Below are 57,314 nucleotides of genomic sequence, written 5' to 3'. Positions count from 1 at the left end.
GATGAAGATAATGTTCATTGCTTCGCTACATTTTTTCTAGTAAACTTACTATTAATTAAGGTTTGCTGTGCGGTTCTTTATAGAGAGAGGGGATGGCGGTACGATGGGGTTTATTCCTGTATTTGTTCTGGCCGTTTTGTTCTTCGTGATGATGTTTGGCATTGGCTTTATTCTTAACATGTTAATGAAGACCACATGGTTCCCGGCCTATCTGTTTGTAATTGTGATCCTGCCTGTGGTCGTCTATTCGATCTGGGACCGGAGCGCGATGACTCTGTGGGAACATCTGTCCACCTTCCATGTCGTGGATTACCTCACTGGCATTGCGGGTCTCGCCGGAGCAGTGCTCAGCGGCTGGACGATTCAGAAGCTCAGGCTCGGCGGCTACAAAATGTTCTAAAATGTTCTAATGAAGGGTTTTGCGCGCATACAGAGCGGCTACTGTCCTTACCCAAGGATGGAAAGGCCGTTTTTTCTTGGATATAAGTGGGGAACAGAAGAGAATTTCCGTATTTTCCGCTAGCAGAAGCAATGGATAATAAGCTGTCGATATCAGGGGGATAAGCACTGAATTTGGACTTTTTTTTACATTTCCGGGCGGAAGTTTTGTGATAGAATAGAAATCTAAATGGATTCGTGTAGAAAAAGAGGGAGGTAATCCGCAGATGCGCATGAGTAACCTGCATCATTTCACCGAACATCATCGGTACTGCGTTTCCCGCGAATTCGGTCTAAGCAGTCTAGATGCACGTATGCTGGGCTCGGTCTACCAGCCGATGGTTGGCGCTTTTGCCATCAGTCTGTACCGTCTGCTGTTTGAACATATTCCGGCTGAAGCAATCGGCTATTCTCCGGTAGAGCAGCAGCGTCGTCTATTCATGACGCTGGGTGTGGAACCGAATGAGAAAGGCCGCAAATATTTAGTAGATCAGGCTTCCCGGCTGGAAGCGGTGGGACTTCTGCAAACCTGCCGGATCTTTGTCGCGGAAACTGATGATTATATGTACGAATACGAACTGATGCCGCCGCTGTCGCCGGCTGATTTTTTTGCGACCCAGCATTTAACACTGCTGCTCCGTGACAAGATCGGTAAATTTGCCGTGCTGTCACTGCGCGAGCAGTTCTGGAACCGTGAACCGGAGGAATGGAGCCGCCGGTCGATCGGCAAAGAAAATATTTCCCTGCCCTTTTATGATATCTTTCAACTTAATACCCATGTGATCGATTATGAGCTGGAGCAGGCTTTGGCTGAGGTAGCATCGGTCAAGCAGCCCGGCATGCGTGAAACCGGAGAACCGGCTATCGGTTATAGTGATATCATTCTGCGGTTTCCACGCGAGTCGGTTAACCGGGTTCATGTCGAGAAGCTGCGTTTTGACCATACCCAGATGGGAATGATCAACTATGTGGCTCATAAGTATGAGCTTAGCCCGCAGGACTTATCCCGTCTGCTGGATGAAGACGGAGTATTCACGCCGGATGGTGAAGTAATTCTGGATGCACTGCAGTATAAGGCGAGCCAGCATTTCCGCCAGGATATGAAGAGGCAGGAGAAGCGGGAGATTGCCGCAGCGAAGGTAGTAGCTCTGCGCTCTACGGCTGCCGTGGAAGGCGATGATTCTACCGCACCGCTGGAGCAGTCGGTCGAAATGGAATATTATGTGGAGGTACCTCCGCAATTCTTGTCCAAATGCGACATTCACCAATATAATATGATGCTTCGCAATGAGCCTTATACACGTCTGCTACAGACTTTTTTCCCTGGCGCGGTGCCTACACAGCTAATGGATACTTTTGAGAAGATTGATCTGAATTATAAGCTGAGCGGTGAAGTGATTAATGTACTCATCCATTATCTGATGACCATGGTCGCCTCCGGAGGCGATCAGCGGATGAACCGCAACTTCGTGGAGGCAATTGCTTCGAATATGCTGGTCAAACAGGTGAACACCTATGAGAAGGCTGTCCGGTATATCCGTGACCAGACCAAGGTCAAGGGAAAAGGTGCCGCTACAGGGTCCACGGCATCAGGCGGAACGCGCCAGCGCAGCTACAACAAAGCCGGAGGGCGTTCCGGCAAAGCGGAGATTCCGATTGTGCTGGATGATGGCAGCGCGGGGACTGTATCCGAAGAAGAGTTCGCGGCGATGATGAAGAAGGCGGCTGAGATCAAAGCCAGCAAGAAAAAAGGCGTATCCAAGACGCCATAATGAAAGCGAGGTGCGGCAATGGAGTCTATGGGCGAAGTGCTGCGTTCGATGAACAATTCCGCGCTCCGTCAGCGCTCCCGTGATCTTGAGCAGAACCTGCTGAACCATCCTTTGGTGAAGCAGCTTCAGGCCGAGCATCCCGAGCTGGACGAGTCGCGGCTGCGGCTTCACTTGAGCCGCTTGTACCAATATGTAGAAGAAAGCCGCAACTGTGCGAACTGTCCGGGTCTGGAGAAGTGCCCGAATGATTTTCAGGGTCATTACAGCAAACTTACCGTAGAGACGGTTAACGGTACGACAGATCTGTATGAACGGAAGACCGCCTGTAACCTGAAGATTGCACAGGATAATCAGGACAGCATCCGCAAGCGCATCCGCAGCTTTTATGTGGACGAACGCGTGCTGAGCGGCGGATACGATGAGATTGACATTATGGGCAAGGACCCCCGCCGGGTCTCTGCCGTTAGTAAGATATTTGATTATATTGCCAGTGCCAAAGAGAATGGCCTGACCTCTCGGGGGATTTATCTGCAGGGCTCCTTTGGAACAGGCAAAACATTTCTGATGTGTTATATGCTGCATGAGCTGGCCATTGCCGGGTACAGCGGCGTGATCGTATATATGCCGGATTTCATCGAGGAGCTCAAACTGATTATGATGGACAATCAGAAGCTCAAAGAAATGGTGGATACAATGAAAAATTGTGATCTGCTGATCTTTGACGATATCGGGGCAGAGAACCTTAATCCCTGGGCTCGTGATCATGTGCTGGGTGCGATTCTGAACCACCGGATGAACCGCAAGCCAACCTTTTACACTTCAAACTATCCTCTAGACGGGCTGGAGAAGCATCTGAGCATTACAAGTAAAGATGGTGAAGAAACCTACAAAGGCCAGCGCCTGATGGACCGGATTGCTCCGTTTGTGGACGTAATTCCGCTTCACGGGGAGAATCAGCGGGGAACGAGCAGATAATGATGAATGGGTGCTAGCGGCAGCCATAGAAGTACAGCGGTGCTCCCGAATCTGTAGTCCGGGAGCACCGCTGTTTATTTTATCAAGAAGATGTATGTGCAAACAAAAATCCGGCCCCCTCCCTAACTGGAAGGACATGCCGGATTGAGTGTCCGCTTACTCGGACAAGAACTTGATAATTACCATTCCAAAGAATACGACCGTCATAAATCCCGTCATTCCGAAGAAACCAGTCATCAAATCGCCCAGATCATTCCGTGGTTCCTCGTTCACATGCTCCCGCGGATCACGTGCTTGTGCGTTGACATCCATCTTTTTTCCTCCTTGCAGTTGCATGACTGCAATTAGTGGGTTACAGTTAGACGTGTGAGAGAAGTCATTGACAATTAATGCGCTTTCCTCAAGTATACGAAGTCCCTGGAATGTTGTAAAGCAAAGACTGCAGTGGAATATTTGGTTTTATACAATTTAATTTTATGAAACATTACACAAAATCACTATAAATATGTTATACTGTGGATGTGTCGGTAAATGGTAATCTGGTTATCATATTACATGAAACATTTTATACGTTATAATTTCGGACTGAATTCGCCACACTAGGCTTATGAGTTATAGAAGCGGATGCAGCTTCGTACAACTTAAAGGAGGAACAATATCATGGCTATCGTGAACGTGTCTGACCAATCCTTTGTGAATGAAGTTGAAGGTCAAGGTACTGTAGTAGTAGATTTCTGGGCACCTTGGTGCGGCCCTTGCAAAATGCTTGCCCCAATTCTGGAGGAATTGTCCACCGAGCTGGGTGACGATGTGAAAATTGCCAAGCTGAACGTGGATGAAAATCCGGAAACGGCTTCCCGTTTTGGAGTCATGAGCATTCCTACTCTGATCTTCTTCAAAGACGGCCAACCAGTGGATAAAGTTGTGGGTCTGAACTCCAAGGATTCTCTTAAGAATATTGTAGCTAAACATCAGTAAGAATAATGATGTTGTAATCCCCGGGGCATCTGCCCTGCCGCCTAAGCGCCTTCGGTTTATCCGAAGGCGCTTTGTGCGTCGGATCGAAACATCTGCGCTTTTGAAATATACGGATGCTGTTGGGATCAGAAGTAAGCTGTATTCTTAGTTTGGGGTTGAACCCATAGTCGCTTATAATTTAAAATTAAGCCATCACGGTGTTGTACAGCTGGGGGAGAAATCATGGATTATATGGATAATATCCGTAACAAACTGGCATTATTGCCCGACCTGCCCGGGTGCTATCTAATGAAGAATGAAGAGGGCACTATTATTTATGTAGGCAAGGCCAAGGTGCTGAAGAACCGGGTCCGCTCTTATTTTACAGGCAGCCATAACGGCAAAACCCAGAGGCTCGTCGCCAATATTGTCGACTTTGAATATATCGTTACGTCCAGCAACATGGAGGCACTCATTCTGGAGTGCAATCTGATCAAGGAACATATGCCGCGCTATAATGTGCTTCTGAAGGACGACAAGACGTTCCCGTATTTGAAAATTACGAATGAAGCCCATCCGCGCCTGGAGGTTACGCGCCGGGTGATTAAGGATAAAGCTAAATATTTCGGCCCGTATCCGAATGCCTATGCAGCCCATCAGACCAAGAAGCTGCTCGACCGGATGTATCCGCTGCGCAAATGCGGTGTAATGCCCAAGGAAGTCTGCCTGTACTACCACATGGGCCAGTGTCTGGCACCCTGTGAGAAGGAAGTGCCAAAATCTGCTTACGAGGAGATTACGCAGAGTATTGCCGGTTTCTTGGGAGGCGGTCATGACGAGGTCAAGAAGGATCTTCAGAAAAAGATGCAGGAAGCCGCTGAGGAGCTGTATTTCGAACGGGCCAAGGAGCTTCGCGACCAGATCATCCACATTGATGCCCTGATGGAGAAGCAGAAGATCAATACGGCGGACACCAAAGACCGCGATGTATTCGGATATGCCGTGGACAAGGGCTGGATGTGCGTGCAGATCCTGTATATGCGGCAGGGGAAAATGATCCAGCGCCACTCCTCAGTATTCCCGTTCTATGGGGAAGCGTACAGCGATTTCATCTCCTATGTGACGCAGTATTATAGTGAAAACCCGGCACTGCCGCAGGAAATCCTGCTGCCGGATACTGTGCTTGAAGGCGCAGATAGATCAGGCAAGCTGCAACTGGCTGTTAGTGGTGAGGCTGAAGAGGCTGACGCTGAAGATGCGCCGGATACTATGGCGGAGCTGGCTGCCGAAGATGCCATGGAAGCCAGAGAGGCCGGAGAACATGCTGGAAGCACGGTAGTCGGCGAAGCGCTGGAGGCCGGTAAAGGTGAAGCTGTAGTGAAAGCGGCGCTGGACGCTGCAGAACATGAGTCTGAAGCGGCTGCGGAGGGAACTGTCGATGCGGCTGGCGGCGCAGCTGCGCTGCAGGAATGGCTCGGCGTCAAGGTGCTGGTGCCGCAGCGCGGCCTGAAGAAGCAAATGGTCGGAATGGCATGCCAGAACGGCCGGGTGGCACTGGATGAGAAGTTCCGCCTGATCGAGCGGGATGAGGAACGTACTTCCGGCGCAGCCAGCAGTCTAGGCCAGAGCCTGGGGCTGGATTCGCTTAGCCGGATTGAGGCTTTTGATAACTCGAATATTCAGGGAACCAACCCGGTGTCCGCAATGGTTGTGTTTATAGACGGCAAACCGGCGCGTAAGGAATACCGTAAATACAAGGTCCGCTCAGTACAGGGACCGGATGATTACGAAACGATGCGTGAGGTGATCCGCCGCCGCTACGAACGCGTGCTGAAGGAGAACCTGCCGCAGCCGGATCTGATTGTGGTCGATGGTGGGAAAGGGCAGATCTCATCCGCCATTGATATTCTGCAGAATGAGTTGGGGCTGTACATCCCGGTCTGCGGTCTCGTGAAGGACGACAAACACAGAACAGCTCAGCTGCTGGTCGGAGATTCCGGCGAACCGGTGAGTCTCGCGCGGGACAGCCAGGAATTCTATCTGCTGCAGCGTATTCAGGATGAGGTTCACCGGTTTGCGATTACGTTCCACCGCGAACAGCGCGGCAAATCGATGGTGACCTCGAAGCTGGACTCCATTCCGGGCATCGGGGAAAAGCGGCGCAAGCTGCTGTTGAAGCATTTTGGCTCCCTCAAAAAAATCAAGGAGGCCACTATCGAGGACTTCCGCCCGCTGTCGATCGGCGACAAGCTGGCTGCACAGATCCTGGATGCGCTCAAGGATGAAGAACCGTCATTATAATGAACTATAATAATAGTATGAAGCAGAAACGGCTGAACTTTCCTTAACAAAGGAGGCTCAGCCGTTTTTTGTGCTTTTTGAGTTAGACTACTGGATTAACAGGCTCTGCATATTCCGCTTTGCGGGGCGGATTGAACCGGTACACGATATAACCCACGATGAAGGGCAGCACAATGGTGACAATACCAGCACTGATATTTACGGGTTCCTTCATGAAGATCAGGGTGGCGCCCATCAGGATGCTGTCAAACACTACATGGCTGAACATGGCCGCAATAAAGCCATAGCGCAGGAAAATGTAACTGAACAGCAGGCCGATTACAGTCAGCTCAATCGGCCGTGAGCTGATGGGATAGATCGGATACAGGGTATGTCCGAACGCCCAGACCAGTGTGGTGATCAGAGAGGCGAGAAAGGTGCTGCGGACGATTTTTTTAACCATGCGTATACCAAACAGACGGTAGATGGCTTCTTCGGACAACCCGGCAAGCCAGGCTACAATGGGCAGCAGCCAGGCATATCTCATATTGTAAGGAGACTGGCTGGCATCTGTAGTTGACCAGTTATGCAGTGTATACGACAGAATAATGAACATGATCGTCTGTACACCAAGCAGGATAAAAGCCCAGACATAACCGGCACGCATACTGTCCAGCACATACCGGCCATACCCCGGTTCTTTGGCTCGCGGCCAGGGGTTCAGACTTTCTTCTTTTCGCCAGAGGCCATTTCCTCCGACCAGCGAGAAGTAGAGCATCAGAGACATAAGCAGACTATAGAAAATATAGAAGATGAGCGTAATAATCGCCGTTAAACGGCTCTGCAAGCTGTCTCCACTAGCCTCCGGAAGCATATTATAGGTGCTGACCAGCATGATTACAAAATGGGCGGAGCTGAGGAAAATCCCCCGCTTGAACGAAGTGTGCCCTCTGCGCAGAATGCTGTAGATCAAAGCCAGAATGCCTAGTGCCAGTGTGGGTACACCGTAGCCGAGCCCGGTGAGCCAAGTGGCCAGGGATGTTTGATCTTTGACATAGTTGACATGCCAGGCGGGAGCTGAAAATCCAGCCCGGAAATACGAGATTTGCTCCTGCTGGAATTTGAAGCGGTATTTCAGCTGCGACTCTCCAATCTTAACGGAGCTGTCGGTATAGATCAGGTCATAATTGTCACTGCCGGCCTGGATTTGCAGCTTGGAGGGATTAGCTCCCCAAGACTGAAGCCACGGGCTTGCGAGGTTCTCCTTCTGCTCGAGCGAAAGCTCCTGCTCGCTGGCTGTACTTACATTGCCGGAAAGAGCGGCAGCAACTGTCTTTTCCGTGTCCGTGCTGAAGCCGGAATCTTCTCCGCGTCCGAAGCCTACGACTTTGCCGGTATACATATTAAGATCCACCGACAAAATGGGAATGGCTTCGCCGGGGGCATACAGTACGGCATGAAAGACATCAAACGGATAACGCTGATCCAGCTTCTCTTTGGAGTATTGCTCCAAAAGCTTTTCCCGTGACATATAGCCGTAGAAGGAAGAGTCGGTCCGGTAGCTTACTGCCCACTCTTCCCCTGTGGATTCCTGGTGGCCAAGCTGCTTGGCTGCGAATACGGCGGCTTGCTCGCGGGCCTCATTCTTGCTGATGGGGGTGGTGTCAGACTCACCGTTCCCGAGGAGCTGGGGGACGATCTGGAACATAATGAACACGATGAGACCGATAATACCTGCAAGAATGAGTCTGGTAGTAAGGGGCCGCTGCTGTAGGGGCTGGCCGACGGAATTCATGAAACGCCTCCTTGTGGATATAAATAATGCTGTTATTTTTCATTATAGTATTACTGGCAGGCCTTTTACAAAAAAATACTGTATTATCTTTTTACGTGAAGAGAGCCTAGCTTATGCTTGTTATGTCTGTAAGGCTTCCTTTTGGGAGCTTTAGAACTCCTGATATAAAATGAACCTTTGTGAAGTTGGGGAATAACGATTATAATTTGTATGTTTAAAACGTAAGTTGCGAAAGGATGAGAAGTTTGGCTTCACCAATTCCAAAAATTACAAATTTCAGATTTCTGAAGCTATCTCCGCCTCAGATTCTGGTGTTCGGCTTTGCAGCCGTCATTCTGATCGGAACCTTGCTTCTGATGCTTCCTGTGTCGAGTACTTCTGGAGTATCGCTCAAATTTATTGATGCCTTGTTTACTGCAACTTCGGCAACCTGCGTAACCGGACTTGTGGTAGTGGATACAGGAACGTATTTCACTGTGTTTGGACAAATAGTCATTATATTGCTTATACAGGTTGGCGGCTTGGGCTTCATGACGATGGCGACCCTGTTCGCACTGGTGCTGAAACGCAGAATCTCTCTTCGTGACCGGCTGATTCTTCAGGAAGCCATGAATCAGAGCTCAATGGAAGGCATTGTGCGGCTGATCCGCAAGGTGCTCATCTATTCACTCGTCATTGAAGCCGCGGCTGCCGCGATTCTCTCCCTGCGCTGGGCATTTGATATGCCGCTTGGTCGGGCTATCTATTTTGGTATTTTCCATGCGGTATCGATGTTCAATAATGCCGGGTTTGATATCTTTGGAGACTATCGCAGCTTGACTGGGTATGTACACGACCCTATCGTCAATATCGTGGTCATGTTCTTGATCATTTCCGGGGGGATCGGTTTCATCGTTATGTCCGATTTGGTGGAATTCCGGCGCACGCGCAGGCTGTCTCTCCACAGCAAGGTGGTTCTGTCGATGACAGCGGCGCTGATTGTACTCGGAGCAGTTGTTATTTTTGTTTTTGAATTTACGAATTCCCGGACTATGGGACCGCTGAGCTTTGGCGGTAAAGTCTGGGCGGCCTTCTTTCAATCCGTGACCCCGCGCACCGCCGGTGCGAATACAGTGGACATTGCCGGTCTTCGGCAGGCTTCACAATTTTTTATCGTCATTCTGATGTTCATCGGTGCTTCACCAGGCTCCACAGGCGGGGGGATCAAGACGACAACCTTCACCTTGATGATTGGTGCAGTAATCTCGATGCTGCGCGGACGCGAGGATATTGTCTTGTTCCGCTACCGTCTTGCACAAGAACGTGTATTCAAGGCGCTGACGATTACGCTGCTGGCGCTTCTGCTGGTTGTGTCCGTATCCATGATACTGTCTACCACAGAGGACCGGGCATTTCTCATGATACTATTCGAGACTACCTCGGCCTTCGCTACCGTTGGCCTCAGCATGGGGCTGACTCCGGAGCTGAGCCTATTCGGTAAAATCCTGATTTGTCTGACCATGTTCGCCGGACGGCTGGGGCTTCTCACACTGGCGTATGCAATTGGTCCAAAACAGGGTAAGCAATTATATAAATACCCGGAAGGCAAAATGATAATTGGATAAGGAGTTACGGATATTATGAAAGCACAGCAGTTTGTCATCATCGGCCTTGGCCGTTTCGGCTCAAGCCTTGCCCTGGAACTCATGGCCATGGGCTACGAGGTACTCGGAATTGACCATTATGAGGAACGCGTAGAGGAAATGACCGGCCAGCTGACGCATGCGGTCGTAGCGGATGCCACGGATGAGGGGATCATGCGCTCACTGGGTGTACGCAACTTCGACTGCGGCATTGTAGCCATCGGAGACAACATGGAGCGCAGCATTCTGGCGGCGATTCTCCTGAAGGAGCTGGGTGTGAAGCAAGTGGTGGCCAAGGCGATTTCTATCCTTCACGGGCGGGCGCTGTCCAAACTTGGCGTAGACCGGGTGATTTTTCCGGAACGGGATATGGGTATACGTGTCGCTCATCAGCTGACCACACCCAACCTGCTGGATTATATTGAACTCTCCAAGGATTACAAGGTGGTCGAGCTGACTGTTCCCGCCTGCATGGATGGCAAAAGCTTGTCAGAGCTCAACACGCGGGCTAAATATGGCTGCAGTATTATTGCCCTAAATAAGGAAGATGGCGTTATTGTCGCTCCTACAGCCCACGACCATGTGCATCAGGGCGATATTATGGTGGTCATCGGTTCCAACGCGAGCATCGTGGAATTTGAGGATGAAGCGGTGAATGTGGAGCATTGAGTCACTGCTAGTTACTTAATATAATTGAAACACAAACAAACGCCCTATTTGCTTCCGGGCGTTTTGTTTGTGTTTAGACCAAGATTGGAGTGTGACCTTGCTCAGTCCCTCCTTTATTCCCGCCCCGGCAGGAACACGGCCTCGGTTACCTGTACCAGGCAGCGTGCAGCCGTGCTGAGGCTCCCGTTGCTTGGGTAGATCAGGCAAGTCGTCCGCTGGGTCTGCTCCAGCTCCTTGATGTGCAGGGAGACCAGTCCGCCGCCGTTCAGCAGTTCAGAGCGCAGATATGACTTCGGCAACAGCGCTGCGGCCTTGATCGTTGGCAGCAGCCGGACGATCGCCTCGAAGGAGTCGATCTCCATGCGCACATCGGGATCGGTACCGCTGCGCTGAAACAGCTCATCGGTCATGCGGCGGTACCAGGTGCCCTTGGAGAAGAGGATCATCGGCAGCCGGGAGAGATCGCTCATGGTGAGCTTCCCGGACAGTGCCAGCGGGTGATGCTCGGAGACGACCAGACGGAGCTGATCCTCGAACAGAGGGATGCAGCGCAGACCCGGCTCTTGAGTAGCGGACGCGATAATTCCAAGATCTGACCTGCCCTCGCTGACCGAGGAGACAATTTCATGCGTCTTGCCGGTGATCAGCTTGAGCTCGGCCGCCGGGTATTTCTCCATGTAGGCATTCACCAGCGGCGGCAGTGTGGTCTGGAGTGTCGTGAGGCTGGCACCTAGCGTTACAAGCTGGGGTTCCCCTTCCTTGAACTTCGATAACGCTTCCAGAAATTTGGCGCGCTGCTGCCTTTGCTCCAGCGCATAGGTATAAGTAAGGCGCCCTACCTCAGTCAGCTCCAGCCGCTTGCCGAACCGGTTAAAGAGTGCAACGCCGAGCCGCTCCTCCAGCTTGGAGATTTTGCGGGAGAGGGCGGGCTGGGACAAATTCAGCTGGCGCGAGGCGCGATTCAGGCTGGAATGCTCCACGACGGCAGCAAAAATGTCCAAATCATCAAACATAAGCAATCCTCCTAGAAATCTATATGGAAAGTGATAAATGACATATCCGTTATAAGGAAGTAACCAGTGCCAGCAACGGATATCAAGGATTTTCCGGAAATTATTACACTCTAAATGAGAATTATTATCACATTAAATCTATTCTTATGCGTTTATTGTATAACGTTTAATAATTAGATTGCAATTCCCTTATAAGAGAAAAAGGAGTAACATGAAAGTTGACACAAGATATTCACATATTGTGAAAGATGCAGCAATGTCCGGGAAAACAATGAATAGCGGTGAAAATAGACATTTTGCGGGCTCCCGAAGCCCCTGGCCCCCTGTTTCAACTGTACTCCCGGCGGTGTATGCTCATTAATGAAAACGCTGTTTTATATCGGAAAGGGGACACTTTGCATGAGAGGATTTTATTCCAGAAAGATTCATTCCTTGCTTGGCGTTATCCCGCTCGGGTTCTTTTTCCTGGAGCACATGCTGACGAATTTCTCAGCAGTTGAGGGAGGCGCTTCCGGTTTCACAGACAGCGTGTTGTGGCTGAACAGCCTGCCGCTCGTCTTCTTCCTGGAATTGTTCGGCATATGGCTGCCGCTGCTGTACCACGGGGTCTACGGACTGTATATTGCTTATCAGTCCAAGCCAAACCTGAACCGCTTCAACCTTGAACGGAACTGGCGGTATACCCTGCAGCGGATCACCGGAGTGATTACCTTCATCTTCATTGTCTGGCATCTGTACGAAACACGGTTTCAGGTGGCAGTCGGCAAAGTGGAGCACGAAGAGCTTGGCGGTGTCATGCATAATATCGTTACCCAGCCGCTGCTGCTTGCCGTATATATCATCGGTATCCTGGCAGCCTGCTTCCACTTCTCGAACGGTCTTTGGTCGTTCCTGATCAGCTGGGGGGTTACCGTGGGTCCGCGTTCCCAAAGAGTATCCTCTGTTATCTGTCTTGGTCTTTTCGTGATTGTCAGCTTCATGTTCCTGTACTCCCTGGTCACTTTCCGGGATGATGAATTCCAGGCTACGGCTTCGGCGGTACAGTCGCTGCGCAGTCTGATCTAAGAAATGTAGAAACCGCGTCCAGCTACGGACGAACTTTAGGATTCAATATACAAGTGGAAATTCTGCATAACAATTAGGAGGGAACAATCATGGCATCAGCCGATATCATTATCGTGGGCGGAGGGCTTGCCGGCCTGATGGCTACCATCAAGGCGGCGGAATCCGGCGCGCATGTGCATTTATTCTCCCTTGTTCCTGTCAAAAGATCGCATTCGGTCTGTGCGCAAGGCGGCATTAACGGTGCGGTGAATACCAAAGGCGAGGGTGACTCGCCTTGGGAGCATTTCGATGACACCGTATACGGCGGCGATTTTCTCGCCAACCAGCCTCCTGTCAAGGCTATGTGCGAAGCGGCGCCGGGTATCATCCATCTGATGGACCGGATGGGTGTGATGTTCAACCGCACGCCGGAGGGTCTGCTTGACTTCCGCCGGTTCGGCGGTACGAAGCGGCACCGGACAGCTTTTGCAGGTGCGACGACCGGCCAGCAACTGCTGTATGCACTGGATGAGCAGGTTCGCCGCTGGGAAGCCGAAGGCATGGTTACCAAAAGTGAGAACTGGGAATTCCTCTCGGTGATCCTGGACGATGAGCGCGTATGCCGCGGCATCAGTGCCCAGAATCTCAAGACCATGGAGATTCATACCTTCCCGGCAGACGCGGTCATTCTGGCGAGCGGCGGTCCGGGGATTATTTTCGGCAAAACGACGAACTCCGTGATCAATACAGGAACAGCAGCCAGTGCTGTATACCAGCAGGGTGTGCATTACGCCAACGGCGAATTCATTCAGATCCATCCGACCGCCATTCCCGGGGACGACAAGCTGCGGCTGATGTCAGAATCGGCGCGCGGAGAGGGCGGACGCATCTGGACCTACAAGGACGGCAAGCCGTGGTACTTCCTGGAGGAGAAATATCCTTCTTACGGGAACCTGGTGCCGCGCGATATTGCTACCCGGGAGATTTTTAATGTATGTGTGGACCAGGGGCTGGGAATTAACGGCGAGAACATGGTGTATCTGGATCTCTCCCACAAAGACCCGAAGGAACTGGATGTGAAGCTGGGCGGTATTATCGAAATCTATGAGAAATTCATGGGTGATGACCCCCGCAAAATCCCAATGAAAATCTTCCCGGCTGTGCATTACTCCATGGGCGGCATGTGGGTCGACTATAACCAAATGACCAATATTCCCGGTCTGTTTGCGGCAGGGGAATGCGAATACCAATACCACGGTGCGAACCGGCTCGGCGCGAACTCGCTTGTATCTGCGATTTATGGCGGCATGGTCTCGGGACCGAAGGCTGTGGAATATATTAAAGGGCTCAAGAAATCGGTGCAGGATATTTCCTCTACTGTATTTGACAGCTTCCATAAGACGCAGACGAATAAATATGAGTCTCTGCTTGCGATGTCCGGCACAGAGAATGCCTATGTCATCCACAAAGAGCTGGGTGAGTGGATGACCGCCAATATGACGGTCGTGCGCGAGAACACCAAACTTACAGCCACCATCGGCAAAATCAAAGAGCTGAAGGAACGTTACCGTAACATCAACATGAACGATACGTCCCGCTGGAACAACCAGGGTGTTGCCTTCACCCGCCAGCTCTGGAACATGCTGGAGCTGTCGGAGGCCATGACCCTCGGAGCGCTGCTCCGCAATGAGAGCCGCGGTGCGCACTATAAGCCGGAATTCCCGGACCGCAACGATGAGGAGTTCCTGAAGACTACCAAAGCCAGCTGGACTGCGGAAGGTCCGCAAATCTCTTACGAAGCAGTGGATGTGTCACTGATTCCTCCGCGGGTACGCGATTACTCGAAGGACTGATTAGGGTCAGCAGGATACAGATTTATTGAACGCTCTGATGCTACCCAGGCCGTAGCATTTTCTAAAATTTCAGGGAAGTAATGCACCACAATACTTTTAGGAGGTAACAGATATGGCGGAAACTGCTGCAGCTCCCAAAAACGTAAAGTTTATCATTACCCGCCAGGACGAACCGGAAACGGCACCGTATACGGAAGAGTTCGAGCTGGCATACCGTCCGGGGATGAATGTGATCAGCGCGCTGATGGAAATTCAGCGCAACCCGGTCAATGCCAAAGGCGACAACACAGTTCCGGTCTGCTGGGAATCCAACTGCCTGGAAGAAGTATGCGGCGCCTGCTCGATGGTGATCAACGGCAAGCCGCGCCAGGCTTGCGCAGCGCTTATAGATAATCTGGAACAGCCCGTGCGCATCGAGCCGATGAAGACGTTCCCTGTAGTACGCGATCTGGTGATCGACCGCAGCCGGATGTTTAACGCGCTTAAACGGGTCAAGGCATGGATTCCTATCGATGGAACCTATGACCTGGGTCCGGGACCGCGCATGCCGGAGAAGAAACGCCAGTGGGCTTATGAGCTGTCCAAGTGCATGACCTGCGGCGTCTGTCTGGAAGCTTGTCCGAATGTTAATGAGAAGACCAATTTCATCGGTCCGGCTGCCATTTCTCAGGTCCGTCTGTTCAACGCCCACCCTACAGGCGAGATGAATGCCGATGAACGTCTGGATGCCCTGATGGAAGACGGCGGCATCGACGGTTGCGGGAACTCGCAGAACTGCGTGCGGGCCTGTCCGAAAGGCATTCCGCTTACCACCTCGATTGCCGAGATCAACAAGCAGACCACCAAGCATATGTTCAAACGCTGGTTGGGTGTGTAAGATCTGGGAGCCCTTCATGCTTCATACTAAGCTCTAAAAAGCTAAAGACACAGCACTTCTCCGGTGATTGGAGATGTGCTGTGTTTTGTTTTTGGAAGGATTTAATTGTTTCTTTCCGGCCGCAAAACGGGTACATCTTTACACAGTCCTACAGGAATGAATCGATGGATACAGAATGGCATCAGGCTTCGGATTCCAATAAATATAGGTGGATATGTTATAATCTCCATAGTCGATACAACATTCAGACAGTGGATAAACCAGGGAGGTATGACAGTGATTTGTCGTGAACAGGACGGGGATTTGGTAATGCTGAAGCAGCAGGAGCACGGTCTGCTGGCCGGTAAATTTGCAGAATGGTTCAAGGAACAGCATGTTCCGGCGGAAGGGCGCCGTGCGGAGGTGTTATGGGCAGTCAGCAATCATGACCGGGGCTGGATCGATCTTGATCACACCCCTTTTTGGAATGATACGGAGGGTGCGCCGTATACCTTTATCGATTTTCCGCTAGTGCCGAAGCTAACCTTCTACAGACGGGGACTGGATGAGATTGAGGCGCATACTCCCTATGGTGCTTTGCTGTGCAGCTCGCACTATGAGCGGCTGATCGAGGTGTCGGGTGAGGACAGTCCTGAGCTTACCGCCTACCTGAAGCACGAGGAGGAACGCCGGGCACGTATCCACCGTCTCATGGAGAGCAGTAAACCACTCGCAGAAGGCGAATTGTATTATGATACGAGATTGCTGCAGTTCTGCGATGACCTCTCTCTTTATCTGGGTCTTAGTGAGCCGGGGAGCCCGAAATCGGAAGAGCATCCCTGGTTCCGTGACGGATTCTCGGGAAGTGAGGATTTCAGCTTTACGTCCGGAAGGCTGATTACGGCGAAGTGGCAGGACAAGACTACACTGTTGCTTGATCCTTTTCCATTCACAGAGAACGTCCATGTGAGTTTCAAGCTGCGCCGGGTCTCCAAAAAGGATGTGAAGGACAAAGGTATCGCCCTTGCCTTCAGCAGCACGCCCGAAGAAGACTGCCAGATTACCGTAGCCAGCCGGCCGGAATAGCCGCGTTTGTGGCAGGGACGGAGAATAGGAGTGGTATGCCCATGGCTTGGTGGATGTGGACTCTCAATATAGCTGTAATGGTGATGATCTCATGGTGGGTATACCGGATGATGCTGAATAGGATGGGAAAAGGAGTGCTCTTGATCCCTATTCTGATCTATACGCTAATCTCGGTTCAGGATCTTCTGAACTGGATAGATCTTCGCTCCATTTTGCCTGGGGACCGAGGAATGCGTGCGCTTATTCTCATTTTCGCCCTGGCTTCTATGATCTTCTATGTGCTGTTTATTTTTCATGAAATTAAGGAATCAAACAGCAGAGAGGTCAGACTGCAGCAGACGCTCGTACGAATTAGCATTGCAGCCTTCACCTGCATTATTTTTTTCACTATCGTATATACATCCATATATAAGCTGTTCGGACAGTCCTCCTTTGATGGCAATGGGCTGGGCAAAGATTTGCTCAGCCAACTGATTACCTTCCTCTATTTCAGTGTAGCCACCTTCACTACGGTCGGATACGGAGATGTGGCTCCGGTGGACAATACCTCACGTCTTGTGGTTGTCATGCAGATCAGCTTCAGCTTCATCACCGTAGCTTACGCGCTATCCATGCTGGGGTTGTTCCGCAAAATTCTGGGCCCCGGCTCGGAAGAGGAAATAGAGGCTGCGATTGATGTGAATATCGAAACAGAGGTTGAAGAAAAAGTAGACGAAGCAAAAGAGGAGATTCAAGAAGATGAGGCAGAGAACTCCTCTCCTTCATCCAACCCTGCCCCTTAGCGTTCATTCTTCGACAACCCTGCAAGAAAGGAGAACCTCCCTATGAATAATAGATCGTCTGGGGCTTCTCCGGGCCTCACGGCAGCTGGTGTAGAAGGCGGCCCCCCGCATAGTACTCCGCCCCCGCATACAGGCGGTGGCCGTACCCTTACCCGCCGCCAGTTCCTGGCCCGGGGAGCGGCTACTGTATTCGGTGCAGGTCTGCTGACCAGCGGCTATGCCTGGCAGGGGGAGCCTAACTGGCTTGACATTACACGGCTGGAATTGTCTTTCAGGAATCTTCCATCCGCTTTTGCCGGAACGCGGCTGGTTCATTTCAGTGATGTGCATTTAGGATTCAACAAGGATGCGCATGATCTTAAGCGCCTGGCCGGACATATCCAGGAGGCCCAGCCAGACATCATCTGCTTCACCGGAGATATCGTGGACAGCTATGCGGAAGATCTGGAGAAGTCTGTACCGATTCTCACAGAGCTGAGTGCACCGCTCGGTAAATATGCAATCCTGGGCAACCATGATTATAAGAACACAGAACTGCTTACCCATCTCCTGAATAACGCCGGGTTCCGGGTGCTGCGGAATCAGTCTTATCTGGTGAAGCGGGGCGGCGCAACCATTGCGATTACCGGACTTGATGACATGCTGCACGGCAAACCTGATCCTCAGGCGGCGCTGAAGGGTGTCCCTGAGGAGATGTTCACACTGCTCATGATGCATGAGCCGGACTATGCAGATACGGCTGAAGCTTATCCCTTCCATCTCCAATTGTCCGGTCACAGTCATGGCGGGCAGATCCGCCTGCCCTTATTGGGTGCGGCTTACACACCTTATGGATCAAATAAGTACATAAGCGGCCTTTATTATACGGAGCAGAAGCAAATGCCAGTGTATGTAAACAGGGGGTTCGGCGAAACCTACATGCCATTCCGATTCATGTGCAGGCCTGAGCTGACTATTTTCACCCTGCGGCGGACGTAGTACAAAGATCACGCTGTTGGCTGGGAACGGGGCAGAGGGAAAGGCTGGGATTCCATCACACGTACCTATGAAAAGGAGGAGCCTAATGAGCACTTTCGATACGGTATTATCCATGGGACGGCAAGGCGAAAAGGTTGAAATAAGAACAATGCCATCCACGGATGCCGGGGTGCTCAGTGCGCTGCTCAAACATCCGGAGGTGAATCCGCATATTCTGCTGCGTCAGGCTGACAATTCATCGCACACCTATTTGGAGAAGCTCGTGACCCGGATGCTGTATGCCTTCGATCCTTGCGCGCTTCATGCCGGGATTTATGTCAGAGGACGCCAGGAGCTGATTGGAACAGTATCCCTGCAGAACTGGAACCGCCATGAGAACAAGGCTCTACTAGGATATATGCTGAATCCGTTATGGTGGGGGCAGGGAATGGCCACAGAAGCCGTCGGACTGCTGCTGGATTACGCTGTTCAGGAGCTGGGGGTTTTGAAGATCGAAGGACGCTGCCGTGGTGACAACTACAGATCGGAGCGGGTCATGATCAAAAACGGGTTGACCCTGGAACGAATCCTCCCTATGCCAGGCAGTTCCGGGGATGTAATGAAAGTATTCACATTGTTACACAAATGAAATAATGCCGTTATGAAACTCTAACAGTGTCCGGTTAAACTAAGTACATGACCCCCTTTTGAAAATATAACTGCTGCTCGGACCCGATGATTCGGGTCCATTTTTTTTTGTGCGGCGATCCTCCTTTGAAGCATTTTGAAGAATAGAGGGCAGCTTGGCCAAGACTGGCGGCTTCCAGGTCAATTAGGATATGATGGTCTTAATAATCCATTAATAGACCAGGAGGTTAGTATCCATTGAACGAAGTGATCCGAACATTAATGAATCACCGCTCCTTCCGGCAGTATCATCAGCAGCCTGTGGAGCCGGAGAAGCTAAAGACCATTATCGAAGCCGCTCAGGCAGCTCCGTCTTGGGTTCACGGTCAACAGGTATCTATCATTGCTGTGCGGAGTGAAGAGCGCCGCAAGCAGCTTGCAGTGCTCAGCGGGAATCAGAAGCATGTGGCGGAAGCTCCGGTATTTTTAGTGTTTTGTATGGATTTCTACCGGGCCAAGGTGGCAAGTGAACTGGAAGGACAACCTTTTGAGGCCGCCAAGGATGTGGATGCGCTGCTTGTCGGCGCTACGGATGTGGGGATTGCCTTATCCAATGCTATTGCTGCAGCGGAGTCGCTCGGTCTGGGCATCATCCCGATAGGCGGAGTCCGCCGTCATACAGCGGAGGTGATCGAGCTTCTGCAATTACCGGAATATGTATTCCCGGTTGTCGGGCTGTGTGTCGGCTACCCTGCCGAGGAGCTGCCGCAGAAGCCAAGACTTCCCATGGAAGCCGTACTGCACGAGGAACAGTACAATCCGGATGCAAAGGGTTGGATTGAAGAATATAATCTGGCCCACCGAATGTTCCTGAAGGCACAGGGGTTGACGGAGAGGGATTGGAGCAGCACGATTGCCCACTTTTATACCCTTAATCCCCAGTATGGGGATGCGCAGTATACGCTGAAGCAGCAGGGCTTTACCTGCGAGAATCTGACAACATAACAAAATGCACCACAGCCGCTCACGGAAGGACAGCAATCGTCCATCACCGTTCAGGCTTGGTGCATTTTTTGTACTAGAGTGGCACTGAGATTTTTGTCATCTGCTTGTAGTATACCCAATGATCGAACCCGATCTCCTTAAGCCTGGCCACCACAGCTTCATGTTGATCGGCGACACGGGAAGGCTTATGCGCATCGGAGCCAAAGGTTACATCCACTCCGTAATGCAGCGCCCGAGCCAGAATGTCATCGGAAGGATACCATCCGCCGCATAGCTTGGTGCCTCCTGAGGTATTGATTTCGATAGCGATGCCGCATTCCCCGATCACGCGCAGACAATCATCAATCTCTGCTGTAGCGGGGATATCTGAGAATTGCGGGAAATTGCCCTTCATGGCATCAATGTGACCGAGAATCTGGAACATGCCACTGCGTGCAGATGCGGTAATCAGCCGGTAGTACTCAGCCTTGCTGGCAATCTTCCCTTTCTGGCTGAGCCCTTTCCAGCGGCCTTTATTGAAAATGCTCACACCGCCCACACTATGTACCGAGCCGATGATGTAATCAAACGGATAAGCCGACAAGGTACGACGGTACAGCTCCGCATGTTCGGGGAAATAGTCCGATTCGATGCCGAGCAGAACGTCAATGGTGCCTGCGTATTCTTGCTGCAGAGCCAATACTTCTTCTACATACTGGGCGAGCTCGGATTTGGCCATGGCAATATGGGGAAAAGCCTGCTCCGACGGACTGCCGAAGTAAGGGGTATGATCGGAAATGCCGATGACTTCAAGCCCCGCAGCAATTCCGGCTTCAATATAATCCCTGATCGTTCCGTCCGCGTGGCCGCAGCGGAAATGATGGGTATGCAGGTCGAACTTCATAGATAGAACATCTCCTTAGGCCAAAATGAACAGAAGTTAAGCTTTAGAATGGTTGTCTATTGTAGTCTTCACTTCGTGGGGGGATATTATCGGGTGTTCATTGCCCCCGCATAGTGTTCGGGACACCATTCACTTGGCGGGGCTCACTCTGAGCCGATGAATTGAGCTTCCGGCATCCCTTTGAGATCGCTCAGAAACTGCCTCATGGCAGAGTTGACGTATTTGCCTGATTTGGTAATGACCCCAACAGGATGTGTGACCTCAAGCTCAATAATCGGAACGATCTTAAGGGTGCCGCTGCGCACCTCGGCGGATACCGACTGTTTCGATATCACGGCCGCGCCAAGATCCAGCTCCACCATCCGTTTGACTTCCTCACTGCTGGTCAGCTCCATAATAACTTGAGGCTGGATGCCATGCCTGGCGAATACATCATCAGCAAATCTCCGGCCGACCGTGTCCGGCGAGAGTAGAATGAGCGGGGTGTTGCGCAGCGCTTCGATTCCGGCCGTTTTGACCTGTGCAAGAGGGTGGCGTGGAGAAACCACTAATTCAAAGGTGTCATAGTAGAGTACAGAGGTAGTCATTCCCGGACTCCGGCCGATCAAGTATCCAATACCGACATCGACCAGGCCGTTCTCCACATGCTGATAAATTTGGGATGAGGACATGGACGAAATGGAAGTCTTGATATGCGGGAACTGGTCTTGAAAATAGGAAAGGATGCGTGGCAGAATCTGAATGGCGATCGAGGTAGTCGTACCGAGTATAATATGCCCCTGGGGATTCTCGTCCAAATCCGCAAGACGCTGCTTAAGCTCTTCGACGATGCTTACGATCTGTTCCGCATGCGACAGAAATACCTGTCCCCTGTCTGTTAAAGTTACCGGCTGGTTCCGGTCTACGAGCTGGGTTTTGAACTCTTCCTCAAGGCTTTTGATCTGCGCTGATACCGCCGGCTGGGTCAGGTTGAGCAGTTCACCCGCCTTGCGGAAGCTCATGGTTTTGGAGATGGTAATCAGCGTCTCTAGCTGGCTGATATTCATGGACGTACCCCCTTTTGGCCTGATGACGGATGCCGCCTTTTAATTGTAGGATGTTAAAATAATGCCTTCACAGGACTTGGGAGTCCTTTTGTTAAGTAGGGTTATGAATATGCTCACGTGTCCGTAAAGTGTTCAGGATAAGCCGTGAAATAACGCTCCACGATGTGGGCACGGATGGTTATAGGGGGTCCTGCTTAAGACTGGAGTAGTTACCGCCACAAGCCCTTTTTGTGCTATGGACGATGCTGCCTTATTAGTATCTATCTTACGCTGGATGTCGGCATTTGATTAAATTATAGGAGATAACCTCCGGCAGGGCAATGTTGCCCACAAAACTATCATATTAATTCCTTCGACAAGACCATTAATTTTTGGTGAATAATACCGATATATGAAGTATAATAATCAATATTACTTAGGACTTTTGGTACATGACTAAAGCCTGGTAGAGGGGAGACAGCACTTTCATGAGAGCAGAAGTAATTAATCCGTTTTTAGAATCTGCAAGAATTGTAATTGAACAGGTGATACAGGTCTCGCCATCCACCGGTAATCTGGGGATAAAAGACATTGAGCTGATTGATAATCATATATGGATACAGGTCGGAATGACAGGCCAATTGAGCGGGAATATTATTTTCGGAATCGCTGAAAAGGTAGCGCTCAAGATCGTATCAGCTATGATGGGCGGTTATGTGATTACTGAGATGGACGAGATGGGACAGAGTGCAATTTCGGAGCTGGGCAACATGATCAGCGGTAATGCCAGCACCATTTTATCGAATCAGGGGGTAAGCGTCGATATTACTCCTCCGAAGCTGATGAAGACAGCGGGGATGTCGGTAATGCCGCGCAAAGCGCTGAGCATCCCGCTTTTGATGGAAGGCATTGGTGAGCTTGATATTCAGGTAATGATCTCTTAGTCGGACAATTGGAGCTGAGACTTTATTCATGGAACTACAAGATAAAGTGGTTGTGATAACAGGAGCTTCGAGCGGGATTGGAGCGCTTACGGCCCAGATGCTCAGCAAGCGTGGGGCTGTGCCTATCCTGCTGGCCCGATCCGAAGACAAGCTGAAAGAAACAGCGGCCGGTATACCGGGCGTTTTTGGCCTGTATATTTGTGATGTTACCGATGAGGCCGAGGTCCATAAGACCTTTGCGGACATCCTTAGCGCCCATGGAAGAATTGATGTTCTGTTGAATAATGCCGGATATGGCAAATTCGCTGGGTTTACGGAGATGGAGTCCCATGAATTCGATGACATGATGGATGTGAATTACATGGGCATCGTACGGTGTACCAAGGCTGTAGTCCCGCATATGCTGGAACGGGGAAGCGGTCAGATTGTCAATGTAGCATCCATGGCCGGCAAAATCGGCACAGCACGTTCCGTTGCTTATAGCGCAACCAAACACGCCGTGCTGGGCTTCACTAACGCACTACGCCAGGAGCTGCGCACTCAGGGGATTACCGTCTCGGCGGTTAATCCGGGGCCGATTGCCACGGAATTCTTCCGAACTGCTGATCCTTCCGGCAGCTACGAGAAAAGTGTAGCCCGGATCATGATGACACCCGAGCATGTGGCCAAGAAGATCGTGAAGCTGATCGAGAAGGGGAAGGAAGAGATTGATCTTCCCGGCTTTGCGGCATGGGGTATCCGCTTGTATGGTCTATTTCCCCGTCTTGCGGACAAACTTACCTATAATATGATGAACCGGAAATAATAATGGCTTAGAATGGATCAAAAGGCCTTCCATTTGGTGGAGAGGCTTTTTTGGCATATAATGAACATATTATCTCACACGAAAAGGATGAATTACTAATATGAATAAAGCTTCTTTTGCGGCCATCGGGATTCAGGAAGACCTCATTGCCCGATTGTCGGAATTCGGCATTCAAGATCCATCCCCTGTTCAGGAGCAGACGATTCCGCTGCTGCTGGCGGGAAGAGACGTGCTTGCCGCATCCCAGACCGGGACCGGTAAGACGCTGGCTTACCTGCTGCCGCTGCTCCAGGGGATTCATCCTGAGCAAAAATCACTACAGAAGCTGGTGCTGGCGCCTACCCAGGAGCTGGCGATGCAGATCCTCCGCGAGGCGGAGCGGTATGGAGCCCACCGCGGCATTAGGGTGATGGGGCTGATCGGAGGCGCAGCGATTAAGCGCCAGATCGATAAGTTGCGCGAGCATCCCCACCTGGTTGTGGGTACGCCCGGCCGTATCCGGGAGCTGATCGGGCTCCGTAAGCTGAAGATGCATGAGGTGACTACGATTGTCATCGATGAAGCGGATCAGATGTTCCAGCTCAGCGGTGCAGGTGAGGTGGCGAAGATCGTCAGCAGTGCGCTGCGCACGCGTCAAATGGTTATGCTGTCGGCGACGATCGGTCCGGAGACGAAGGCGCTTGCAGCACGGGAGATGAAGAATCCCGCGGAAGTCGGTATTGAGCCGGGTGTCATGACTGCCCAGAGTCTGGAGCATCACTATGTGGTGAGCGAGGAGCGCAATAAGATAGATATGCTGCGCCGTGTGATCCGTCATTACAATCCGGATCGGGCGATTGTCTTCGTCAATGCCACCGACGATATCGCTGAGGTGACTGCGAAGCTTAACCATCTGGGGCTGACGGCAGCCGCACTCTACGGCGACGCGGATAAGGTGACGCGCAGCAATGTGCTTGCCCGCTTCCGTGACGGCAAATTCCGTGTGCTGGTGGCCAGCGACGTAGCTGCCCGGGGTCTGGATATCGAGAATCTGACGCTGGTCGTCAGCTTCGATCCGGCTTTCGACTCGGAGCACTATGTGCACCGGGCCGGGCGCACGGGCCGCATGGGACGCCGCGGCCTGTCTGTAACGATCGTCACGGAGCAGCAGACGTTCATCATGCGCAAGTTCGCCAAGGAGCTGGACATCCAGCTGGAGGAGAAGGAAATGGTAGGCGGCAAGGTACGCGCCGCCGATGAGGCCCGCAGCGAGTACCGCGGCGGGATGGATTCCGGACGCCGCGATGGCGGCAGCCCGCGCGCGGACGGATCTGCGGCGCGCAGCAGCAAGCCGCAGGTGCGGACTTCGGCAGCGGGAGGCCCAGCCTCCGCGGCCGGGGGCGCTGTTCCGCAGCCGGGTACAGCAGCTGCGGGTCTTAGTGCGCGGCGCGATCAGCAGCGCCGCAGCCCGGGCTCCGGCGCAGGAGCCGGAGGCAGCGCTCCTGCGAGCAAGGCGCGCAGCAGTGCGGAGCGCGAGAAGAACCGCAAGAACAAGGGAGCGCCCAAATGGCTGAAAGACAAAACCCCGAGAGGTGACGGTCAATGAATACTGCCCCCGTACTGCAAATTACGGGCTTAAGCGGAGGTTACAGCCTGAACAAGCCGGTGCTGCACGATATCGGCCTTCAGGTGCAGCCTGGAGAAATGGTCGGGCTGATTGGATTGAACGGTGCAGGCAAAAGTACAACAATGAAGCACATTCTGGGCTTGATGTCACCGCATAAAGGTGAGATTACCGTCCAGGGAAAGACCCGGATCAGCGACCCTGAGGCCTATCATGGTGCGCTGTCTTTTGTACCGGAGTCGCCCCTGCTCTATGAGGAAATGACAGTCCGTGAGCATGTGGAATTTACCGCCAGGGCATATGGTGTGGAGCGCAGTGATTATGAATTCCGCAGCAGCCAACTGGCCGCACTTTTTAATATGGAGGACAAGATGGATACACTGTCCTCGCATTTATCCAAGGGCATGAAGCAAAAGGTTATGATCATGTGTGCTTTTGTGGCGCGTCCGGCGCTGTATGTAATCGATGAGCCGTTTCTGGGGCTGGACCCGCTGGGCATCCGTTCCCTGCTCGATTTCATGCTGGATCTGAAGAAATCCGGGGCTTCGATTCTGCTAAGCTCCCATATCCTCTCCACCATCGAGAATTACTGCGACCGCTTCATTGTCCTGCACCGCGGCAAGGTGATCGCGGAAGGTACGCTGGCAGAAATGACCGCGGCTGCCGGGCTGCAGGGATTGAATCTGGAGCAGCTGTTCTACGAACTGGTTCAAGGGGGGAAATGATATGGATTTGAAGGAGCTGCGCCGGCAGCGGCGCGGCAGGTTCACCGGAAGCCTGATCCCCTATATGGGTTATATCATTCAGAGCGGCGTAGCCATGATGTTCCTGCTGGTCTTAATCATCTTCTCAGCCTGGTACACTTCACTGCTCCGCGATGTTCCGGCGGGTATTCCGATCCGCTGGATTATGCTGGTTCTCCTCCTGCCTGCTGCTGCACACAGCAGCTTCAGGACATATCTGCAGAGTCCTGATACCATCTTTCTATTGCCGCAGGGACACCGGATGAAGGAATATTTTGCTCCGGCCTGGGTTGCCGGGAATGTCTGGAAGATTCTGCGGCTGGCTTTTGTGCTGATTACCCTGTGGCCCCTCTACATACGCACGGATGAATCTCATCAAATGCTGCTGGCCACACTTGTTGTACTGATCCTGGTGAAGCTGCTGGCAAGCTTTGGCTTGTGGCGGGAGCTTACTATGCTGTCCCGTCCGGCTGCTCTGGGTTACAACCTGCTACGCTGGGCAGTCTCGGGATTGATGATTGCCGCATGGCTGTGGCAGCCCTCTCTGCGCGCAATAATCTTCATTGTGATTCTGGCAGCAGCCTATCTGGCTGCGCTTGCGGTTCCCGGACGGCACGCTGTTCCCTGGGAACGTCTCATTGCCACCGAACGCAATCAGGGAGCGATAGCGCTAATGATTCTAGGCTGGTTCGTGGATGTACCCGGACGGGAGCAGCGGGTCTATGCCCGCCGTTACCTGTCCCAATGGGGCCGGGGCATTCCGTGGCGGCGCCCTACCGCCTACCGTTATCTCCTCACCAAAAGCTTTGCCCGGGGTGACATCTTCGGCATTGTGCTGCGGATCGCTGTTCTGTCGCTGCTGCTGGTCTGGTGGAACCGGAACAGCTATGTGGGCAGCGGTATTTATCTGTTTTTCCTGTTCATTATGGGCGTGCAGTTGTCGGCACTGCGCAAGCTGCACAGCGAGTCGTTCTGGCTGACTGTCTATCCTCTGCCGGAGGGCAGCAAGGCAAGCAGTACGATTCAGTTCATCTTCCGCGCACATTTACTGTTGGCGGTATTGACCGGTCTACCTTTCCTGATCGCGGTAGCCGGGCGCCCACTGCCTGTAATCGGCACCTTTCTTGCCGGCGGGCTGCTGGCGTATCTCTTCAGGACCCGTGCTTCCCGCAAAGCTGCGCAGGAGGACGACGATATCTAGAGGGAGTTAACTTGGGGATTTGATAAGAAATCCATTATTCTAAGTGGATAAAGGCCCATTTAGTTCTACACTCACATCAGTTCCTAAGGAACTTCAGGGTCTTCTCTATGCTTTCAAATCCTCAGCTCTTAGGGATCTCACAGTCTTATCAGTATCTGAAAAAAACGCCTTGGCTGGAGCATTGGCTCCCGTCAAGGCGTTTTTTGAGTTCATGATAGGTAAGGTTATCCAGGGAACATCTGGAATGGGGAATCCCATCTTTACTTCCGCAAGTGGCAGGGAATGGCGTACAACGCGGGTAGGACGGGAGAGAGCCGGGGCCCCCTCCCGGGATGGTTATTCCCGGTTAGACAAAGAGTGAACGGCTGATGATGACCAGCAGGATAAAGAGAACCAGAATTGCACCAGTGCTTGTAAATCCAGGGTATCCATATCCGCCTCTAACTTCTTCGCTCATGTTCATTCCCCTTTCGCGTGTGAGTTGTTGTACTTGAGTACACCGTATTGTATGTGCGGAGAGAACAACGTGTATAGGCCAATGCCATAACGGCCTGCAAAAAAAATACAGCCCCGGCATGGCCGAAGCTGAATTCTATGAACAAGGCTTGCGAGATCAGGCTTTTTCCAGGTCCTGTATTCCAGCATAGACCATATCGAACAGATCTTCGAGCTGATCTTCCTCAATACAGGAGAAGGCTACGCGCAGATCAGTCTCCCCTAGGGCAATCGTGCCCAGACCGTAGTTATGGATCAGGTGCTGGCGCAGATCGTCGGCGTGAACAGTGTGCAGCTTCAGGCACATGAAGTATCCGGAGTTGAAAGGATAATAGCTCCAGACCTCATTGCCGTATTTGCCGCCGTCCATCAGTGCCTTCACTTTGTTGGCACGGCCCTTCATGATCTGGAATTTCTCTTCCTTCTGCTCGGCGAACTCTGGCGACTTGAGTGCATCTAGGACAAAGGTCTGCGAAGGATGCGGTCCGCTGGAAATGGTGGCACGGATAATTCCCATCGTCTTCTGTTCCAGGGCAGAGAGTACTTCCTTGCTGTCTGAAGCATAGGTGATAAAGCCGACGCGGAAGCCCCAGACAAACTCTTCTTTGGTCGCACCGTCAATCTTCACGGCTAGTACACGCGGATGCAGATTGGCCAGACGGCCAAAGAGGGATTCCTTCAGTGAATCTTCAAAAAAGAGCCCAAAATAGGCGTCGTCGCTGACCACTACGACATTGATGCCCTCTTCTGCCGCACGCAGAATGGAAGCCACAATCGCTTCACCTTCCTTGATGCCCGGAGTATAGCCTGTAGGGTTATTCGGAAAGTTAAGCAGCACAATAGCTTTGCCGCGGTCCTTCTGGGCTAGCAGTGCATCCAGTAGTCCCTCGCTGTTGAAGTTCATATCTTCAGTGAAAAGCGGATAGTTGACGGAATCTGTGAGACGGCGCACACCGAAGGTCAGCTCGTAGTTCTCCCAGTTTTTGTCCGGATAGATGACAGCATCACCTTGATCTGCGAACAGGTCGGCAACGATGCTGAGCCCGTGAGTCAGGGCATTGGTAACGATAGGGTTGCCGAAGGATTTGCCTTCAAGCGACGGCGTCTCGCGAAGCATTTTCTCACGCCACACGGTGCGCAGCTCAGGTTTGCCTGCTGGCGGAGCATAACCATACAAGTCCTTGGGGCTGTAAGCGGAGAGCTTATCCTGAATAACGCCAAGGTGCATAGGTACACCCTTTTCAGTGGCAATACCGATAGTTGCATTGTATTTCTTCGCATGAGCGGCCGCTTCAGCGGATTGGCTCAGAATTCCCTCTTTGGGATAATACAGCGCTTTGCCAAGATTGGAGAGCATATCGTATACATATTCATTGCCTGCCTTGATGCTGTCATTCAATTGTCCAGCCAGTGGATTCATCGGTTTCATCCTTCCGGGTATTCTTCTGGGATATACGTTAACATTGCCTAACATTATATCACCGTGATTCCCCGCCGTCACTGCTGAAAGAGGCAATTTCCATTACTTTTAAAATATTTGTGGTGGATCCTCCCAGACCTGAACCTCGATATAGCGCTCCGGCCCGCAGGTCCCCCTTGCATTCCATTCCTGAGGCCAGCCGAATTGCGAAATGATCTCCCGGATCTCTGCAAGCAGATACACCTGACCCCGGTAAGGCTTGCCGTCCTGAACTCTCATTGTGGGGAACAAGTCACCATACGTGAAGCTGATGCAGCTTGGAGAAAAGAGATCCATAGGAATCCGGAGCTCAGCTCCCCTGGGATACCATTCCAGCAGCCATGGACAGCTTCCTAGCGTCATATAGTGGGGCTGCTGGCGGACGGGACGGCCTCCTTTGGCAAGTAGAAACGGCTACGTCTTCGTATAAAGGACGATATCCGTTTCAGCGAGAAATATAAGGATGATTGATACCGTGAAACCTATTAATCCTTATATTTCGATAAAAGCTTCCCGGGCCTTGTGCTCCAGGCTGCGCCGGATATCGAGATAATCCGCTGAACGCTTACTGGCAAAACCTTTGCCCTCCTGACGTATGCCCGCAAGAACATGCTCCGCTTCCTCCGGCGCCAGATCGGATAAATTCCGGAACGGCCCTGTAGATTGATCATAGTAGTGGTACAGATCCTCCAAATTCTATCCCGCCAATCTAACTTGATATTAATGTGGTATCTATAGAGATATAGTTATATTTTACCACTCAGGAATGGTAGGGGCAGTATTTTTCCATCATGGCAATCGTCTCCGCATCACGTTCCCCGTTTCTCTCCTGAAGTCCCTGAGTAACGGCATTCCGTGCATCCGCCTTCAGATTCTGGCCGAATTTGAACTTGGCGGTTATTTCATCGGGAACGATCCGCACAACGGCGACACCCTTCAGTGCTGAGTGGTATCTGGGATCTTCGGCATCTATCGGGGCATAGCCTCCTTCCGGCTGGAGCTTGTGCATAAAAAGAGCAAGTACGGCTGCTTTTTCGGTGAGGTCTTCAACAAGCTCCGCTGGTCCATAAGCGGTTACGCTTTTGAAATAGGCGGTGGCAGGGCAGGCAAGCTCGGGATCGCTGAAATAGGAAGGAATGATGGCGTATTCGTCGGCAACCGTGAAGCATACCTGCTGATTGTGGCGGATGCTCTTCATTTTGCCTCCCGCGTGGCTGCCGTGAAAATAGAAATTTCCTTCCATATATACAAAGTTGAGCGGTGTTACACGCGGCAGCCCTTTCTCATCACTGGTCCCGAGAAAACCAAAGCTCATTCCGTGTAGAAACCCGGCCAGCTCCTCTTCCTGCTCTACTTGAAATTCTTTTCTGCGCATAACGGCACATCCTTCTCTCATTAGTGGTGGAACCTTATGTTCCGGGTCAATAGGGTCTTCTAAGAATAAAAGAAGAATTGACAATAAAAAAGGACCGGTTTACATTAATTTTATTAGTCCACTTTGACGTGGAGAGGGTGGGAATATGAATTTTACGCTACCTTACGACCAGTACCTGACGGTGCACCGCTACAAATATCTGGCTCTATACCACGCGCTCCGGGCGGCTATTCTTGGCGGGACTCTGCCGGGTGGAACCCGTCTGCCGTCTACCCGGAAGCTGGCAGAGCTGTACCTGATCTCACGCGGCTCGGCATCTCAGGTATACGACATGCTGCTGGCAGACGGCTACATCCGGACAGAGACTGGCCGGGGCACTTATGTGGCGGATGACAGCTTTTATCCCTTGGAGGGGGAACGCAAGAAGGCGGATCAGGAGATTGATGGTGATGTCGTGGCGGGAGATGCCAGGGCAGAGTACTCAGGGGATGCGGATGTGGGTGCGGGTGTGGGTACGCGAATGGATGAGAGTGTGAGTGCAGGTTCGGGTTCGGAAACGGATGCGCGTGCGGATGCAGGTGCCAGTGCAGGTATAGATATAGGTCCAGAAACAGATGTCGGAGTACCTTGTGGTGGAAGCGGGATCCCGCTCTCCCGCTGGGGACAACGTCTTATGGAGCGGAATGTTCTCATATATGAGAAGGAGGAAGCAGATTTCGTCAGCTTTCGCAGCCGCGGGATGCTGATGGAGCATTTCCCTTATGAAGAGTGGCGAAGTGCACTGAAATATGCCGGCGGCAAAAGCGGTGGGCGGCTGGAAGGCTATTGCCCTCCCCAGGGTGAAGAAAGCCTGCGGCGGTCGATTGCCGCCCATCTCCGGGTGACACGGGGCATCCGGGCAGAAGCGGAGCAAATTGTGTTGTTCAACGGCTCGATGCAGGGCATCGTCCTACTGACACAGCTCTTGCTGGAGCCGGGTAGCCCTGCCGTTGCCGAGGACCCTGGATTTCACGGCATCCGCAGGGCGGTGGAGATCACCGGCGGGAAGCTGCTGCTGGGCGAGGTGGACGGAAGCGGGCTGGTGCCGCAGGATTGGGCGGCCCGGCTACTGTTCGTTACCCCAAGCCGCCAGTTCCCCACCGGCGCTGTTCTGCCGCTTGACCGGCGGCGCCGGCTGCTGGAATGGGCGCGGCGGCAGGATGCCCTGATTGTGGAGGACGATTACGACAGTGAATTCCGCTGGGGCGGGCGGCCCATCGAACCGCTGAAAGCACTCGACCGCGAAGAGCGTGTCGTCTACATGGGTTCGTTCTCGAACAGCATGTTCTCTGGCCTGCGGCTGGGTTATGCCGTGCTCCCGCCCTTGCTGATCCAGCCGGTGACCGCCGCCAAGTCGCTGTATGAGCCGCTTCCGGGAGGCCTATTGGAGCAGCGGGCCTTGGCGCGCTTCATGCAGACCGGCGGCTACAGCCGTCATCTGCGGCGGATGACGCGCCTCTATGGTGAGCGTGCCCGGCTTCTCCGCTCGCTGCTGTCTGAGCGGCTCGGTCTGCTGTTTGAGCCGCTGCCCGGCGATGCGGGGCTGCATATCTACGCGCGCTGGCGGCGCAGCAGTGCGGAATTCGCCGCCTTCCGGGCGGCGGCGCTAAGGCACGGGACGGACTTCAGGGACGCGGCGTTGTACCAGGCCGCAGCGGGTGCACCGGCGGCTTGTTTTTCTTTTGCCCATTTGAATGGCGAACAATTGTTAGACGGAGTCAACCGCCTGCTGTTGGCGTGGGCGGATGTGCAAAATCGGATCTGACAAGGTATGATGAGATTATGGAACGGTGTGTAGAATTCCGCAAAACTTTAGATTATGCTTCCTAAGCGAGTTTTGCTGCATAGCAATTTCAAGGAAGTAGAATTCCGCAAAACTTTTAGGAGGGAATATTATGCTGCATGCATCGCCGTCCTCTTTTGTAATCCTGCCGGCTCTGGCGAAGATTGTCTGTGAACCGGGCTGGAAATGGCAAAAAAGAGAGAAGCCGCTGCAAAATTATGATTTGTTCTATGTCTGGAGCGGGGAAGGCACGGTTGTGCGCAGAGGAATTCCCTATCAGGTGGGTAAGGGAAGCTGCTTCCTGTTCCGTCCGGGAGATCATACCAGTGCGAGCCATAATCCGCAGAAGCCGCTTGTGCTTACATATATTCATTTTGATGTGACTGAGGATGTGACCGATATTCCCGAGCCGTACCGGGAACTGACCGAGACAGTGGAATTCGAGCACTTGCTGGCGCGGTATGTCCGCCTCTTTCTCGTCAAGACCTTTGCGGCTGAGGAGGAAGGGCAGCTGATCCTGAAGCAGCTGATGATCCATCTGCTCCGTGAGGATCAGGTGATGCCGGTGGAACGTCATGTGAGCAACCAATTGGCGGAGGTTATTCATGAGGTCGCCAACTATGTCAGCCAGCATCCCGGAGCAGTGCACCGGGTGGAGGATTTGGCGGCGCGCGCCGGGCTGTCTCCGCGTTATTTTTCGATCAAATTCAAGGAGATTACGGGCTCTTCTGTCCAGTCCTATGTGATCCGCACCCGGATTGAGCGGGCACAGCATCTTCTGCTGTATGCCGGAATGAATGTAACCGAGGTGGCGGATGCCCTGGGGTACCGTGATATTTTCTTTTTCAGCCGCCAGTTCAAGCAGCATACCGGTAAAAGTCCTTCCGAGATCCGCTAATCCTCCGTTTGTTTCAGCTTTTTCAAGCTGGGGTAAATACCTTGCAACCTGGTTACATATGATGTGCACTGCAGCTTGGAAGGGGAGAACGACGGATGACCATGAGACGACGGATTTGCAATAACGACTGCAAAGGCGGGGGAAGCAGGATTGCCCGCAACCGCTGGAGACGATGGAAGAATAGCAGCGTGGTGACTACGGATCATTGGTTTTGACTAACTAAAAGGACGGATGGGTCCTGAAAAGATAGCTTATCCAGATCAACGAAGGGACCGAGGCCGGGTTAGGCATCCGGTCTTTTTTGATTTTAGGAGCAGAATTCATCCGTGTATGAGAGCGCCTGGGCGGGGGGATAAGGATAAGGAGTGTTAGTCTTGAACAACCCGGTCAGCAGGCCTATGATGGGTAAGGATAGAACGATAAGAAACTACACAGGCCGGAGGAGAGAGAAAATGTACGAAATCGTGTTGATACGCCATGGCGAGAGCGAGTATAACCGCCAGAATCTGTTCACAGGCTGGAGCGACCCGGATCTGACGGAAAAGGGAGTAGAAGAAGCCAAAGCTGCCGGGAAGCTGCTGAAGGAGGCGGGCTACACTTTCGATCTGGCCTTTGCTTCTGTGCTGAAACGTTCGATCAAGACGCTAAATTACGTGCTGGATGAGATGGATCTCCTGTGGATTCCTGTGCAGAAGTCCTGGAAGCTGAATGAGCGGCATTACGGTGCGCTGCAAGGACTGAGCAAAAGTGAGACTGCGGTAAAATACGGCGAAGAGCAGCTGCATATCTGGCGGCGCAGCCTGTCGGTCCGTCCTCCGATGCTGGAGCCGGATGATCCACGGTATGCGCGGAACGATATCCGTTACAAGGAGGTTCGTCCCGGAGATATTCCACGCGGGGAGAGTCTGGAGGATACGGTGCACCGCGTCGGCGATTTCTGGGGCAAACGCATTGTGCCGCTGATCCGCAAGAAGGAGCGGGTACTGATCTCGGCGCATGGCAATACGCTGCGGGCTTTGATCAAATTCATGGAGGACATTGACGAGAAGGCGCTGCTGGATCTCAATGTGCCGACCGGAGTCCCTCTGGTCTACAAGCTGGATGATGATGTGAAGCCGATCAGCCGCTTTTATCTGGGGGAGCCAGAGGAAGTACAACAGAAGGCCCGCGAGGTAGCGAATCAGAGCAAGGTGACGGAATAGCCCGCCTGTTATTATTTTGTGTAACCCATACTGTAAAAATATCAGCTCTGCAGAGTAGCTCTGCAGGGTTTTTTGATGATTGTGTGACCGTATTATTTTATTAATGCAATAAAATAGGTATAAAGTTCTGGATAACTACAAACTTCTACAACTAAAGGCGTGAGTCTAAAGTGCTAACTATCATATTACTTGCAAGTTCGACAATAGATTACATAATAATACAAAATAAGCGGTTGTAGTGATTCCTTTATTAGATTATTCTTTCAAAGTGAAAATTTGGGGGAGAAATGTATTTATAGGAGGAAATATAGAAAAGGGAGTATGTAGATGAAAGTTTATGAATTTAAGGTTACTCCGCAAAATCTGCTGCCCAACTCCTCATATCAGGCACTCACAAGAGCTCTCAACGAACAATTAGCATGATTAGAAGTCACGGCTATTTGGCCGCAATTATAAGGAGGAAGAATGAATTGGAAAATGAAGTGCAACACGAAATGAAAGTATATGCTCCACTTGGCCCTTCAGGGCTTGGAGGCTGGCTGGTGGTTGTGCAGATCGGCTTGATCGCAACGCTGGTTATGTTGGGGTTACAGATTTTGAATTACAACTTGCCAAGCTTTCAACCGGATTACTGGGACACGCTTACCTCTAAACAGGGAGAGTTATACCACCGGCTATGGGCTCCGGTGATTATTTTTGAAGCAGCTGCGAATGTGCTGTTGCTGCTGCTCTGCGTCTTTACACTGGTGTTGTTTTATCAGAAAAAAGCACTATTGCCCCGGATGATCATTCTGTTCTACTTCAGTAGCCTGCTGATAGGGATTATTGATTATATTTTTCTGCTGAATATACCGCTAGCAAGAGAAATGGGCCAAGGCGAAAACGTCCGTGATCTTGTCCGAGGGGTCTTCACCTGCATTATTTGGACATCCTATTTCCGAAAGTCGGAGCGGGTAGCCAACACATTTGTGCGGTAAAATGTAAAATATCCTGATTGCCGGGAGAAAGACGAGATACATAATAAACCAATCAAAGCCCCGTCCAAGGCAGCACGTATGTGCCTTTGTACGGGGCTTTAATTGGTACCAGACATATTAGTTAGGACGCTGCAGTTCACCCAGCAGTTCGCCCATCTTCACCTTGGTCCCGCTGACAAGCCCGGAACGGGGGGTGAAGCTGCCGTTCTCAAGGAGCAGCACCACGGTCGAGCCGAATTCGAAATAGGCTAGATCATCACCGATCTGCCAGGCATCGGTCTCTTCATCCGCATAATGGATACTGCTGACATTCATCGCGCCGACCTTCACCACGGCAGCTTCACCGCTTACTCCGGCGATATAAGTAATCAGCCGCTCATTGCGGCTCAGCACACCCTTCATATGCCTCATGCCGAAATCATTGACAGGATATGCCCTCCCGCGGATATGTTCACTCTCGACCTTGCGCCCGGTAAGGGGGGCGTGAATCCGGTGATAATCCGTGGGACTTAAGTACAGCACGAAGAAAAAGCCTTTTTTGTACAGCTCCAGGTGAGGGGAGTGATTCAAAAGCTCCTCCAGCTCATAATCCTGGCCTTTTACATTCATTATGGTTCCGGAATGAATCTCGCCCATGGCGGTAATCAGCGCATCTACGGGGCTGGCCACAGCATTTTCACCGACGGCGATCGGTCGCATGCCGGATTTGAGATGACGGCTGAAAAATTCATTAAGCGTAAGGTATTCCCCGAAAGGCTTCTCTGCTTCAGAAGCGGGAATATGATAAGTCCGAATAAATACCGGGATCAAAAAACGGCTGAGTCTGCTATGGGAAAAAGCCCCCATTAACCGGGAAAGCCATCTGTGCGAGGATAGCTCGGTCATCAGCCGCAGCAATTGTTTTACCATGAGTATCTCCCTTCCATCATGCAGCAGCACGGCCCTGGGTCCAGGACCGTCTCCGCTCTGCATTATATTGACATAGAATAAGAGACAAATCAATAACGGATGTGCCGTGAAGGATGGTCAAGCAGATATCGTGCATAGGCCATAGGCTTCCGGTAACTCTCCTTCCAGGCTCCGGTCAGTCCGGCTTTGCGGAAGCCGTAGCGCTGATCGCGGCCGTTGCATTCGATGAAACAGACCTGGCCTTTGTCCGTAACGCCCATGTCCAGCCCGATGTCTGCAAGCCCGGGCAGGCTCCGCTCCAGCTCGTGTGCAATGCTGAGGCTGTAAGCCAGAACAGACATGCGGATGTTTGCTGCCGCTGCCCCGGAGAATACCTGCTCCAGTGCATATGAAGAGTCCAGTGCTTCTCCACCCCGGGCAATGTTGGAGACGAAGCCCCCTGGTGCTGCCCGCTTGGCGAATAGTCCGGTGACCTGCCATTCCCCGCCCCAGCCGCGCTGCACCGTGACACGCAGATCAAACGGACGGCCCCCAATCTCGGCCAGCGGGATACGTTCCTGAACCAGGTAGGGGGTGGAAGCCAGACGCACCCAAAGTGCTCTGGGCAGTGCATCCTGATTCACCTGGAGGCTGATCCAGCTGCGGTAGCCGAGAGGCAGATAACTCCAGCGCCAGATTCCTGGGCTACTCCGCGTCAGGCGCATTACGCCTTGACCGATACTGCCGCGGCAAGGCTTGAGAATGAGGTCGGAATAGCTGTCCATCATCTCCTTCAGTCCGGATCTTCCAGCCGAGGTGGCGGGCAGAAGCCCGCGCAGTCCGGCATTCTGCTCCAGCAATCCATGGATCTGATCTTTGCCATAGCGGTTGCATGTATTATATACCTGTATACCGCTGCCCAGCAGTCTATCGATTCCATGGCTGCCTGGATCGTAGATTGCCCGGTTATGGATAACGTCTGGCGTCGGGATGATCACTCTTCTATAGCCTCGGGTTTCTTTCATATATGCGATGCTGTATCCGGTATGCGTGTCAATGTCGGACAGTTTCAGGAAGCTGGGGGTCAATCCGTATGCGGCGGCGGCTTCCTCGTAGCTTTTCAGCGACTCCTGTCCCGTTTTTTGCCGGGGAACGCCCCGGTGCATAGCGGCATTTAGCAAGATTCCCACGAGCTTTTGCCCCATGTTCGTTCCTCCCGTTATCTTCTATAGTTCCGGCTGTTCCTCTATCTGTGTCATTGTATGTGTGTAGCCGCCCTTTAGGGTGGACGGATGTGCGGTAACAGATGCCCTTTTTTGAAAAAGTTCGGTTCCTCCGGGACGGTTCAGATTTTACAGGCTTGGTGTAAACGGGTGTCATCCGCCCAGCGCCCTGCATATGATGCCTAGGAGAAACAATAGATGGAAGGAGGAGACTGCTTGTGAAGGGCTCCAGAAAAAATCAGCGCCGCAGTTCCAAAAAGCCGCTCTATGTTGTGGATAATCCGAATATGAAGGAACTCAGTATGCTGGGAAGCAGTCCCAAGGTACAGGAGGTTACAGATACCTCCGGCAGGGTAGCTCCGGATACCGGGAGTATAACTATGAAGGTTAGCGGGGTGGATATGCTTGAAGCAGCGGAATCCGTGCAATCTGCCGAACTTGATCAGCAAACACTTCAGGAACAAGTGGTGGAACATACCGTTTCGGCTGCGGAGTCTTTGCCATTGAACCCTGAAGTCATACTGCCAGTGGCGGAAAAAGAACGTCTGCAGCCCGTATATACGGATGATTTGTCCGACGCTGCCGTTACGGGAAGCAAAATCGCCCCCCGCACCATCGACGGGTCCAAGCTGAAATTCGGCATCATCGGCACGCCTTGGCTGCAGGATTATGCTGTGCAGAGCATCAATATCGCGGACAAGGCAGTAACTTCCTCCAAGCTGGCCCCTGAATCGGTAACGGGTGAGCATTTGGCGGAGGGAAGTATCAGCGGCGGCAAGCTGCTCGACCATTCGATCGGCGGCGAAAAGCTCAAGAACGGCAGTATTGGTCCGGATAAGCTGGCTGACCGGATTATCGGCGGAGGTCAGATTGCCGACCAGGCCATTACCAGCCGTCATCTTAGTGACTGCATCATCACCTCCGACCTGATCGAGGATGGAGCGGTGACCGGCGAGAAAATAGGGAGCAGCACCATTGTCAGCCGCCATCTGGCCAACGGGAGCATTGACCGTTCTAAGCTGGCGGACGAAGCGGTAACAAGCGACAAAATCGCTGACGGTGAGATCAGCGGTGACAAGCTTGGGGATGCCGTTATTGAGAGCCGGCATATCAGCCTTGGCGCCATTACAGCTAAGCATCTGGCTCCTGGAGCCATCGGGCCGGAGCAGCTTGCCAGCCGCCTGATCGGCAAAGAACAGCTTCAGTCCGGGGTCATCGACAGCGGCCATCTCGCTGATGGTGCGGTAGGTTCGCGCCAGATTGGCAAGGAAGCCGTAAGAGCCCAGCACTTAAGCCCGGAAAGTGTGAACGGCAGCCACATCGCTGACGGGGAGATTGCCGGCCGTCATTTGGCAGACCGCAGTATTTCTTTTGTGAAGCTGGCGGAAGGGGCGGTAGGAACCGCTCAGCTTGTGGAGCAGGCAGTCACTTCTTCCAAAATAGCGGACCAGAGCATTCTTGCCCACAAGCTGGCGGACGAAGCTGTGACGACACGGCACATTGCCAAATCTGCGGTAAGAGGACCTCAGATTGCCATGCAGGCTGTCGCATCAGTTCATCTGCAGCGCGAGTCAGTAGAGCATTCCCATCTGGCGGCGGACTCCGTCGGTTCAGAGCAACTGAAAGAACAGTCGATACTTACGGGCCATTTGGCAGACGGAGCAGTTACCGGGGATCAACTGGCTTTTGGATCGGTTGACGGAGAACATCTCCGTCCGCAAAGTATTACCCCGGACAAATTAGCGGATGGGAGTGTTATTACCGCCAAGCTGGCTCCGGGTGCGGTTGGCGGCAACGCAATCGCGCGGGAAGCTGTCAGCGGGGAACATATTGCTTTTTGTACAGTGGAGGAAAAGCATCTCGCAGATTCCAGTATCAGCGGCCGCGTATTACAGCGGGAGGCGGTGGATACCGAACATTTGGCACCGGGGGCTGTAGAGCGTAGACATCTGGGGGATAACAGTGTGACCTCCTCTGCCCTTCAGCCAGGTTCGGTAGTGGGTGAGAAACTGGCAAACGGGGCGGTAAAGGAAATCCATCTCTCTGCAGGTATAGTGCAGCCGCATCATTTGGCTGATCATGCTGTCACTTCATTGAAGCTGTCACCGGAAAGTGTATCGACCGATAAGCTGGGCGATCTGGCTGTTACAGCCATCAAGCTGGCAGATGGAAGCGTGGAAGCTTCTAAGCTGGCGGCATCTGCCGTTCAGGCAGAGCACCTGAGTGCGGGGGCTGTGGGTTCTGGGGCAGTCAGTGACGGCGCTGTGCAGGGAAGACATCTGGCACCGGGGAGTGTTGGCGGGGCGCATATCCGTCCGATGTCTATCGGGAACGGACATATCAGCCCGAGCTCCATCTCTTCCATTCAGATTCAAGATGGCAGCATCAGCGGAGCCAAGCTGATAGAAGGCGCAGTCTCATCCCGCCACCTTGCGCCGGAAAGTGTGGCAGGCAGCCATTTGGCGAAAGCTTCGGTGGAAGGGAAGCACATCGGGCAAGGTGGAATCACCTTAGCGCATCTGGCTGAAGAAGTCCGCAGTGTGCAGATTTTGCCGGATGGCAGTATTACCGGAGAGAAGCTGGCAACGGGTGCTGTGGGGTCAGACCATCTGGCCGCCGGAAGTGTAAGGGCAGGGCATTTGGCGGCGGAAGCGGTGGAAGGACAGCATATTCGTCCCGGAGAGATTACCCTGGCGCATCTGGCGGAAGAGACGCGCAGTGCAGACTTCCTGCCGGATGGAAGCATCGGCGGCTCCAAGCTGGCCGAGGGTTCGGTTGGTGCGTTCCATCTGGCTACAGGCAGTGTGTATGCGGATCATTTGACAACAGATGCGATAGACAGCCGCCATATCCGTTCCGGCAGCATTCTGCTTGAACATCTGGCCAAGGAAACGCTGACCTCTGAATGGCTGCCGGATGACAGTATTGGAAGCGGGAAGCTCACAGCCGGTGCGGTGAGTTCGCTGAATCTCCAGCAGGAAAGCATTTATGGTGAACATCTTGCAGACGGAATACTACAGGAGCGGCATCTGCGTCCAGGTCTGATCAAGCTTGAGCATCTTGCCGATGAGACGCGCAGTGCAGCACTGCTGCCGGATGGCAGTATTGGAGGCAGCAAGCTGGCTGCTGGCGCAGTGGGTTCTTCACAGCTGGCTTCCGGAAGCGTATATGGAGGACATTTGGCAGCGGATGCGGTAGACAGCCGCCATATCCGCCCCGGAAGCATCCAGCTGGGGCATCTGGCCGCTGAGACGCTGAGCGCGGATCTGCTGCCTGACGGTAGTGTAGGAGGCAGTAAGCTGGCGGCAGGTGCGGTGGGTTCGCAGCATCTGGAGCCGCAGATCATCCAGGGCGGTCATCTTGCAGATGGAGCGGTGGAAGAACGCCATTTGGGCAGCGGAATCGTCAAGCTGGAGCATCTGGCGGATGAAGTCCGTAGTGCTGAGCTGCTGCCGGACGGCAGTATTGGAGGCAGCAAGCTGGCGGCAGGTGCGGTAGGATCACAGCATTTGCAGCCGCAGAGTATCCAGGGCGGTCATCTGGCAGATGGAGCGGTGGAGGAGCGCCATTTGAGCAGCGGGATCATCAAGCTGGAGCATCTGGCGGATGAAGTCCGCAGCGCGGAGCTGCTGCCGGATGGTAGCATAGGCGGCAGCAAGCTGGTGGCAGGAGCAGTGGATTCGCAGCATCTTCAGCCGCAGAGTATCCAAGGCGGTCATTTGACAGATGGAGCGGTGGAAGAGCGTCATTTGAGCAGTGGCATCATCAAGCTGGAGCATCTGGCAGATGAATTCCATAGCGCAGAGCTGCTGCCGGATAGCAGCATTGGAGGCAGTAAGCTGGCGGCAGGAGCAGTGGGTTCGCAGCATCTGCAGCTGCAGATCATTCAGGGCGGTCATCTGGCAGATGGAGCGGTGAAAGAACGCCATTTGGGTAGCGGGATCATCAAGCTGGAACATCTGACGGATGAAGTCCGCAGTGCGGAGTTGCTGCCGGATGGCAGCATCGGCGGCAGCAAGCTGGCGGCAGGTGCGGTAGGAACACAGCATCTGGAACCGCAGATCATCCAGGGCGGTCATCTGGCAGATGGAGCGGTGGAAGAACGCCATTTGGGCAGCGGAATCATCAAGCTGGATCATCTGGCGGATGAAGTCCGCAGCGCGGAGCTGCTACCGGATGGCAGCATTGGCGGCAGCAAGCTGGCGGCAGGTGCGGTAGGATCACAGCATCTGGAACCGCAGATCATCCAGGGCGGTCATCTGGCGGATGGAGCGGTGGAAGAACGCCATGTGGGCAGCGGAATCATCAAGCTGGAGCATCTGGCGGATGAAGTCCGCAGCGCGGAGCTGCTGCCGGATGGCAGTATTGGAGGCAGTAAGCTGGCGGCAGGAGCGGTGGGTTCGCAGCATCTGGAACCGCAGATCATCCAGGGCAGTCATCTGGCAGATGGAGCGGTGGAAGAACGCCATTTGGGCAGCGGGATTATCAAGCTGGAGCATCTGGCGGATGAAGTCCGCAGCGCGGAGCTGCTGCCGGATGGCAGCATTGGAGGCAGCAAGCTGGCGGCAGGAGCGGTGGGTTCGCAGCATCTGCAGCCGCAGATCATCCAGGGCGGTCATCTGGCAGATGAAGCGGTGGAGGAGCGCCATTTGAGCAGCGGAATCATCAAGCTGGAGCATCTGGCGGATGAAGTCCGCAGCGCGGAGCTGCTGCCGGATGGCAGCATTGGCGGCAGCAAGCTGGCGGCAGGAGCGGTTGGGCCCTACCATCTGGCTCCGGCTAGTGTATACGGAGGCCATTTATCCCCGGTTTCCGTGGACGGCCGCCATATCCGCCCTGGCAGTATCCATTTTGAACATTTGGCCGAGAGTGCGCTGAGCTCTGAACTGCTGCCGGACGGTAGCGTTGACGGAAGTAAGCTGGCAGCGGGTGCTGTAGAATCGCAGCATCTGCAGCTCCAGAGTATCCAAGGCGGGCATCTCGCCGATGGAACGCTGGAAGAACGGCATTTGAGTCCCGGCATCATTAAGCTGGAACATCTCGCGGAGGAAACCCGCAGCGCGGAGCTGCTGCCGGAAGGCAGCATCACTGGGGAGAAACTCGCATTCGGCAGTATCGGAACTGCGCATCTGGCTGAAGGTGCAGTGGGGAATTCAGAGCTTCAGGATGAAGCGGTGGATGCTTCCAAAATCACCTCATTCGCTATCCAAACCCGCCATTTGGAAGAGGACAGCGTACAGAGTTACCATATTGCTCCTGGTGCCATCACGGGCGATCATCTGACGCCTGGCTCGGTAAATACCGAGCACCTGTCGTTCAGTCCGGTACAGAGTGCGGGCAACCGGGAGGTGCTGCAGCAGTTTGGCATGACAGCCTTTATGTTCAACGGTGATGCAGAGAGTGTAGAGGTGACAGTAGCTTTTGATGAAAGCTTCGGCCACACCGGTTATGTCCTTGTTGCGATGACTAATCAGCCTTTCTTTCATGCTTCATTGAAGAACAGAGGGGCCGGAGAGGCGGTTATTGAAGTGGTACGGCTGCGTGAAACCTCACATTTCTACGGCGTGTTATCCTGGATTGCCCTCGGCACTCCCTTGGTAAAGCCGGTAGCGGATCATCGGGTATTTGATTAGTCGGCTGACTGGAGCAGGTAGAGGTTAAGATACAAGATGGAAGGAAGGGCTGATCCCAAGGAAAAGATGGGGCAGATCAGAACCTTAGGAAGTGAATGGATAAGGACAAAGGGCGCAGCCAAAGGCTGCGCCCTTTGTGCGGTGATGAACTGGAGCCGGTCATTTCCGGGATGATGAGAAGACCTGGTTCTGGTTGCTGCGGGCGCTGAAGCCCATATTCGCTGCTCCAGTATCCTTACATACGAATACTTGTACCGGACATTAGGCGGTGAGCGGGCTTTTGTCCAAATTTCTGCGCAGGGGGAGACACTTGCCGTTACCCGGGACAGCGGAATACATAGACTGTGATGTAACCCTCAGCCCGGAGACCATGCCCTGCAAGGAAGGTGGATGAGCTTGAAGCATACACGTACATCTGCCCGCCGCACGGGTCGGCGGGCTTTGCGACCAACGCGGAGGACTTCCCGGCCGGTGCGTTCTGACGTGCTGCGCCCTGTGGCCAATCACCCGGACCCTTATGTGTCGGTGATTATTCCGGCTATGAATGAAGCCGGAACGATCGCTAAGGTGATCGCCGGTGCGAGGGGAGTCCATTCCCGTTGTGAGGTTATTGTTGTGGTGAATGGTTCTGCCGATCATACGGCAGACATCGCGTTATCACTGGGTGCCCATGTCATTCTCTTCGAGCAGCCGCTAGGACATGATGTGGGCCGCAGTATCGGAGCAGAGGCTGCCAAGGGGGAAGTTCTTCTTTTTACCGATGGTGATCTAGTCATTCCTGCTTCACAGCTGCGTCCCTTTGTGGCCGCAGTCAGTCAAGGAACAGATGTCGCTCTTAATGATTATTCAGGTCCGGTACGCGGCCACTTCCCGCATCCGGTAGTACTCTCCAAGCATGCGCTCAATATTATTCTTGGCCGTCCGGACCTGAAAGGCTGCTCCATGACGGCGGTACCCCATGCGCTCAGCCGCAAAGCTTATGCCGATCTGGGAAGCAGCCTGTTGTCAAGACCGCCTCTGGCACATGCCCAGGCTGTGCTTGACGGCTTGTCTGTGAAGGCGGTGCATAAGATCCCTGTCGGCAGGCTGAATGCAATCCGCCCCAAGCGGGCGGGGACGGATCCGTTACGCGAGGTGATTCTTAAGGATCATCTTGATGCGGCAGGCCTGGTGATTCAGCGCAGAGGCGAAAGAGCGGGGTTCGGCGACGGGAACCGGCGGAGGGAGATGGTGAGATGAGAGCGGTGATGTCTGAATCTATATCAAGCTCCCGGCAAAAGACACCTGCGGCACTTCCCGCCCGCGGTGCTAAGGACCAAGCACGGCAGACTGCGGCTGTGCGGCGGGCGCGGGCTGCCTTGTCTGGTGCCTCTGCCGCATCTGTCTCACCGGGCGCAACCGCCCAAGGCAGTTCTGCGGCTGCCCTTATTGAGGCGGCAGGAGCTTCATCTTCCCGCCGGAATGGAGCGGTCCGTTCCATCGGCCGCCGCAAGAAGACTCCTGCTGCCACGGCCGGAGGAGCCGCAGTCCGCCGGAGTACCACCGGCAGTCCTGCCTCCAACCGGCAAAGAGTCGGCCGTCCCTCTCGCCGCGTAGCGGCAGGTGTTAAGGCTCGAGGTTCCTCCACTTACCGGGGAGCAAAGCCGCAGCTGCCGCAACTGAATGGAGCATTGTCGGTGATTATATCGGCCCGCAATGAAAGGCAAGCCTTACCTGGGTTGTTGAAACAGGTAGAGCGGCTACATCCGGCCGAAATCATCGTAGTCCTGAATGGGTGCACGGATGACAGTTATAAGTTCGCCCGGCTATGCAAGCAGGCCACAGTGGTGCATTGCCCGGAATCTGCCGGGCATGACGTGGGCCGGGCCATTGGGGCCAAGCTCAGCCGGGGAGACATCCTGCTGTTCCTTGATGGAGATATGGTCATTCCTGCGCCGCAGCTGGCTATTTTTGCAGCGGCCGTGGACGGCGGGGTGGATGTGGCGCTGAATGATCTGGATATGTTGCTGCCTGCATTTGGCTTAAGCGACGATGTCACCCGCTGCAAACTGTATCTGAACAGCGTACTGGGGCGCAGTGATCTGGGTGTCAGCTCGATGACCGCTGTGCCGCACGCCTTGTCACGGAGGGCCCTCGAGCGGATCGGCTACCGTGAGCTAATGGTCCCTCCCAAAGCGCAGGCGATCTCGATTATGGAGCAGCTGCGGGTAGAGAAAGCCGGGACGGTAAACGTCATTAAGCGTAACCGTCTCCGCCAGGGAAACATAGGAGCCGGCAATGCCATAGAGCAGCTGATTACCGGGGACCATGCCGAAGCGCTGCTTCGGGTGCTCATCCACCGTGACAAAAGCTGCGGGTTCACCGGTGAAAACCTGCTGGAGCAACGGCGGCAATTGGCAGCCTGGAGGAACAGCCTATGACGATAACCAGTATCATAATTCCTACGTATAACAGGGTCGGGCTGCTGCGCTCCTGTATTGAATCCATCAGGGCAAATACGGAACACGCTTATGAAATCATCGTGGTCGACAATGCCTCAACGGATGGTACCGATGTTTATTGCCGTGAGAATAAGCTGACCTTTATTTCACTTCCAGAGAACCGGGGATTTCCGGTGGCTTGTAATCTGGGATTGCAGTTGGCCTCAGGGGATGAACTGTTGCTTTTGAACAATGACGTTATTGTACCGAGGGGTTGGTTGGAGAACCTCAAGCAGGCTTTGTACAGTGCACCGGACATCGGCATCGTGGGGCCTGTAACGAATTATGCCAGCGGCCGGCAGCAGGTGGCGACGTCATACGCGAATATCTCCGAATTCCATGCTGAGGCTCAGCGGGTGAGTCTTCAAGGTCTTCTCGGGTGGAGAGAAACACGGCGGCTGGTCGGTCTATGCTTTTTATTAAAAAGAGAGCTGATGGACACTATTGGACTCCTGGATGAGCGGTACTCTCCCGGACATTATGAGGACGATGATTACTGCTACCGCGCCCGGCTGCGGGGTTACCGTCTGCTGATCGCCGGGAATTGCCTTGTGCATCATGAAGGAAGCGCCAGCTTCAAGGAGGTCTACTCCTCCGGGCTTCAGGAGCTGGTGGAACGGGGGCGCAGGATATTTATGGATAAATGGAGCATAGATCCTGCACAGTTCATCTAAACGGTTGACCCAAAGGCTAAAGCCACAGATAAAAAGGAGGAAAGTAAGTGAAAGGAGTCATACTGGCGGGCGGAACAGGATCAAGGCTATATCCGCTGACCCGGCTTATGAACAAACATTTGCTTCCGGTCGGCAAATATCCCATGGTGTGTTACGGTATCGACCGATTGCGCCGGGGGGGCATAACCGATATTCTCCTGGTCATCAGCAAGCAGTCCGCGGGGCAATATACGGATTTTTTAGGCAGCGGCGCAGAGTTTGGCGTCTCTCTGACTTACAAAATTCAGGAGGCTGCCGGTGGCATTGCGGAGGCACTGGAGCTAGCGGAGGGATTCATTCTCCCGGGTGAGCGGTTTGTTGTGCTGCTTGGTGACAATCTTTTTATGGATGATCTGATGCCTTATATGAAGAGGTATCTGCAGCAGCCTAAGGGGACTGCCAAGGTCTTATTGAAACCGGTAGAGGATGCGAGAAGATACGGCGTCCCGGTGTTCGACAGTCAGGATACCGGCTTGATCGCCTATATCGAAGAGAAGCCGGAGCATCCGAAGTCAACATATTGCGTAACCGGCATTTACATGTACGATGAGGCTGTATTTGATATTATCCGGCGCGTATCTCCCTCCAAGAGAGGGGAGCTTGAGATTACCGACGTGAACAACATTTACGCAGCAAACCGTAGACTCAGCTACGATGTGCTCAAGGAATGGTGGAGTGACGCAGGAACGTTCCAGTCTCTTTATGAAGCCGGAGAAAAGCTGAAAAACACGCTGCCGTGAGGCGCGTGTTTTTTTGCGTGCGCAATATGCCAATCTCCAGCAACTGAATTTTAGCTGGAAATGCCGTCGGCGTGCTGATAACGGCAGGAATGCCGTTATTGGCACCGACCCGATTTTGCACCCACGTATACTTATCGCCTCATCTCCCGCAGTTTCAGCAGCCCGGCTACCCGGCTACCGGCCCGCTACCCCGCTCTCTGCAGGAGCCGGGGCAGCAGGCCGGGCGATCCGCCACCAGATCAGCCCATCCGCTTCCCGGTGCTTGTGTGCGCCTAGGTGCTCAAGCACCTTGTGCGAGGCGGTGTTATCTTTTTCCGTATCAGCAATAACCCAGTGTGCCCGGGGATCGCTGAAGACCCAGTCGCAGATACACTGCACAGCCTCCGTAGCGTAGCCTTGTCTGCGGTGGCTCTCATGGATGAGATAACCCAGGATGACTTCGCCCTGATCATTAGGGCAGCCTTTGAGAATGATGAAGCCGATCAGGCGCTGCTCTTCCCGCTGAATAACCGCCCAGTTCGTCAGCCACGGATAGTTGAGCGGGTCCTTCATTACTTTGGAGTACCGGATCTGCATGGCATACTGCATTTCATCGTCCAGCTCCGTACCACTGGGGTTCAGGCCCAGAGTCTGCTCCAGCCCGGCATAGTTGATTCCTGCCAAGGATAGCTCTACCAGTGTTAAAGGCCGTAAATCCAAACGGCCGCTTGTGATTTTCAACAGAAATACCTCCTGTTCCGCTCTTGCCGCTTCCGAGATTCTTATGTAAAAAGGTTAAAATCCACTCTCAGCATAATATCGCTATTCAACATTTGTCAATATTTAACATCCCTATGAATGTGCCGAATTACCAGTCCGCCGTTCCCGCCACCCCCTGCCTCCTCCCCAGCTATTCCGCGGTAACCTACAGTAAGGGCGCGCACCGTGGGGGCTTCTGCCGCATATGCTGTAGCAGGGCGTTTGAGCAAAGGAGACATGAAGGTGCAGAGTAAAATAACGAAGGTCCTGCAGCACATGGCCCATACGCACGAACAGATGGCGCGGATTCTCGATGCCGAACGCCACGTAGCCGTCCGTATGTCGCAAATTGTCCATGATCTGCCGGATGTGGAGCCTGACTTTGGCGGATTCAGCGGGCTGGTGGAGAGCACGGGTCAGGTTAACAAAAATATTATTGCCTACCTGAACGCAATCGCTGACCTCGAAGAGGCGATGGCTGAAGGGGTAGGCAGGGTGATCAAGGAACTGGGCGGCCAGGAAGAAGAGTAGCGCTTAAGGAGCAGGAGGTGGAAGATGAGCAGAGAAAAGGCTTTTCTGCAGATGCTGGAGTCGTCCGCCACTATTCAGTGGAACATCGCGATGATCCTTGAGGCTAAAGCGGTGGAAGCGGAAAAAGTGAAGCAGTGGGCACAGCATCATATCCACGCTAGAGCGTTCGACTCCCATGAAGAACAGCTGAAGGAATCCATCTCCATTCATGAGGTGATCGTGGAAATGGTAGAGGGGCTGACCAAGCTGGAGAACGGACTGTACAGCAATCTAAAAGCGGTGCTGGGCAGCGGTGAAGAAAGCGGCGAAGGGTTCGGCGGTATGTCCGGCGAAGGATTTGATTTTGGGGAAGACAGCAAATGAGCGGCGGGCTGCTCTCTGAACATGCCGTCAAGCTGGAGATGATCCGCTCCATTGCCCGCAGTCAGGCTGCACTTGCGGCCATCCTGGAGAGTATCGCCGAGGTTACAGGGCAATCGGAGCTGACAGCCCGCAAGCTGAGCGACAATATCCGGATTCTAAGCCAATATCAAAGCGCGATGTGCCGGATGATGTCCGGTATTTCGCTGCACCGGCCCAAACGGGGAATTCCTGCTGCGCCTTGGCTGAGTACGGCTTGCGCAGGCGGTACCTCTGGAAGTACAAGGAGTACAGGAGGAGTGGAAGGATGAAGAAAAAGAAACTTGGAAAGCTGCGCTCGGGCGGCAGAACCCGCAGACGCATACTGCTGTCGCGCAAAGCCAGAGTCCGCAAAGGGCCTTTGCGCAAAACGCGCAGAGGTTTAATCCGCCGTACGGGCAAGACCAAGAGAAGTCTCTTGCTGCGCAGAAAAAGAAGGCTCCGCCGCCGGATCGCCCGGAGGGTGCATGTCATTCAGCCGCCGGTACAGGTAGTAGCCGCTGTTGAGGCTCCGCCCGTGCCGCAGGTGGTACCGCTCCCCCCGGATTTGGGCGTCCCTCCGGAAATGCCCCCGGGAGACGCCTTTCAGCAGGGCTACACCGAAGCATACAACGTGGGGTTCGATGCAGGTTTCGCCAAGGGCTTCGAGGACGGGCATAAGCTGGAGCTTGGCTAATCCGCGCGGAGTCACAGAATGAGCGGCTCTGTAGAGGCATAAGATGTCTGCCGCCTCTATAGAGCCTGCGGATTACCCTGCACTATCGAGCTCACTCCCGGATATGGTAGACTTCTTAACAGAATCTCTACCAGGTTCAAATGCCGATAGGAAAGCAGGGATGTACATGAGTGGGAATGAGATACGCATTGCTCAAGAAGATGAGATCGGAGAGATCATGGAGCTGATTGCCAAATGTGTACAGGTCATGCAGGAGGGCGGAAGCGATCAATGGGATGATACTTACCCCAACCGTGAGGTTATAGGGAAGGATATTGCTGACGGTACCTTATATGTCTGTGTGGATCAGGGCGCCATTGCCGGAATCATTGTACTGGACGAAAACCAGGCAGAGCAATATAAAGCGATTGACTGGCTGGTGGCAAAGGGGCCGAATCTGATGATGCACCGGCTGGCCGTTCATCCGGAGGTTCAGGGCAAAGGGATTGCCCGCAAGCTGATCGCTTTTGCTGAAGAGTATGCAAATAGCGGCGGATATACCAGTATACGGCTGGATACCTATGCCAAGAATAACAGGGCACTGACGCTGTATTCATCCCTTGGCTATGAACGCAGAGGCGAAGTGGATTTTCCGGGGCGGACAGCGAACTTTCCTGTGTTCGAGAAAGTGCTGGCATCCGGTGATGAATAATGGACAAGCCTGCAAAAGATAACAGTCGGGGTTCCGAGTGAAGTGGACAAGCAATAGATTGATATTTAGTGATAGATAAACTAACACAATTAGAGTTATCCAATCGATTATTTACATGTTAACTCTTGAAAAAAATATTTAGTGTTATTTTATCTTACTCTTATTGACAATAAAGTTGTCATTCATTTATGATGGGGTTATTCAGTAAGCAATTGAATAATCCTTTTTTTCGTATATCCTTAATAATTGGTTTAAGGGTCTCTACCGGGAACCGTAAATTTCTGGCTACGAAAATATGCCTTGGCATATTTTTGTGGCCTTTTTGTGTTAACGGCAGCTAAGGATGGCAGAAGACAAGGGGGACGACGAAGATGGCAAACATTCTGATCAAGAACGCAGAGATTATCACTATGAACAAGCAGGAAGAAATTATATATGGAGATATCCGTATCCAGGAAAACCTGATTACCGAGATCGGCACCGGACTTGCGGCACAGGGGGATGAACGGGTGATTGATGCCACGAACCGCACAGTCATCCCCGGTTTTGTCCAGACTCATATACACCTCTGCCAGACACTGTTCCGGGGCAAAGGGGATGATCTGGAGCTGATGGACTGGCTGCGCAAGCGGATCTGGCCGCTCGAAGCGGCGCATGACGAGGAATCGCTCTACTACTCCGCCATGCTGGGAATTGGGGAGCTAATCTCCAGCGGCACGACGACCATTGTGGATATGGAGACGGTGAATCATACGGATTTTGCGTTTCAGGCGATTGCGAAGAGCGGTATCCGCGCCTTGTCTGGCAAGGTGATGATGGATCAGAAGAACGCCGATGCACCCGCAGCGCTGCAGGAGGAGACGGCGGCTTCGCTGCAGGAGAGTGTGGATCTGCTTGAAAAATGGAACGGGTACGGCGGTGGACGGATTCAGTATGCATTTTCGCCGCGTTTTGTGATCTCCTGTACGGAGCAACTGCTGCGGGAGGTGCGCGATCTCTCGGAGCGTTACGGGGTTAAGGTGCATACGCATGCCTCTGAGAATTTGGGGGAAATCGAGATCGTTCAGGCCATGACCGGGATGCGCAACATCGTCTATCTGGATCATCTGGGGCTGGCGAATGAACGCCTGATTCTGGCGCATTGTGTCTGGGTGGATGAGGAGGAGCGGCGGATTTTGCGCGACAGAGGCGTTCATGTCAGTCATTGTCCCGGCTCTAATCTGAAGCTGGCTTCCGGTATCGCCGATACACCGGCCATGCTGCATGACCATATCCATCTCAGCCTTGGCGCAGATGGTGCTCCATGCAACAACAACCTGGATATGTTCAATGAAATGCGGCTGGCTGCCATGATTCAGAAGCCGCAGCATGGGCCGACCACAATGGATGCAAGAAGTGTGTTCCGGATGGCGACAATTGGCGGAGCCCGAGCCGTAGGCATGGAGGATCAGATCGGCAGCATTGAAGTCGGCAAAAAAGCGGATCTGGCGATCCTGAATCTCTATAACTTCCACACCTTCCCCTCTTTTGATGTAGATCCGATCTCCCGTATTGTCTATTCTGCCACCCGTGCGGATGTGGAAACCACGATTATCGACGGAGACATCCTTATGGATAAAGGTCTGCTGAAGACTGTAGACAAGGACACGGTGCTGCATGAAGCCAACCGTTCCATTAAAAGACTGTTGGCACACACATCGCTGGTCTAATATATCCGCTAACGATGTAACAGCAGAGGGGAGAGGCCCTCTGCTTTTTTTTGTCTTTTTTAGTGATTTCGGGAACCTTTCCATTAGAATTAAGGTCATATCAAGTGAGGTGAAGGCGTTGGAACTGGGATGGGATATGGAACACCAGCAGCTGGTGCATGCGGCCGCCATGAGCGAAGAACAGCTGAGGAAGATTATGGATTTTTACGGCGGTGAGATATGGAATTATATTTATTACCTTACCAAAAGCGCCGATATAGCGGACGACCTGGCGCAGGAGGTATTTATTAAATGTTATTACCGGATAGGGACCTACCGGGGCTCCTCGTCCTTTAAGGCGTGGTTGTTCACCATAGCCCGGAATACGGTATTCTCTTACCGCAAATCGCGGTTCTTCCGGTCAGGGCTTTGGGGCGGTGTCCAGATGATGACCCATGCTGAACCTGCCAAGAATAGCTTCCCTGATGAACTGCTGGGCACAACCCGCTCTGCGGAGATGGAGTACCTCGGCAACCGCCGGATGGATGAGATCTGGAACGTGATCATGCAGCTTCCTGACAAGTTCCGCGAGGTACTGGTGCTGGATCTGAAAGCGGAGCTGTCTATTCAGGAAATCGCCGGATTAACCGGACTCTCACCGGGAACCGTCAAATCCAGGCTGCACCGGGCGCGGCATAAGATCCAGGTGAAATTAAGGGGGATGGAATGATGAAGGAGCGGGAGCCTGAGTGGTATGAAGATGCTCGGAAGGGTCCATTCCGGGAATCAAGGTTCACGGATACGGCAGCCGATAATGTCATTATGCGTGTGCGAAGCGGTGCACTGGTCCCGGAGCGGGTGAGTAATAAGCTGCGATTAAGCTTCATAGCGGCTGCGATCCTTCTGCTGTTGGCCGGAACCGGAGCCTTCCTCCAGCAGAAAGGACTTCTGGGGGAAGGCAGACAGGCGGGGTTGTTCTATCAGGAGGTGAAACCCCCCGACCTAACCGATGCCGGGCTCCGCAAGACTGCCGAGCGCATTATGCAGGAGCAGCTTGGGAAGAAGCTTTCTTTTGTGAGTCTGGAGCGGATGGATAGAATAAATGAGGCCCGGCTTATTTTTGGAGATATGACATCTCCTAGCACCTTCAGAATGAATACACAGACCGGTGAAGTGATGGATTGGAATATGAACGCTCTTTATAGCCTTGAAGATATCGATCCAAACCTGATCAGCGATGCCACCGGGAAACTTCGGGACAGCGGGTATAAGGGGGAGTTTACAGTTACCGGGCTTAAGAGGAACGTAGTGCTCTGGCAAGAAGCTGATGCCGTCCAGATCCATGAGGTTCTCCTCGGAAAAGAAGGACAAATCGATTATGCAAACGGCATTTATGCCGGGGCGACCCTCAACCTGGACGCTAAAGAGGTGGGTGTTGAGGTGCTACAGAAATCAGATCAGGCCCTGAAGCTGCTTAGAGGCGAGGGTGAAGATCACTTGTATCGGATTACACGGGGTATGGGTGCGACATGGGATGTAATCAATTTCACCTATGGAGAAGATGAAAATGGGCCTTCCACAGTGATGATGGATTATGCCACACATCAAATCTTGCAGGTAGAGGATGACACCTTATATAGCGAAGGGTCCTATGATTCCGGAATTCGTGGCGAGCAGGACACGAACCTGCTGGCTATGGATAACACCAAGCTTCAGCGCTCGGCCGCCGCTATTGCAAATGAACTGTTCGGTATCCGTCTGGAGGATTATACGATCGTTCACAAAACGATAGGGAACATTACTTTTGAGAGCCCGGGAGGTCAGTTTCGTATCAACGCCTCGTTTAACTATGACGGAATATTCTACAGTATGGGGCGGCTGATCGGCACTACAGAATGATAAGATGAGTCGAACCTAATAGATGTTATGAAGGGACGTTTGCCCATAAAGGCGGCGTCCTTTTTTTGATAACCCATGGAACTATTGTTATACTAGAGAAATCTGAGATTTTACAAAAAAAGAGAATTGGGTTAACAAAAATCATCTAAAAGTTAAGAGGGGAAGTTATGAACGAGAGTAAGCCTGTGCGGGTAGGTGCACATTTCTATATCGTGGCAGGGCTGATCTGGCTGAAGCTGCTGCTGCTGCGGGGGCTGTTTTTTGACCGGATTGCCTGGGAATGGATTGCAGCGGATTGGGCTCCGGTGCTGCTGCTGTTGGGGATTCTGGCCCTGGTCCTTCCGGCCCGGCTGAAGACGGGGGTGTACTGGGCATTCAACGGACTGATGTCGCTGGTGTTGTTTGCGGCCAGTGTGTATTTTAATCATTTTGGCTCGGTTCCAACCTACCTGGCCTTGTATGAGCTGAATCAGGTCTTTCAGGTAAAAGAGAGCGTAGAGTCTACGATCCAGATTGTGGACTATCTGTTTTTTGCGGATCTGGTGGTCATGTTTGTCTACTGGCTGTTCCGCAGATGGAGCAGAGGGGCAGCCCGGCCGCTGCGCCGCTTTGTCTCACCGGGCGCACGAAGAGTACAGTGGATCGTTATTCTGGTTGCGATTATAGGCGGCGGCTCGCTGTCAGCCTACTCCATTCACGCGGCGCGCGGAATTACCAACGAGCTGGTACAGGCGGAGAGCGCAGGGTTCCTGAATTATGAGGTGTTCGCAGTAATGAAATCCCAGGAGGACAGCGGCCTCATCGGTACAGGGGATATCAAGGATACCATTGCCAAGGTGAACGCGCTTGAGACTACTTATCCTTATAGCAGTAAGGCTGCAGGAACAATCCCCGATGAATTCGGTTCGCAAAAGGGTAAGAATGTAATTGTTATTCAGATGGAAGCTTTTCAGAATTTCCCGCTGCATCAGTCGCTGGACGGGCAGGAGCTGACACCGGTGCTGAACCGTTTGGCCGGGGAAGGAATTTATTTTCCGCATGTCTACCAGCAGATTGGGGCGGGCAACACTTCAGATGCCGAGTTTATGAGCAATACCTCCATTTATCCGATTGCTTCGCTTGCCATGTCCACCGGCTTCGGAGACCGGGTGCTGCCGAGTCTGCCGCGTCTTTTACGGGATAAAGGCTATGAGGCGTATACTTTTCATGTGAACAAGGTTGGCTTCTGGAACCGCAATGAGCTGTATCCGGCGCTGGGCTTCAATGGTTATTATGACAAGGGTGCCTTCAAAAATGACCATTTCAATGCCTTCGGCGCTTCCGACGAGCAGCTCTATATTACGGCCTTAGACAAGCTGGCTGCGCTGCAATCCAAGGGAACACCCTTCTATGCCCAGCTGGTGACGGCTTCGAGTCATCATCCCTTCAAAATCCCGGATGCCTTCAAAAAAATCACCCTGCCGGAACATTTGCAGAATACGATGCTGGGTGACTATCTGACGGCCATCAACTATACGGATTACGCTGTAGGAACACTTGTCGAAGGACTGAAGCAAAAAGGGCTCTGGGAGAATACTGTGCTGGTGCTGTACGGTGACCATTTCGGGCTGCAGCCGCAGGATGTTCCGCCGGAGCAGGTGGAGGAGGCACTCGGGATCCCTTACGATTCCCGGATCAGCCGCTTCAACATCCCGTTTATTATTCATACGCCGGGAATGGCAAAGGGCCGGGTTGTAGAGCGCACTGGGGGGCAGCTCGATATCTTGCCTACCCTTGCCAATCTGCTCGGCGTATCGTTGAAGCAGGAGGGGTTCACGGCATTTGGACATGACCTGCTTAATATTGACCGCAACGTGGTGGGGATGCGCTATTATTCGCCGACAGGGACTTTTTTCAATGACGAGATTATGTTCGTGCCGGGCAAGGGTTTCGTAGATGGTAAGGCGGTGTCGCTGGATACGCTCGAGCCTGTGGCGGATTACAGCAAATATCAAGGGGATTATGATTATATTCTGAAGCTGATGGGCTTATCGGACGAATATGTGAAGCTGCTTCCGCAGCGGTAAGGGGAAAAGATGAAACGATTAATCAAAGCAGAAAATCTCATTGTCCTTGCAGGCTGTGGGCTGATTATTTATTTGCTGTTTGTGCAGCCGTTCGTGGGGGTTGCCGACAATGGCGACTTCAAGCGGATGATGAGCACAGTAGGACTGGATTATTATAATGCTGCGGAAAGTTATGCCGACCGGTTTTTCAGCTTCAGCCATTCCAGATTTTCCTATGAAAATTTATTCGAGGGCTTCTACCCTTCCTCGCAGATTGTACTGGTATTGGTGCCAAGACTGCTGGCCGGGCTGGTGCACGGCAGTTACTTTGATATCCGTCTTCTGGCGGCGGTGTATGCACTATTGCTGCTGACCGCCACATGGCTGACAGTGAAGATAGGGATGCGAAGCTCTTATATTACAGGACTGCTGCTAGGCGCAGGAATGTTATTCGTATTTTATGATATCGGGTATCTGGCTTACTTCAATTCACTGTTCGGTGAGCCGGTGTCGATGGTGGCCATGCTGCTTACCTTTGCGCTGGGGCTGAGGCTGTCCCTACAGGAGCGCCCGACCACCAAAGGCCTGACGCTGTTTTTTATCGCTGTCCTGTTTCTGATCTGCTCCAAAATACAGAATGCGCCGGTCGGTATCGCCTTCTCACTAATCTTTCTGCGTTTTATGACACTGAACGGAACGGGGAACTGGCGCAAGCTGGCGATGCGGTTCGCAGTGGCGGTGTGTCTTGTCTCTGTAATCATGTATGTGGCTGCGCCCAAGGAACTGAAGCATATCAATCTGTATCAGACCGTGTTTTTCGGGATTTTGAACCAATCGCCGGATGTGTTGGGGGATTTGCGCGAGCTGGGCTTGCCGGAGAAGCTGGAAGTGCTGGCGGGAACGAATTATTTCGAGGCTGGTACGGCTATCAAACAGGATGATCCGTCGCTTCAGGCAGATTTCTACGACCGGGTCTCCCATAAGGATGTGCTTTTCTTCTATATTAAGAATCCCTCACGGCTAATAGACGGCATGAAATATGCTGCCCGGAACAGTATGGACCTGCGTCCTTATTATCTGGGAAACTATGAGAAGTCAGAGGGGCTGCCGGAGAAGACCTTATCCTATACGTACAGCACCTGGAGCCAGTTCAAAAGAGAGGTTCTTCCGCATTCACTAGGCTTTTTGGCTGTTTTCTATCTTCTCTATTATGCCGGAGTCCTCTTCGAGTATTTCCGCAGCCGGGATTTGCGTGGACGGATCGCGGGTGAACTGCTGATGCTGCTGGGGCTGATTGGACTATTTTCGTTCCTGGTTCCGATTCTGGGGGATGGCAGGGCCGATATCGGGAAGCACTTGTTTCTGTTCAACGTCTGCTTTGATATGATGGCTGTGGCGATGTTCGGCTGGCTGATCCATAAGTTTGTTCGACTGGTACAATCCATGCTCGGGAGGGAAGGCCGCTATGGGAGATAGACAACATCAGGCACAGATTGAACACGCCAGAAAAGAATTACATACCTTGGCCTTGGAGCATGGGATTCAGCATCCCCGGGTGCTCAGCCAATCGGTGAAGCTGGATGCCCTGATCAATGAGTATTTTGATTGTCAGGCTGTTGATGACGACAAACACCCGGAGAGAGATTCGTAGATTGCAATGCGGGTAATGCAGGACAATACGGGAAAATGAGAAAGACACTTGTACAGACATGCTTTATCTGTGCAGGTGTCTTTTCGTATTATTAGGTCAACCGGAAAACTTCTGGTTGGCCTATTTCTGTAGGTGTTTTAAGATGGCGGTAGCCGG

General features: G+C 52.9%; 53 protein-coding genes and 1 riboswitch. Of the genes, 40 read left to right on the top strand and 13 right to left on the bottom strand.

The features are described from left to right. The first annotated feature begins 103 nt into the window (after positions 1–103). The 3 genes from AC0MA3_RS12815 (at position 104) to dnaI (ending at position 3,185) form a co-directional block, all read left to right on the top strand. Positions 104–400 carry a YuiB family protein gene (locus tag AC0MA3_RS12815; protein WP_219212640.1) on the top strand — a complete coding sequence of 99 codons (297 nt, stop codon included), beginning with the start codon at positions 104–106 and terminating at the stop codon, positions 398–400. A gap of 265 nt (positions 401–665) precedes the next feature. After that, positions 666–2,210 carry a replication initiation and membrane attachment family protein gene (locus tag AC0MA3_RS12810; protein ID WP_474656494.1) on the top strand — a complete coding sequence of 515 codons (1,545 nt, stop codon included), beginning with the start codon at positions 666–668 and terminating at the stop codon, positions 2,208–2,210. A gap of 18 nt (positions 2,211–2,228) precedes the next feature. Then, complete coding sequence (dnaI, locus tag AC0MA3_RS12805; RefSeq protein ID WP_474656493.1) at positions 2,229–3,185, top strand: primosomal protein DnaI; 957 nt, start codon at positions 2,229–2,231, stop codon at positions 3,183–3,185. A 156-nt stretch (positions 3,186–3,341) separates the two neighbouring features. On the opposite strand, the gene AC0MA3_RS12800 is transcribed toward dnaI, so the two are convergent. Continuing rightward, positions 3,342–3,497, bottom strand: coding sequence for a YqzM family protein (locus tag AC0MA3_RS12800; protein ID WP_379159188.1), 156 nt, complete (start codon positions 3,495–3,497; stop codon positions 3,342–3,344). A 348-nt stretch (positions 3,498–3,845) separates the two neighbouring features. Between AC0MA3_RS12800 and trxA the strand changes: the two genes are divergently transcribed. Together trxA and uvrC are read left to right on the top strand one after the other, a co-directional pair. Then, on the top strand, positions 3,846–4,163 hold the full coding sequence (trxA, locus tag AC0MA3_RS12795) for a thioredoxin (protein WP_036701616.1): 318 nt from the start codon (positions 3,846–3,848) through the stop codon (positions 4,161–4,163). 222 nt (positions 4,164–4,385) lie between these two features. After that, a complete protein-coding gene (gene uvrC / locus AC0MA3_RS12790; protein ID WP_474656492.1) occupies positions 4,386–6,443 on the top strand; it encodes an excinuclease ABC subunit UvrC in 2,058 nt (685 codons plus the stop codon). Positions 6,444–6,525: 82 nt separating this feature from the next. Here uvrC and AC0MA3_RS12785 read toward each other — a convergent pair whose 3' ends face one another. Next, positions 6,526–8,217 (bottom strand): CPBP family intramembrane glutamic endopeptidase, encoded by a 1,692-nt coding sequence (locus tag AC0MA3_RS12785; RefSeq protein ID WP_474656491.1) that lies wholly within the window; start codon positions 8,215–8,217, stop codon positions 6,526–6,528. Between the two features lie 245 nt (positions 8,218–8,462). Here AC0MA3_RS12785 and AC0MA3_RS12780 point away from each other — a divergent pair, with 245 nt between their 5' ends. Then, positions 8,463–9,821, top strand: a complete 1,359-nt coding sequence (locus tag AC0MA3_RS12780; RefSeq protein WP_474656490.1) for a TrkH family potassium uptake protein — start codon at positions 8,463–8,465, stop codon at positions 9,819–9,821. Positions 9,822–9,836: 15 nt separating this feature from the next. Next, positions 9,837–10,508: a potassium channel family protein gene (locus AC0MA3_RS12775; RefSeq protein ID WP_379159201.1), complete on the top strand. Its 672-nt coding sequence runs from the start codon at positions 9,837–9,839 to the stop codon at positions 10,506–10,508. Between the two features lie 113 nt (positions 10,509–10,621). Here the strand turns inward: AC0MA3_RS12775 and AC0MA3_RS12770 are convergent, their stop codons facing one another. Further along, positions 10,622–11,521 (bottom strand): LysR family transcriptional regulator, encoded by a 900-nt coding sequence (locus tag AC0MA3_RS12770; RefSeq protein ID WP_379159204.1) that lies wholly within the window; start codon positions 11,519–11,521, stop codon positions 10,622–10,624. Between the two features lie 399 nt (positions 11,522–11,920). On the opposite strand from AC0MA3_RS12770, the gene AC0MA3_RS12765 reads away from it, so the two are divergent. From AC0MA3_RS12765 to AC0MA3_RS12730, 8 genes are all read left to right on the top strand, one after another. Then, positions 11,921–12,586 (top strand): succinate dehydrogenase cytochrome b558 subunit, encoded by a 666-nt coding sequence (locus AC0MA3_RS12765; protein ID WP_474656489.1) that lies wholly within the window; start codon positions 11,921–11,923, stop codon positions 12,584–12,586. An 89-nt stretch (positions 12,587–12,675) separates the two neighbouring features. Next, complete coding sequence (gene sdhA, locus AC0MA3_RS12760) at positions 12,676–14,418, top strand: succinate dehydrogenase flavoprotein subunit (protein WP_379159210.1); 1,743 nt, start codon at positions 12,676–12,678, stop codon at positions 14,416–14,418. Between the two features lie 112 nt (positions 14,419–14,530). Further along, complete coding sequence (gene sdhB / locus AC0MA3_RS12755; RefSeq protein WP_379159213.1) at positions 14,531–15,295, top strand: succinate dehydrogenase iron-sulfur subunit; 765 nt, start codon at positions 14,531–14,533, stop codon at positions 15,293–15,295. 276 nt (positions 15,296–15,571) lie between these two features. Then, complete coding sequence (locus AC0MA3_RS12750) at positions 15,572–16,360, top strand: DUF3891 family protein (protein WP_474656488.1); 789 nt, start codon at positions 15,572–15,574, stop codon at positions 16,358–16,360. 41 nt (positions 16,361–16,401) lie between these two features. Continuing rightward, complete coding sequence (locus AC0MA3_RS12745) at positions 16,402–17,142, top strand: ion channel (RefSeq protein WP_474656487.1); 741 nt, start codon at positions 16,402–16,404, stop codon at positions 17,140–17,142. A gap of 42 nt (positions 17,143–17,184) precedes the next feature. Beyond that, positions 17,185–18,120 carry a metallophosphoesterase gene (locus AC0MA3_RS12740; RefSeq protein WP_474656486.1) on the top strand — a complete coding sequence of 312 codons (936 nt, stop codon included), beginning with the start codon at positions 17,185–17,187 and terminating at the stop codon, positions 18,118–18,120. 85 nt (positions 18,121–18,205) lie between these two features. Further along, positions 18,206–18,748 carry a GNAT family N-acetyltransferase gene (locus AC0MA3_RS12735; RefSeq protein ID WP_474656485.1) on the top strand — a complete coding sequence of 181 codons (543 nt, stop codon included), beginning with the start codon at positions 18,206–18,208 and terminating at the stop codon, positions 18,746–18,748. A gap of 245 nt (positions 18,749–18,993) precedes the next feature. Further along, positions 18,994–19,731 (top strand): NADPH-dependent oxidoreductase, encoded by a 738-nt coding sequence (locus tag AC0MA3_RS12730; protein ID WP_474656594.1) that lies wholly within the window; start codon positions 18,994–18,996, stop codon positions 19,729–19,731. A 73-nt stretch (positions 19,732–19,804) separates the two neighbouring features. Here AC0MA3_RS12730 and AC0MA3_RS12725 read toward each other — a convergent pair whose 3' ends face one another. Next, a complete protein-coding gene (locus tag AC0MA3_RS12725) occupies positions 19,805–20,614 on the bottom strand; it encodes a histidinol-phosphatase (protein ID WP_474656484.1) in 810 nt (269 codons plus the stop codon). 143 nt (positions 20,615–20,757) lie between these two features. Further along, the gene (locus AC0MA3_RS12720; protein ID WP_379159231.1) at positions 20,758–21,660 is read right to left on the bottom strand and encodes a LysR family transcriptional regulator; all 903 of its coding nucleotides are present in this window, start codon (positions 21,658–21,660) and stop codon (positions 20,758–20,760) included. Positions 21,661–22,127: 467 nt separating this feature from the next. Here AC0MA3_RS12720 and AC0MA3_RS12715 point away from each other — a divergent pair, with 467 nt between their 5' ends. The 5 genes from AC0MA3_RS12715 to AC0MA3_RS12695 all read left to right on the top strand — a co-directional run bounded on the left by AC0MA3_RS12715 (position 22,128) and on the right by AC0MA3_RS12695 (position 26,935). Then, a complete protein-coding gene (locus AC0MA3_RS12715) occupies positions 22,128–22,583 on the top strand; it encodes a chemotaxis protein CheX (protein ID WP_379159234.1) in 456 nt (151 codons plus the stop codon). Positions 22,584–22,611: 28 nt separating this feature from the next. Further along, the gene (locus AC0MA3_RS12710) at positions 22,612–23,388 is read left to right on the top strand and encodes an SDR family NAD(P)-dependent oxidoreductase (RefSeq protein ID WP_474656483.1); all 777 of its coding nucleotides are present in this window, start codon (positions 22,612–22,614) and stop codon (positions 23,386–23,388) included. Positions 23,389–23,488: 100 nt separating this feature from the next. After that, on the top strand, positions 23,489–24,973 hold the full coding sequence (locus AC0MA3_RS12705; protein ID WP_474656482.1) for a DEAD/DEAH box helicase: 1,485 nt from the start codon (positions 23,489–23,491) through the stop codon (positions 24,971–24,973). Then, on the top strand, positions 24,970–25,716 hold the full coding sequence (locus AC0MA3_RS12700; RefSeq protein WP_474656481.1) for an ABC transporter ATP-binding protein: 747 nt from the start codon (positions 24,970–24,972) through the stop codon (positions 25,714–25,716). The genes AC0MA3_RS12705 and AC0MA3_RS12700 overlap by 4 nt, the downstream gene beginning before the upstream one ends. A 1-nt stretch (position 25,717) precedes the next feature. Next, the gene (locus tag AC0MA3_RS12695; protein WP_474656480.1) at positions 25,718–26,935 is read left to right on the top strand and encodes an ABC transporter permease; all 1,218 of its coding nucleotides are present in this window, start codon (positions 25,718–25,720) and stop codon (positions 26,933–26,935) included. Between the two features lie 346 nt (positions 26,936–27,281). Here the strand turns inward: AC0MA3_RS12695 and AC0MA3_RS12690 are convergent, their stop codons facing one another. From AC0MA3_RS12690 to AC0MA3_RS12670, 5 genes are all read right to left on the bottom strand, one after another. Next, positions 27,282–27,392, bottom strand: coding sequence for a hypothetical protein (locus AC0MA3_RS12690; RefSeq protein ID WP_020429695.1), 111 nt, complete (start codon positions 27,390–27,392; stop codon positions 27,282–27,284). 156 nt (positions 27,393–27,548) lie between these two features. Further along, positions 27,549–28,850 carry an aminotransferase class I/II-fold pyridoxal phosphate-dependent enzyme gene (locus tag AC0MA3_RS12685; protein WP_474656479.1) on the bottom strand — a complete coding sequence of 434 codons (1,302 nt, stop codon included), beginning with the start codon at positions 28,848–28,850 and terminating at the stop codon, positions 27,549–27,551. A 108-nt stretch (positions 28,851–28,958) separates the two neighbouring features. After that, complete coding sequence (locus AC0MA3_RS12680) at positions 28,959–29,252, bottom strand: hypothetical protein (RefSeq protein WP_474656478.1); 294 nt, start codon at positions 29,250–29,252, stop codon at positions 28,959–28,961. Between the two features lie 129 nt (positions 29,253–29,381). Next, a complete protein-coding gene (locus tag AC0MA3_RS12675) occupies positions 29,382–29,582 on the bottom strand; it encodes a hypothetical protein (protein WP_474656477.1) in 201 nt (66 codons plus the stop codon). A gap of 67 nt (positions 29,583–29,649) precedes the next feature. After that, positions 29,650–30,264, bottom strand: coding sequence for a pyridoxamine 5'-phosphate oxidase family protein (locus AC0MA3_RS12670; RefSeq protein WP_474656476.1), 615 nt, complete (start codon positions 30,262–30,264; stop codon positions 29,650–29,652). A gap of 145 nt (positions 30,265–30,409) precedes the next feature. Between AC0MA3_RS12670 and AC0MA3_RS12665 the strand changes: the two genes are divergently transcribed. The 4 genes from AC0MA3_RS12665 to AC0MA3_RS12650 all read left to right on the top strand — a co-directional run bounded on the left by AC0MA3_RS12665 (position 30,410) and on the right by AC0MA3_RS12650 (position 35,163). Then, positions 30,410–32,068 (top strand): aminotransferase-like domain-containing protein, encoded by a 1,659-nt coding sequence (locus AC0MA3_RS12665; RefSeq protein ID WP_474656475.1) that lies wholly within the window; start codon positions 30,410–30,412, stop codon positions 32,066–32,068. A 130-nt stretch (positions 32,069–32,198) separates the two neighbouring features. Beyond that, a complete protein-coding gene (locus AC0MA3_RS12660; protein ID WP_379159261.1) occupies positions 32,199–32,984 on the top strand; it encodes a helix-turn-helix domain-containing protein in 786 nt (261 codons plus the stop codon). A 452-nt stretch (positions 32,985–33,436) separates the two neighbouring features. Then, on the top strand, positions 33,437–34,186 hold the full coding sequence (gpmA, locus tag AC0MA3_RS12655) for a 2,3-diphosphoglycerate-dependent phosphoglycerate mutase (protein ID WP_379159264.1): 750 nt from the start codon (positions 33,437–33,439) through the stop codon (positions 34,184–34,186). A gap of 470 nt (positions 34,187–34,656) precedes the next feature. Further along, the gene (locus AC0MA3_RS12650) at positions 34,657–35,163 is read left to right on the top strand and encodes a DUF2569 domain-containing protein (protein WP_474656474.1); all 507 of its coding nucleotides are present in this window, start codon (positions 34,657–34,659) and stop codon (positions 35,161–35,163) included. 117 nt (positions 35,164–35,280) lie between these two features. Here AC0MA3_RS12650 and asd read toward each other — a convergent pair whose 3' ends face one another. Further along, positions 35,281–36,072, bottom strand: coding sequence for an archaetidylserine decarboxylase (gene asd / locus AC0MA3_RS12645; protein WP_474656473.1), 792 nt, complete (start codon positions 36,070–36,072; stop codon positions 35,281–35,283). An 89-nt stretch (positions 36,073–36,161) separates the two neighbouring features. Then, a complete protein-coding gene (locus tag AC0MA3_RS12640) occupies positions 36,162–37,256 on the bottom strand; it encodes a YheC/YheD family endospore coat-associated protein (RefSeq protein WP_474656472.1) in 1,095 nt (364 codons plus the stop codon). Positions 37,257–37,492: 236 nt separating this feature from the next. Between AC0MA3_RS12640 and AC0MA3_RS12635 the strand changes: the two genes are divergently transcribed. From AC0MA3_RS12635 to AC0MA3_RS12615, 5 genes are all read left to right on the top strand, one after another. After that, the gene (locus AC0MA3_RS12635; RefSeq protein ID WP_474656471.1) at positions 37,493–42,907 is read left to right on the top strand and encodes a WIAG-tail domain; all 5,415 of its coding nucleotides are present in this window, start codon (positions 37,493–37,495) and stop codon (positions 42,905–42,907) included. A gap of 390 nt (positions 42,908–43,297) precedes the next feature. Further along, positions 43,298–44,146 (top strand): glycosyltransferase family 2 protein, encoded by an 849-nt coding sequence (locus tag AC0MA3_RS12630; RefSeq protein ID WP_474656470.1) that lies wholly within the window; start codon positions 43,298–43,300, stop codon positions 44,144–44,146. Then, a complete protein-coding gene (locus tag AC0MA3_RS12625) occupies positions 44,143–45,327 on the top strand; it encodes a glycosyltransferase family 2 protein (RefSeq protein ID WP_474656469.1) in 1,185 nt (394 codons plus the stop codon). The genes AC0MA3_RS12630 and AC0MA3_RS12625 overlap by 4 nt, the downstream gene beginning before the upstream one ends. Next, positions 45,324–46,061, top strand: coding sequence for a glycosyltransferase family 2 protein (locus tag AC0MA3_RS12620; protein WP_379159294.1), 738 nt, complete (start codon positions 45,324–45,326; stop codon positions 46,059–46,061). The genes AC0MA3_RS12625 and AC0MA3_RS12620 overlap by 4 nt, the downstream gene beginning before the upstream one ends. A gap of 47 nt (positions 46,062–46,108) precedes the next feature. Beyond that, entirely contained in the window at positions 46,109–46,840 is a 732-nt protein-coding gene (locus AC0MA3_RS12615; protein WP_379159297.1) for a sugar phosphate nucleotidyltransferase, read from the top strand. 174 nt (positions 46,841–47,014) lie between these two features. Here AC0MA3_RS12615 and AC0MA3_RS12610 read toward each other — a convergent pair whose 3' ends face one another. Beyond that, positions 47,015–47,560, bottom strand: coding sequence for a GNAT family N-acetyltransferase (locus tag AC0MA3_RS12610; RefSeq protein ID WP_474656468.1), 546 nt, complete (start codon positions 47,558–47,560; stop codon positions 47,015–47,017). A gap of 255 nt (positions 47,561–47,815) precedes the next feature. Between AC0MA3_RS12610 and AC0MA3_RS12605 the strand changes: the two genes are divergently transcribed. From AC0MA3_RS12605 to AC0MA3_RS12555, 11 genes are all read left to right on the top strand, one after another. Further along, the gene (locus AC0MA3_RS12605) at positions 47,816–48,109 is read left to right on the top strand and encodes a nucleoside-diphosphate sugar epimerase (protein WP_083606978.1); all 294 of its coding nucleotides are present in this window, start codon (positions 47,816–47,818) and stop codon (positions 48,107–48,109) included. A gap of 24 nt (positions 48,110–48,133) precedes the next feature. Further along, positions 48,134–48,472 carry an alpha-helical endospore appendage domain-containing protein gene (locus AC0MA3_RS12600; RefSeq protein WP_379159302.1) on the top strand — a complete coding sequence of 113 codons (339 nt, stop codon included), beginning with the start codon at positions 48,134–48,136 and terminating at the stop codon, positions 48,470–48,472. Beyond that, complete coding sequence (locus AC0MA3_RS12595; RefSeq protein ID WP_379159305.1) at positions 48,469–48,780, top strand: hypothetical protein; 312 nt, start codon at positions 48,469–48,471, stop codon at positions 48,778–48,780. The genes AC0MA3_RS12600 and AC0MA3_RS12595 overlap by 4 nt, the downstream gene beginning before the upstream one ends. Then, on the top strand, positions 48,777–49,184 hold the full coding sequence (locus AC0MA3_RS12590) for a hypothetical protein (protein WP_379159308.1): 408 nt from the start codon (positions 48,777–48,779) through the stop codon (positions 49,182–49,184). The genes AC0MA3_RS12595 and AC0MA3_RS12590 overlap by 4 nt, the downstream gene beginning before the upstream one ends. Before the next feature lie 166 nt (positions 49,185–49,350). Then, positions 49,351–49,875, top strand: coding sequence for a GNAT family N-acetyltransferase (locus AC0MA3_RS12585; RefSeq protein ID WP_379159311.1), 525 nt, complete (start codon positions 49,351–49,353; stop codon positions 49,873–49,875). A gap of 209 nt (positions 49,876–50,084) precedes the next feature. After that, a riboswitch (purine riboswitch) is annotated at positions 50,085–50,183 on the top strand. A 63-nt stretch (positions 50,184–50,246) separates the two neighbouring features. Further along, positions 50,247–51,584 (top strand): 5'-deoxyadenosine deaminase, encoded by a 1,338-nt coding sequence (locus AC0MA3_RS12580; protein WP_474656467.1) that lies wholly within the window; start codon positions 50,247–50,249, stop codon positions 51,582–51,584. A gap of 118 nt (positions 51,585–51,702) precedes the next feature. Then, positions 51,703–52,293, top strand: coding sequence for an RNA polymerase sigma factor (locus AC0MA3_RS12575; protein WP_474656466.1), 591 nt, complete (start codon positions 51,703–51,705; stop codon positions 52,291–52,293). Continuing rightward, positions 52,290–53,462, top strand: a complete 1,173-nt coding sequence (locus AC0MA3_RS12570; protein ID WP_474656465.1) for a hypothetical protein — start codon at positions 52,290–52,292, stop codon at positions 53,460–53,462. The genes AC0MA3_RS12575 and AC0MA3_RS12570 overlap by 4 nt, the downstream gene beginning before the upstream one ends. A 167-nt stretch (positions 53,463–53,629) precedes the next feature. Then, on the top strand, positions 53,630–55,528 hold the full coding sequence (locus AC0MA3_RS12565; protein WP_474656464.1) for an LTA synthase family protein: 1,899 nt from the start codon (positions 53,630–53,632) through the stop codon (positions 55,526–55,528). A 9-nt stretch (positions 55,529–55,537) separates the two neighbouring features. Then, a complete protein-coding gene (gene wsfD, locus AC0MA3_RS12560) occupies positions 55,538–56,983 on the top strand; it encodes a glycan biosynthesis hexose transferase WsfD (RefSeq protein ID WP_474656463.1) in 1,446 nt (481 codons plus the stop codon). Beyond that, positions 56,973–57,158, top strand: coding sequence for a Spo0E family sporulation regulatory protein-aspartic acid phosphatase (locus AC0MA3_RS12555; protein WP_474656462.1), 186 nt, complete (start codon positions 56,973–56,975; stop codon positions 57,156–57,158). Before wsfD ends, AC0MA3_RS12555 begins: the two co-directional genes overlap by 11 nt. Positions 57,159–57,314: the final 156 nt, after the last annotated feature.

Source organism: Paenibacillus sp. LS-5 (assembly GCF_056121505.1).
This window is presented reverse-complemented; position numbering and strand designations above follow the sequence as displayed.

What these genes read in the sequence shown, in the direction of transcription:
- wsfD (WP_474656463.1), top strand. Translation starts at nt 55,538, where the DNA reads ATGAAACGATTAATCAAAGCAGAAAATCTCATTGTCCTTGCAGGCTGT.
- AC0MA3_RS12720 (WP_379159231.1), bottom strand. Translation starts at nt 21,660, where the DNA reads ATGAATATCAGCCAGCTAGAGACGCTGATTACCATCTCCAAAACCATG.
- uvrC (WP_474656492.1), top strand. Translation starts at nt 4,386, where the DNA reads ATGGATTATATGGATAATATCCGTAACAAACTGGCATTATTGCCCGAC.
- trxA (WP_036701616.1), top strand. Translation starts at nt 3,846, where the DNA reads ATGGCTATCGTGAACGTGTCTGACCAATCCTTTGTGAATGAAGTTGAA.
- AC0MA3_RS12715 (WP_379159234.1), top strand. Translation starts at nt 22,128, where the DNA reads ATGAGAGCAGAAGTAATTAATCCGTTTTTAGAATCTGCAAGAATTGTA.
- AC0MA3_RS12815 (WP_219212640.1), top strand. Translation starts at nt 104, where the DNA reads ATGGGGTTTATTCCTGTATTTGTTCTGGCCGTTTTGTTCTTCGTGATG.
- AC0MA3_RS12665 (WP_474656475.1), top strand. Translation starts at nt 30,410, where the DNA reads ATGAATTTTACGCTACCTTACGACCAGTACCTGACGGTGCACCGCTAC.
- AC0MA3_RS12555 (WP_474656462.1), top strand. Translation starts at nt 56,973, where the DNA reads ATGGGAGATAGACAACATCAGGCACAGATTGAACACGCCAGAAAAGAA.
- AC0MA3_RS12800 (WP_379159188.1), bottom strand. Translation starts at nt 3,497, where the DNA reads ATGGATGTCAACGCACAAGCACGTGATCCGCGGGAGCATGTGAACGAG.
- AC0MA3_RS12765 (WP_474656489.1), top strand. Translation starts at nt 11,921, where the DNA reads ATGAGAGGATTTTATTCCAGAAAGATTCATTCCTTGCTTGGCGTTATC.
- AC0MA3_RS12680 (WP_474656478.1), bottom strand. Translation starts at nt 29,252, where the DNA reads ATGACGCTAGGAAGCTGTCCATGGCTGCTGGAATGGTATCCCAGGGGA.
- sdhB (WP_379159213.1), top strand. Translation starts at nt 14,531, where the DNA reads ATGGCGGAAACTGCTGCAGCTCCCAAAAACGTAAAGTTTATCATTACC.
- AC0MA3_RS12740 (WP_474656486.1), top strand. Translation starts at nt 17,185, where the DNA reads ATGAATAATAGATCGTCTGGGGCTTCTCCGGGCCTCACGGCAGCTGGT.
- AC0MA3_RS12705 (WP_474656482.1), top strand. Translation starts at nt 23,489, where the DNA reads ATGAATAAAGCTTCTTTTGCGGCCATCGGGATTCAGGAAGACCTCATT.
- AC0MA3_RS12810 (WP_474656494.1), top strand. Translation starts at nt 666, where the DNA reads ATGCGCATGAGTAACCTGCATCATTTCACCGAACATCATCGGTACTGC.
- AC0MA3_RS12670 (WP_474656476.1), bottom strand. Translation starts at nt 30,264, where the DNA reads ATGCGCAGAAAAGAATTTCAAGTAGAGCAGGAAGAGGAGCTGGCCGGG.
- AC0MA3_RS12620 (WP_379159294.1), top strand. Translation starts at nt 45,324, where the DNA reads ATGACGATAACCAGTATCATAATTCCTACGTATAACAGGGTCGGGCTG.
- AC0MA3_RS12605 (WP_083606978.1), top strand. Translation starts at nt 47,816, where the DNA reads ATGAAGGTGCAGAGTAAAATAACGAAGGTCCTGCAGCACATGGCCCAT.
- AC0MA3_RS12685 (WP_474656479.1), bottom strand. Translation starts at nt 28,850, where the DNA reads ATGAATCCACTGGCTGGACAATTGAATGACAGCATCAAGGCAGGCAAT.
- AC0MA3_RS12745 (WP_474656487.1), top strand. Translation starts at nt 16,402, where the DNA reads ATGGCTTGGTGGATGTGGACTCTCAATATAGCTGTAATGGTGATGATC.
- AC0MA3_RS12700 (WP_474656481.1), top strand. Translation starts at nt 24,970, where the DNA reads ATGAATACTGCCCCCGTACTGCAAATTACGGGCTTAAGCGGAGGTTAC.
- AC0MA3_RS12630 (WP_474656470.1), top strand. Translation starts at nt 43,298, where the DNA reads ATGAGCTTGAAGCATACACGTACATCTGCCCGCCGCACGGGTCGGCGG.
- AC0MA3_RS12625 (WP_474656469.1), top strand. Translation starts at nt 44,143, where the DNA reads ATGAGAGCGGTGATGTCTGAATCTATATCAAGCTCCCGGCAAAAGACA.
- AC0MA3_RS12600 (WP_379159302.1), top strand. Translation starts at nt 48,134, where the DNA reads ATGAGCAGAGAAAAGGCTTTTCTGCAGATGCTGGAGTCGTCCGCCACT.
- AC0MA3_RS12695 (WP_474656480.1), top strand. Translation starts at nt 25,718, where the DNA reads ATGGATTTGAAGGAGCTGCGCCGGCAGCGGCGCGGCAGGTTCACCGGA.
- AC0MA3_RS12570 (WP_474656465.1), top strand. Translation starts at nt 52,290, where the DNA reads ATGATGAAGGAGCGGGAGCCTGAGTGGTATGAAGATGCTCGGAAGGGT.
- asd (WP_474656473.1), bottom strand. Translation starts at nt 36,072, where the DNA reads ATGGTAAAACAATTGCTGCGGCTGATGACCGAGCTATCCTCGCACAGA.
- AC0MA3_RS12565 (WP_474656464.1), top strand. Translation starts at nt 53,630, where the DNA reads ATGAACGAGAGTAAGCCTGTGCGGGTAGGTGCACATTTCTATATCGTG.
- AC0MA3_RS12640 (WP_474656472.1), bottom strand. Translation starts at nt 37,256, where the DNA reads ATGGGGCAAAAGCTCGTGGGAATCTTGCTAAATGCCGCTATGCACCGG.
- AC0MA3_RS12725 (WP_474656484.1), bottom strand. Translation starts at nt 20,614, where the DNA reads ATGAAGTTCGACCTGCATACCCATCATTTCCGCTGCGGCCACGCGGAC.
- AC0MA3_RS12735 (WP_474656485.1), top strand. Translation starts at nt 18,206, where the DNA reads ATGAGCACTTTCGATACGGTATTATCCATGGGACGGCAAGGCGAAAAG.
- AC0MA3_RS12590 (WP_379159308.1), top strand. Translation starts at nt 48,777, where the DNA reads ATGAAGAAAAAGAAACTTGGAAAGCTGCGCTCGGGCGGCAGAACCCGC.
- AC0MA3_RS12710 (WP_474656483.1), top strand. Translation starts at nt 22,612, where the DNA reads ATGGAACTACAAGATAAAGTGGTTGTGATAACAGGAGCTTCGAGCGGG.
- dnaI (WP_474656493.1), top strand. Translation starts at nt 2,229, where the DNA reads ATGGAGTCTATGGGCGAAGTGCTGCGTTCGATGAACAATTCCGCGCTC.
- AC0MA3_RS12595 (WP_379159305.1), top strand. Translation starts at nt 48,469, where the DNA reads ATGAGCGGCGGGCTGCTCTCTGAACATGCCGTCAAGCTGGAGATGATC.
- AC0MA3_RS12580 (WP_474656467.1), top strand. Translation starts at nt 50,247, where the DNA reads ATGGCAAACATTCTGATCAAGAACGCAGAGATTATCACTATGAACAAG.
- sdhA (WP_379159210.1), top strand. Translation starts at nt 12,676, where the DNA reads ATGGCATCAGCCGATATCATTATCGTGGGCGGAGGGCTTGCCGGCCTG.
- gpmA (WP_379159264.1), top strand. Translation starts at nt 33,437, where the DNA reads ATGTACGAAATCGTGTTGATACGCCATGGCGAGAGCGAGTATAACCGC.
- AC0MA3_RS12585 (WP_379159311.1), top strand. Translation starts at nt 49,351, where the DNA reads ATGAGTGGGAATGAGATACGCATTGCTCAAGAAGATGAGATCGGAGAG.
- AC0MA3_RS12690 (WP_020429695.1), bottom strand. Translation starts at nt 27,392, where the DNA reads ATGAGCGAAGAAGTTAGAGGCGGATATGGATACCCTGGATTTACAAGC.
- AC0MA3_RS12660 (WP_379159261.1), top strand. Translation starts at nt 32,199, where the DNA reads ATGCTGCATGCATCGCCGTCCTCTTTTGTAATCCTGCCGGCTCTGGCG.
- AC0MA3_RS12775 (WP_379159201.1), top strand. Translation starts at nt 9,837, where the DNA reads ATGAAAGCACAGCAGTTTGTCATCATCGGCCTTGGCCGTTTCGGCTCA.
- AC0MA3_RS12785 (WP_474656491.1), bottom strand. Translation starts at nt 8,217, where the DNA reads ATGAATTCCGTCGGCCAGCCCCTACAGCAGCGGCCCCTTACTACCAGA.
- AC0MA3_RS12770 (WP_379159204.1), bottom strand. Translation starts at nt 11,521, where the DNA reads ATGTTTGATGATTTGGACATTTTTGCTGCCGTCGTGGAGCATTCCAGC.